We start from the raw sequence: 57671 nt of genomic DNA, 5'->3' as shown, positions 1-57671 counted from the left end.
GCACGTCGGCGGCGCTGATCGCCTCGATGGCCTCGGCGGCGGAGTCGAAGATGTTGGTGGACAGCACCTGAGCGGTGGTTGCGACGTCATCAGACACGGCGCGACCCTAACCGCCCGCCCCGGCGGGCGCCGCGCAGCCCCGGCGCCCGCCGCGGGTTCGCCTGCCCGCCGCCTGCTGGTCAGGGGGTGTTTTCCCACGCGACGCATTGACTGAGAGTGGTCTTCACGTCGAAACTGTGTCCACTCCTGGGGGAGTGCCCACGCACGCGTGCGCCCGGACGAAGGACGTCATGGACGACGAGAGCCATCGCAAGAACAGCAGTGCCGCGTTGAAGATCGCCCTGGTCGCGCTGGGTGTCCTGGTGCTGCTCGGAGTGGTCCAAGCCGCCACCGCGGGCACCGTCGGCATCGGCGCGCTCAGCATCCAGCTGCGCGACGAGCCCGCCCCGACGACGACCCAGCGCACCGCGCTGCCCGGCGCGGGGCTGGAAGCCGCCCTCGGTGGGGCCACCACCGACGGCGACGCTCCGACCAGCGCCCCGGAGAAGGTGGTCACCGGCTCCTGGAAGCAGGCGCGCGGGCTGCTCACCGTCGAGGTCACCAAGGTGGAGAGCGTGAGCGGGCGGCTGCGGGTGCACGTGACGGCCATAAACGCCAGCACCTCGAAGATGGACATGCCGCTGGCCTCCGTCTCGGCCACCGACGACGCCGGGCTGGACTACACCGCGTCGCTGTCGACCAGCAAGTGGTCGGCGTCGGTGCCCAAGGGCAACAGCACCTCCGGCTACCTGGAGCTCAACCAGCGGCCCGGCCCGGACAGCGGGGTGCTCACCCTGACCTTCGCGGGCATCGTCGGCCAGCTCGCGCCGACCGGCGGCTCGGTGAGCGTGTCGGGCATCCCGCTGCCCAAGTGACCCTTCGCCGCCGGGTCGGGGCCGCTAGGCCAGCGGAGCCGACCGGGCGCAGGCCGCGTCCACCGAGGCGCGGCACCGGTCGGGCTCGTCCCCCGCGCTGACCAGCAGCGCGATCAGCATGGCCGGGCAGTGGTCGAACGCCTCCGAGGACAGCGGACCGGTGGCGACCAGGGAAGCCAGGCCGTGGGCGATGGCCCAGCTCTGCGTGGCCAGGTCGCGCGCGACCACATCGGCGCGGAAGCGGCCCGCCTCCTGGCCCCGCACGACGGCCCGGACCAGGTAGTCCAGCGTGTCGTCGGCGGCCTGGGCGTCTTCGAGCTCGAAGTTCGCGTCGAACATGACCCGGTACAGGTCGGGGTTCTCCAGCGCGTTGCGCAGGTAGGCGATGACCAGGGTGGCCAGGTCCTGCACCGGGTCCTCGGAGGTCTCCACCGCCGCGAACCCGACCGCCAGGCGGGTGAAGCCCTCCTGGCGCAGGGCCTTCCACATGCCGTCCATGCTGCCGAAGTGGGTGTAGACGGCCATCGTCGACACGCAGGTCCCCGCCACCAGCGAGCGCAGCGTGATGGGCTCGCGCGTGCGCAGCATCTGTGCGGCCCGCTCGATCAGCAAGGTGCGCACCGCCGGGTCCTTCGTCCTGCCCATGGCGTCAGGCTACCGGGGTGATTTGATCCATAGCATTGCAATGCTATAGTTCGGGCAACCGAACCTACGAGGAGTTGGCATGGCCATCACGCTGGTGAACCCCGAAGGACTGCCGAAGGTCGACGTCTACCGGCAGGTCGCGGTCGCCACCGGGTCGAAACTGGTCTTCATGGCCGGTCAGGTCTCCTGGGACGCCGAGGGCCGCACGATCGGCGAGGGCGACCTGGCCGCCCAGGTCGAGCAGTGCTACCTCAACGTCGCCACCGCCCTGGCGGGCGTCGGCGCGACCTTCGACAACGTGGTGAAGCTGACCGTCTACGTCGTCGACTGGACCCCCGACAAGATGCCCCTGTTCCTGGAGGGGGCCTCCCGCGCCGCCGCCAAGCTCGGCGTCACCCCGGTCCCGCCGGGCACCCTGATCGGCGTCGCGGCGCTGGACGTGCCCGAGCACCTGGTCGAGATCGAGGCCACCGCCGTCCTGGACTGAGCGGACGACGTGCGAAGGCCGGGGGCCGGGTGACCGCAGCGGTCACCCGGCCCCCGGCCTTCACGTCCGGCTCGGTGCGGTGTCAGCTCGCCCAGTACGAGATGTGGCCGAACGTCACGGGACCCCTGAGGTCGGACGGCCACGCGATCTTCACCTTGCCCGCCAGCTGGCCCTTGCCCGGCAGGTCGAAGGAAATCCCGGTGGGGGTCACGCTCGGGCCGGAACTCGGCGTCGCGGCGTAGACCACCGCCGAGTGCTGGCTGTTGACCGGCACTTCGACGTACTCGGGCTTGCGGCCGACGGTGAGGGCGACGTCGAGTTCACCCTTGGCGTCGAAGAACCGCACGTTGCTCAGAGGGCCGCCGATCTTGCAGCTCACGCCCTCCTTGGCGGCCAACTCGATGATGAACAGCTTGCTGCCGCTGTTCGGCGAGTGCCCGTCGTGAGCCCTGACGTTCAGATCCGCGTCGGTGCACCACGGGACGTCGGAGTTCGCGGACTGCGCGTTGCCGGCAGAGGCCGCAGAGGTACCCGCGACGGCCAGGAGGGCGGCGCTGGTCAGCGCGGCGGCGGTCAAGGTCTTGCGGAACACGTTCACGTGTCTCCTGAATCTGGTGAATTATTTCCCTTGCACTCCAACTGACGTCTCGGTTTTTCCTGAGGTTGCTGCAACACTAAAAATTAGAGGCATTCGGATCACCGTGTTGGGCCTCTCGGAGCAACCGGACCCGCGCGCCTGGCTCGGCGCACCGATCACCCGTCACAGCGTCGTCGTGGGTCGACGCTGATCCACGTCTGACGGCCTGGAGACGGCCTGATCACGGAGGAAGGCGTCAGCATCGAGCACTCGCCGAGTACCTGGGCCGCGCTCGACAAGGTGTTCGGGGAGAAGACGGCGTGACCGCTGGAACGACTGAGGGCCGGGTGACTGGTTCAGTCACCCGGCCCTCAGCCCGCACACTCAGCTCAGTGCGCCGATCACACGTCGTAGTACAGCGCGAACTCGTAGGGGTTCGGGCGCAGGCGCAGCGGGTCGATCTCCTGCTCGCGCTTGAACGAGATCCAGGTGTCGATCACGTCCGGGGTGAACACGCCGCCTTCGAGCAGGAACTCGTGGTCGGCCTCCAGGTTGTCCAGCACCGCGTCCAGCGTGGCCGGGACCTGCTTGACGTCGCGGGCCTCCTCCGGCGGCAGCTCGTAGAGGTCCTTGTCGATCGGGGCGGGCGGCTCGATCTTGTTCTTCACGCCGTCCAGGCCCGCCATCACCATGGCGGAGAAGGCCAGGTACGGGTTGCCCGACGAGTCGGGGCAGCGGAACTCGATGCGCTTGGCCTTGGGGTTGTTGCCGGTGATCGGGATGCGCACGCACGCGGAGCGGTTGCGCTGCGAGTACACCAGGCTGACCGGGGCCTCGTAGCCGGGCACCAGGCGGTGGTAGGAGTTCACCGTCGGGTTGGTGAACGCCAGCAGCGACGGCGCGTGGTGCAGGATGCCGCCGATGTAGTGGCGCGCGGTGTCGGACAGGCCCGCGTAGCCGGACTCGTCGTGGAACAGCGGCTGGCCGTCCTTCCACAGCGACTGGTGGGTGTGCATGCCCGAGCCGTTGTCGCCGAACAGCGGCTTCGGCATGAAGGTGACGGTCTTGCCCGCCTGCCACGCGGTGTTCTTGATGATGTACTTGAACAGCATCAGGTCGTCGGCGGCGTGCAGCAGGGTGTTGAACTTGTAGTTGATCTCCGCCTGGCCCGCGGTGCCGACCTCGTGGTGGGCGCGCTCCACGGAGAAGCCGTTGCTCTCCAGGTTCAGCACCATCTTGTCGCGCAGGTCGGCGTAGTGGTCGGTCGGCGTGACCGGGAAGTAGCCGCCCTTGTACTTGACCTTGTAGCCGCGGTTGCCGCCCTCTTCCTCGCGGCCGGTGTTCCACCAGCCGGAGATCGAGTCGATCTCGTGGAACGAGGCGTTGGCGGTGGTGTCGAAGCGGATGGAGTCGAAGATGTAGAACTCCGCCTCGGCGCCGAAGTACGCGGTGTCGGCGATGCCGGACTCGGTGATGTACTGCTCGGCCTTGCGCGCGATGTTGCGCGGGTCGCGGCTGTAGGCCTCGCGCGTGAAGGGGTCGTGCACGAAGAAGTTGACGATCAGCGTCTTCTCGATCCGGAAGGGGTCGAGGCGCGCGGTGTAGAGGTCGGGCAGCAGCAGCATGTCCGACTCGTGGATGGACTGGAAGCCGCGCACCGACGAGCCGTCGAAGGCCAGGCCCTCGGTGATGGCGTCGGCGTCGAAGGCCGCCGCGGGCAGCGTGAAGTGCTGCATGACGCCGGGCAGGTCGCTGAACCGGACGTCGACGAACTTCACGCCCTCGTCGGAGATGAACTTCAGGACCTCGTCGGGATTCTTGAACACCCTCGTCGACTCCTCTGCTGCGGTGGGGGCGTGGTGGTGCGCCGCTGCCTGGCGCGGCCTGCCATCGCGGCGACCGTATGACCGCGGTGTTGCCCGGCAATCACCCTGGTGTTTCGCCAGTGTTAACGGAGCGCTCCTACCGGGCAACCCGGCCGCCCGGTCCTCACCCGCTGAGAGCGGCTTACTCTGGAGGGGTGAGCAGGTGGACCGGTTCGTGGCTTTCAGGACCTCGCGCGGCGCTGGAGCCGGGCGCCGACTCCGGTGACGGCACCGGGCAGCGGTGGAAGGGCGAGCGGCTCGGCCTGCCCGAGTCCGGTCCGGGCTCCATCGCCCCCACCGGCCGCCGCGCGCTGGCGATCCTGGTCGACTTCCTGCTCTCCGCGGGCGTCGCGGGCCTGTTCACCTACCCCGAACTGCCGCGCAACTGGAGCCTGCTGGCCTGGTTCGCCATCACCACCATCGCGGTCGCCTTCTTCGGCTTCACCCCCGGCCACGCGCTGTTCCGCCTGCGCGTCGCGCGCGTCGACGGTGTCGCGCTGGTCGGCCTGCCCAGGGCGGCCCTGCGGACCGCCCTGATCTTCCTGGTCATCCCCGCCGTGGTGTGGGACGCCGACGGCCGGTGCCTGCACGACAAGGCGTCCAGGACCGTGGTCGTGCGGATGTGACCGGTCGCGTCAGCGGCGGCGCATGGCGCGCTGGACGTTGCGCATCTTGGCGCCCTGCGGGAGCGGGCCCTTGGGCATCGCCGCACCGCGGCTGGCCAGCGCGGTGAGCCGGTTCTCCATGGTGTCGACCTGGGCGGCGGAGATGTTGCGCGGCAGCTTCATGAGGTGGGCCTGCAGCTTGCGCAGCGGCACCTGGCCCTCCTCGGCGCCCACGACCACGTCGTAGATCGGGGTGTCGCCGACCACCCTGGCGACCCGCTTCTTCTCCTGCGCGAGCAGGCCCTTGACCCGGTGCGGAGCGCCCTCGGCGACCAGCACGACACCGGGCCTGCCGATCACGCGGTGCACCATGTCGCCGCTGGTGGTGCCCGCCACCGCCTGGGTGACCCGCCACCGGCCGCGCATGTTGTCCAGCGCCCACGCCGCCGCGCCGGGCTGGCCGTCGGCCTTGGCGTAGACGTTGCGCTGCACCCGGCGGCTGAACACGATCACCGCGAGCAGCGCGCCCACCGCGATGCCCAGCGGCAGGAACACCCACTGCAGGTCCCAGATCAGGCCCAGCAGGAACGCCAGCGCGATCGCGCCGAGGAACGCCGCCAGCATCCACGGCACCAGCGCCTTGTCCTCGCGACGCTGCACCTTGAACGCCTCGAGGATCTGCCCGCGCCTGGCGCGCGATGCCTCGCGCCGCGCCTTCGCCGCTTCCTTGCGGGCCGCCTTGTCCTGCTTTCCAGCCATACCGCCCAGGATACGGCGAGCCCTCTCGCCCCAACACGGGAGGAGGCGGCGGGAATGCGAGGATGCTGCCCATGGACCGGCTGCTGGAGGGACTCGACCCGGAACAGCGCGCCGCGGTCGAAGCGCCGCGCGGTCCGGTCTGCGTGCTGGCGGGCGCGGGCACGGGCAAGACGCGCACGATCACCCACCGCATCGCGTACCTGGTGCAGCGCGGTCACGTCGCGGCGGGCCAGGTGCTGGCGGTCACCTTCACCGCGCGGGCGGCGGGGGAGATGCGCACCCGGCTGCGCGCGCTGGGCGTGTCCGGCGCGCAGGCCCGCACCTTCCACGCCGCCGCCCTGCGCCAGCTGCGCTACTTCTGGCCGAGGGTGGTCGGCGGCGAGCAGTGGCAGTTGATCGACCGCAACAAGCTGCGGCTGATCGCCCAGGCTGCCAACCGCGCGGGCCTGTCCACCGAGTCGGACTCGCTGCGCGACCTGGCCGGTGAGATCGAGTGGGCCAAGGCGTCGCTGATCACCCCGGAGGACTACCCGGCCGCCGCGGCGCGGACCCACCGCGACACCCCGGCGCCCGCCGAGCGCGTCGTGCAGGTCTACCAGGGCTACGAGCAGCTGAAGAACACCGCACAGCTGCTGGACTTCGACGACCTCCTGCTGCACACCGCGGCGGCGCTGGAGGAGCACGGCGACGTCGCCGAGGAGTTCCGCGACCGCTACCGCTGCTTCGTGGTCGACGAGTACCAGGACGTCACGCCGCTGCAGCAGCGCGTGCTGGACGCCTGGCTCGGCGCGCGCGACGACCTGACCGTGGTCGGCGACGCCAACCAGACCATCTACTCCTTCGCGGGCGCCTCCCCGCGCCCGCTGCTGGACTTCCCGCGCCGCTTCCCCGAGGCGACGGTGGTGCGGCTGGAGCGCGACTACCGCTCCACGCCGCAGGTCGTCGCGCTGGCCAACGAGGTCATCAAGTGGGCGCGCGGCCGTCCGGCGGGCTCCCGGCTGCGGCTGATCGGGCAGCGCCCGGACGGCCCGCAGCCCCGGTTCGCCGAGTTCGACGACGAGCCCGCCGAGGCCGCGGCCATCGCGCAGCGGGCGCGGGCGCTGCTGGACGAGGGCGTGCCCGCCAGCGAGATCGCGGTCCTGTACCGGGTCAACGCCCAGTCCGAGGTCTACGAGCAGGCGCTGGCCGAGCTGGGCATCCCCTACCAGGTGCGCGGCGGCGAGCGGTTCTTCCAGCGCGCCGAGGTCCGCCAGGCGATGATCGCGCTGCGCACCGCGGCGGCGCACCAGCCCTCCGGCGAGCTGCCCAAGGTGGTGCGCGAGGTGCTGGCGGGCGTCGGCCTGACCGACGAGCCGCCCGCGGGCGGCGCGGCGCGGGAGCGGTGGGAGTCGCTGCTGGCCCTGGTCGAGCTGGCCGAGGAGCTGACCACCGCGGTCGAGGGCGCGGACCTGCCCAAGTTCATCGCCGAGCTGGACATGCGGGCCGAGGCCCAGCACCCGCCGACGGTGGAGGGCGTGACGCTGGCGTCCCTGCACGCCGCCAAGGGCCTGGAGTGGGACGCGGTGTTCCTGGTGGGCCTGGTCGAGGGCACGGTGCCGATCCAGCACGCCGACGGCGACGAGGCCGCGGTCGAGGAGGAGCGCAGGCTGCTCTACGTGGGCGTCACGCGCGCACGCGAGCACCTGTGGCTGTCGTGGGCGCTGGCGCGGGCCGCGGGCGGGCGCCGCTACCGGCGGCGCAGCAGGTTCCTGCACGGGCTGGTCCCCGAGGACCACCCGGCCGCGCGGGCGGTCCGGCGCGAGCCGTCGCAGCGCAAGCCGAAGCCGCAGTGCCGGGTGTGCGGCTCGCAGCTGCTGGAGTCCAGGGCGGTCAAGCTCGGCCGGTGCGCGAGCTGCCCGTCGGACCTGGACGAGGAGCTGCTGGAGAAGCTGCGCTCGTGGCGGGCGGGCCGGGCGCGCGAGCTGAAGGTGCCTGCCTACGTGGTGTTCACCGACGCGACCCTGGTGGCGATCGCCGAGCAGCGGCCGACCGACGTCGCGGGCCTGGTGGCGATCGCGGGCATCGGCGCGGCGAAGCTGGACCGCTACGGCGACGACGTCCTGGCCATTGTCCAGGGCAAACGCTGAAATCTCACCCGATCGACAGGTATTTGGAAAAACCGGTTGCACCGTGTACGGCGGGGGTCATAACCTGCTGAGGCCGGGCGCGGAGCGCCCGCTGGGGAATCAAGAACCGCTCGGGACGAGCGCGCGAGGGAGGTGACCGGTCGTGAACGCACTCCAGTGCTTCTGGACGCCCGGTTACCGGCTGACCGAGGGCGTCATCGTCATGCCGGCCGCGGTTCACGTCGCGGGGGACAAGTCTGCCCGCGATCGCCGCGCTGTGAAGAGCGTTGAGCGAGCTCTGCCGATCCTGGTGCAGGCCACCGAGCCGCACGCTGTCCCTACTCAGATCGTTGCGCCGTCCGCGCGAGAGCGAAGTACCTGACACACCTGTAGTCAGGCCACCAGCTCACGAAGGCCGCGGACCCGTAACCGGATCCGCGGCCTTCGTGTTTTGTCCGACAACTGTCGCACGACCAAACCCCATCGCAAGACCGTGACAGGAGTGCACCTGATGTTGTCCGCGACCGTTCCCATAACCGGAACGCTGTCCACCGAGCCGGACCTGGCGGGGCAGGGCGTGGCCGCCCTGATCGACACCGCGCCGGGGGCGGGCTTGGCGCTGCCCTGCCGCACCAACGACCCCGACCTGTGGTTCGCCGACGCACCCGCCGACCTGGAGCAGGCCAAGAAGTTCTGCGCGACCTGCCCGGTGATCGCCGAGTGCCTGGCCGGGGCGCTGGCCCGGCACGAGCCCTGGGGGGTCTGGGGCGGCGAGATCTTCGAGCGCGGCGCGGTGATCGCGCGCAAGCGTCCCCGTGGGCGCCCGCGCAAGGACGCCGCACCCGTTGTTCCCGCGGCGCCCGCCGCGACCGTTGTCCGGGGGGCTACCGACCAGGAGGCCGCCGCGTGACCACGTTCAGCTCCACCACCGCCACCGCCGATGTCGTGACCGCCGACCTGAACCCCAGGGGGAACCCCATGTTGCTCGAAGAAAACCTGGCCAGATCCCGAATGCGCGAGGCGGAGATATCCGCCGAGCGGCAACGGCTGGCCCACCGGCTCGTCGTCGCCCGCAGGTGGCGGCGACTGGCCGGGTGGGCCGAGCGCAGGGCCGCTCTGAAGGCTCGCGCGCTGTGATGCCGTGACGGTGATGCCGTGATGCCGTGATGCCGGGTGCCCGCCCTCCCCGTTCCAGTGGGAGGGCGGGCACCGCGCGTCGGTACCGTGCTCGGTGTGGCAGCTCACACCCATGACGGCATCGACTGGTCATCGCGGCTGGTCGCGATGCGACGCAACGACGAACTGGACGCCGAGGCCCTGCACGTGGTCGCGCGCAGGCTCGTGCGCCCTCTGCCGGACAACCCGACCGTGGTCGACGTCGGCTGCGGCGCGGGCGGCATGAGCGTGCCGCTGGTCGAAGCGCTGGCCGCGCGCGGCGGCGGCACCGTCGTGCTGGTGGACGCCGTGCCGGAACTGCTCGACGCGGCGGTCACCGCGGCCCGCGCGGCCGCGACCTACTCCACCGACGCCGCCGTCCGCGTGCGCCCGGTCCTGGCCGACATCGCCACCGAGCGCCCGGCCGAGTTCGCGAGCCCGGCCGACCTCGTGTGGGCCTCTCGGGTCGTGCACCACCTCCCTGATCAACGTGCCTGCGTGCTGGGTCTGATCGACGCCCTCGCCCCCGGTGGCAGGCTCGCCCTGGCCGAGGGCGGCCTGGAGGGCCGGTTCCTGCCGTGGGACCTCGGCGTCGGCGAACCCGGCCTGGAGGACCGCCTCGCCGCCGCCCGCGCCCAGTGGTTCCTGCGGATGCGCGAGAACATGCCCGGCAGCGTGCGGCTGACGGTCGGCTGGAACACCGTGCTGGCCGAGGCGGGCCTGCTCGACGTCACCGCGTTCAGCTACCTGGTCGACCACCCCGCGCCCGCCAAGCAGGCGGTCCGGGACTGGGCGGTGGAGCGCCTGCGGTGGCTGGCCGACGCCGCAGGCGACCTGCTGCACCCCGCCGACCGGCAGTCGGTGCGGCGCCTGCTCGACCCGCAGGACCCGGCGTACGTCGGGCTGCGCGACGACGTGTTCCTGCTGCTCGCGCAGACGGTCCACGTGGGACGCAAGCCGTGACCGCCACCTGCTCCCGCTGCGGGCGCCCGCGCACCGGGGAGCCCGCCGAACTGCTCGCCTGGGTGCGCGAGCGGGACCGGGGCGCCGACCGGTGGCTGTGCCCGCCCTGCGCCCGCGCCCACGTCCGCGACATCGAGGGCAAGCTGCCGGCCGAGTACTGGTGAGCCCCGGTGGGGACTTCAGGGGGCACGGGCGTTCGACTCGCGGGAGGTGAGGGCGCGCAGGGCGGAGCGGGGAGCGGCGGCACCGCGCTTGCTGCCCGCGTTCAGCTCGGCGAGCAGGGCGGGCAGGCCGCACAAGCCTGCGCGCACCACCGCGCCCAGCAACTGGTGCACGCGCAGCGGCTGGGGTTCGCGGCGGACCGCGTCCAGGACCGCCCTGGCCGCGCCCGCCAGCGCCAAGCCGTCGCGGACCACCGCCGTCGGCAACCGCGTGGTGCGCTCCAGGAACACGTAGTCGTGCCCCGTCAACCGCCTGCCCTCCGGTTGCAGCACGTGCACCCGGTCCGGCTCGGGCAGGTGTGAAAGGCCCTGTTCGCGCAGGGCGTGAACACCGGTGATGACCGCACCCGGACCGGCGTAGACCAGGGCCGCGCGCAGCCGCTGCGCGCGGGTCGGCGGACCGGCGCTGAGCAGCAGCACCCCCGGCAGGATGCGCTGCCACGGCCCGCCGGGGCGGCACCTGAGGTCGATCTGGTGGCCGGTCACGCCCGCCGCTCGCAGGTCCGCCGTCCGGATCACGTCATCGGTCATGCCCCGATCCTGCGGCGGAGCGGACCCCGTGACCAGCGCCGTCGGTCAACCTGTGGACAACCGGCACCCCTGTGGACAACTGCCTGTGGACAACTCCAGCCGTCGGACGATGTCAGTCGTCGAAGCCCGGCTGCCACTTCGCCACGATGGCCCGCGCGGGCACCTCGGCGTCGAGCTGGCACAGGATGCCCGTCGCGCCCAGCGTCACCCGGTGGATCAGCAGGTACTGCGGCGGCAGGTTCAGCGACCGGCCCGTCTGCGAGTCCGGGCTGCGCAGGTCGCCCACCCGCTCCGCCTGCGACTGCAACCACCGGCGGGTGAAGTGGAACCGCTCGGTGCGCAGCGGCTCGACGAACGGTCCCAGGTAGGCCAGCACGTCCTCGCCGTGCAGCTCGGTGCCCGGCCGGATGAAGTGCTCCGAGCGCAGCAGCTCCACCAGGTCGTCGGGACGGCCCTCCAGCGCCAGCCGGGTCATCAGGCCCAGCGTCTTGGGCAGGCCGTCGGGCAGCCTGGCCACCGCGCCGAAGTCGATCACGCGCAGCCTGCCGTCCGCGCCGAGCAGGAAGTTGCCGGGGTGCGGGTCGGCGTGCAGCAGCCCCGCGCGGCTGGGCGAGGAGAAGTGGAACTGCGACAGCAACCTGCCCGCCAGGTCGCGCTCGGCCCGCTCGCCGTCGCGGATGATCGAGGCCAGCGGCTTGCCGTCGATCCACTCGCTGACCACGACCTTGGGCGAGCTGGCCACCACCTTGGGCACCAGCACCTCCGCGTCGCCCGCGAACGCCTTGGCGAAGGCCCGCTGGTTGTCCGCCTCGGTGCGGTAGTCCAGCTCCTCGACCATGCGGTCGCGCAGCTCCTCCAGCAGCGGCTTGACCTCCGCGCCCGGCACCACCGCCTGCAGCACCCGGCTGAACCGCAGCAGCTGCCGCAGGTCCGCCTGCAACGCCTCGTCCGCGCCGGGGTACTGCACCTTCACCGCCACGTCCCGGCCGTCGTGCCAGACCGCGCGGTGCACCTGGCCGATGCTCGCCGAGGCCGCCGGGTGGTCGTCGAACTCGGCGAACCGCTTGCGCCAGCCCGCGCCCAGCTGCTCGGCCAGCACCCGGTGCACGGTGCGCGCGGGCATCGGCGGCGCCGCGGACTGGAGCTTGGTCAGCGCCTCGCGGTAGGGCGCGGCCAGCTCGTCGGGCACCGCCGCCTCGAACACGCTCAACGTCTGGCCGAACTTCATCGCGCCGCCCTTGAGCTGCCCGAGCACCGCGAAGACCTGCTCCGCGGTCTTGGCCGAGACCTCGGCGCTGACCTCCTCGGAACTGCGGCCTGCCAGCCGCTTGCCCCAGCCGCCCACGACCCGGCCCGCCACCCCGAGCGGGAGGCTGGCCAGCTTGGCGGTGCGCTGCACGGCCTTGCGCGGGATCTCGTCCACCCGATGATTCTCCCCTCGACCGGGAAGCGGCCGCAGTGCTCCCTCCCCAAAACCTACACACGCGCCCGCGCGGCGATCCCGCTCACCGGCGCGCGCGGCACTCGCAGCGGGGGTGCGCGGGGGCGGGCACCCGCTCGACCGCGCCGTTCCAGGCGTCGACCTCCAGCGTGCCGTCCCAGGTGGCGGGCTGGGCGCGGGTCAGCTCCTCGTGGTCGAGCGCGAGCAGCGCCTGCGCCGCGGCCAGGCCCGCGGTGACGCTGGTGGTCGCCTGGTCGGCGTGCTGGACCCGGTCGGCCAGCTGCGCGGCGATCAGCGGCCACGCCCCGTCCTCGTCGGCTCTGCGCAGGTCGGCGCAGCGCAGGCAGCTCGACCGGCCCGGCACCACCAGCGGTCCCACCACCCCGAGGCCCTCGCGGACCCGCACGGCCAGGTGGGTCGTGCCCTCCAGCACCAGCGCGTGCACCAGGTCCGGTCGGGGAACCAGGGCGTCGGCCAGCACCACCAGGTCGGGCGCCCTGGTCGCGACGCCGGTGCGGACCGAGGCGGACGCCCGCCGCACCGCCTCGCGCGCCACCTCCCGCCGGGGCCTGCCCACGTCCGCGTCGGGATAACCGGGTCCGGTGTCCTCGGCGCCGACCTGGCCGTGGGTGGCCACGTGCACCCGGCCCACGCCCGCGGACGCCAGCAGCCCCGCGACGGCCACGGCGAGCCCGCCGTCGCCGTGCACCACCACGCAGCGCTGCGCCCGCGTCGCGGCCAGCTGCGGCGCGGGGCGGCCGGTGCGCAGCGCCCAGCCGGTCGCCTCGGCGGTCAGCCGGGGGTGCGGCGGGGGCGCCGCCTCCTCCAGCAGCCCCCGGCCTGCCAGCCAGCGCAGCACCTCCAGCAGCTCATCGGCCTGATCGGCGTGCTCGGCGAGGCTTTCGCCCAGCTCAGCGGTGGTGTGCTGGCCGGAGAGGGCGAGCAGGGCGGCGGCCAGCGGCGCGCGCACCTCCTCCACCACGAGCGCGTGCCTGGGGTCGACGCCGATCTGCAGCACCCCGGCCGCCCGGCGCAGCACCGGGATGCCCGGCAGCACCCTGGGGCGGTTGGGAACGTCCATGCCCTCCACCTTGGCGGTCCCGCCGACCAGCGCGAAACGGCTGTCCACAGGCGCGGGCGGCATCCACAGGCAGCGCGACCGGGGTTGACGGGGTGGCCGGGTGCGCGCTACCCCGGCCACCGCCCGCGTCAGACCCCGGCCTTGCCGAGGATGCGGGTCACCGTGGTCCCGCAGACGGGGCACTTGCCCTTGGCCATCCGGCGGTTGTTGCTCTCGGTCACCTCACCGGTGAAGTCCCGCTTCTCGCGGCACTTCACGCAGTAGCCGTTGTAGGTCTCGGCCACGCCGTCCTCCTGCGATTCGGGAACGCGGCGCATCCACGCCGCGCTCCGGGGCTGCGCAGCACGCTACCTCCGGTGAGCCGATGCCGCTGCACACCGCACCGCGCGTGTCCAGCCGCCTTTCGGAGGAATCCGGTGCGCCACCCCGGACGTGCGGCCACCTGGACGCCGCGCGTTGTCGGTGTCTGGCCTTACCGTGAACGCCATGCCCGAACCGCAGGTGGAGGTGCGGCGCAGCGCCCGGCGCCGTCGCATGGTGAGCGCGTACCGGGAGGGGGACACCGTCGTCGTCCTGCTCCCGGCGCGGATGAGCAAGACCGAGGAGAAGCACTGGGTGGCGGAGATGCTCAGCCGCCTGCAGCGCAGCGAGACCCGCAGGCGCTCCCCCTCCCGCACCTCCGACGCGGCCCTGCTGGCCCGGTGCGAGGAACTGGCCGACCGGCACCTCGACGGCGTGCGCCCCAGCAGCGTGCGCTGGGTGCCGCCGATGCGCACCCGCTGGGCCTCGTGCACGCCCAGCGAGGGCACCATCCGCATCAGCGAGCGGCTGCGCGACGTGCCCGCCTGGGTGCTGGACTACGTGCTGGTGCACGAGCTGGCCCACCTCACCGTGCCGGGGCACGGCAAGGACTTCTGGGAGCTGGTGCACCGCTACCCCCGGTCCGAGCGCGCCATCGGCTACCTGGAGGGCCTCTCGGCCGCCGCGGGCCTGGGCATCACGGAGGAGGATTGAACGACCGCCCGCGCGTCACACGTCCGGGTGCCGCTGACTGACCGCCCGCGACGGCGGGTGGTAGTCAGCGGCCCCGGTGGGCGGGACGGGTAGTACTTGCAGACGCGCTTGGGGTCAGGCGTCGTCGTCCTTCTTCTTGTCGTCGTCCTTGTCCTGGAGCGTGCGCTCCAGCTCGGCGATCGGGTCCTCCAGGGCGGCCCGCGTGCTGCCGAAGCGCTCGGCGAACTCCATCGGGTCGTCCAGGTCCTCGGCCGTGGGGATCAGGTCCGGGTGCTCCCACACGGTGTCGCGCACCTCGGCGCCGTGCTGGTCGCCCAGCAGCTTCCACAGCGCCGCCGCCGAGCGCAGCCTGCGCGGCCGCAGCTCCAGGCCGACCAGCGTGGCGAAGGTCTGCTCCGCGGGGCCACCGGACGCGCGCCGCCGCCGCAGCGTCTCGCGCAGCGCGGCCGCGCCGGGCAGCCGGTCGCCCACGGCCTCGGCCACCACCACGTCCACCCAGCCCTCGACCAGCGCCAGCAGCGTCTCCAGCCGGGTCAGCGCGGCCTTCTGCTCGGGCGTGGTCTGCGGCTCCAGCATCCCGGACTTCATCGCCTCCTCGATGCTGGCCGGGTTGGTCGGGTCGACCTGACCCGCCAACTGCTCCAGCGCCGAGGTGTCGACCTTGATGCCGCGCGCGAACTCCTCCACCGTGTCCAGTAGCCGCTGGCGCAGCCACGGCACGTGGCTGAACAGCCGCTGGTGCGCGGCCTCGCGGGCGGCCAGGAACACCAGCACCTCGCTGGCCGGGCGCTCCAGGCCCTCGGTGAACTTCTCGATGTTGGCGGGCAGCAGCGCCGCGGTGCCCTCCGGCCCCAGCGGCAGCCCCACCTCGGAGGAGGTCAGCACCTCCGAGCCGAGCTGCGCCAGCGCGCCGCCCAGCTGCGAGCCGAACGCCATGCCGCCCATCTGCCCCAGCATCGACAGCAGCGGGCCCGCGGCCTCCTTGGCCTCGGCGGGCATCGCCTCCACCCACGCGCCGGAGACCCGCTGCGCCACCGGGTCGCACAGCCGCTGCCAGGTCGGCAGGGTGCGCTCCACCCACTCGCGCGCGGTCCAGCCCTGCGCGGTGCGGCTGCCCGCGGGCAGCGCGGTCACCGGGTCCAGCCACATCTCGGCCAGGTGCACGGCGTCGGCCACCGCGGTGTTCTGGTCCGGCCCGAAGCCGGTGGTCGAGCCGCCCTTGCCCGCCAGCTGCTGCAGCGCGATCTGCTTGGCCAAGTCGTAGTTCACCGGCCCGGACGACGACCCGGCGCCGCTGAACATGGCGCCGAGCTGGCTGAGCATCGCGCCCAGCTGGGAGAAGTCGAAGGGGTTGGCCCCCTGGTCCCCTGGCTTGCGGTTGCGGTCGTCGGGGTCCTGCGGGCTGAACCCGAAGGGCAGGTCACTCATGCCACCACGGTACGCGGGGTGGGCCTGCCGCGCGGTGCTGGTTCGCCGTGGGCGTGCGGGCCGTACCCTGTCCGGCGTGAGCGACACCGCCGTGCAGCAGGGCACCCCGCCGACCCCGCCGCGCCGCGGCCTGACCCGGCGCACGTGGACGCTGGTGGTCAGCCTGACCCTGGTGCTCGTGCTCGGCGTGCTCGGCGGGTTCGCCAGGGTGCCCTACGTGGCGCTGGGCCCCGGCCCCACCTACGACACCCTCGGCCAGGCCGACGGCACCGACGTGGTGGAGGTGGAGGGGCAGGAGACCTTCCCCACCGGGGGCAGGCTGACCATGACCACGGTGTCGCTGACCGACGACGTGTCGCTGTTCGGCGCGCTCGGGCTGTGGCTCAGCGGCCGCTACGCGCTGGCCCCGCGCGAGGAGTTCTTCCGCCCCGGCGAGTCCGAGGAGCAGGTGCGCGACCAGAACACCAAGGCGTTCGAGGACTCGCAGACCAGCGCCGAGGTCGCCGCGCTGCGCCACTTGGGCTACCCGGTGAAGGTGGTCGCCGCCGAGATCACCAAGGGCAGCGCGGCGGACAACGTGATCCAGCCCAACGACCGCCTGCTCGAGATCAACGGCAAGCCCGTGACCACCGCCGACGAGGTGCGGCCCGCCCTGGAGACGACCAAGCCGGGCGACCAGGTCGAGATCACCTTCCAGCACGAGCAGGACCGCCGGACCGCCCGCGTCACGCTGGGCCGCGCCGAGGGCAGGGACAGCGGCTTCCTCGGCCTGCTGCCGGTGGACCGCGCCGACGTGCCGTTCGAGATCAAGATCAGCCTCAACGACGTGGGCGGCCCCTCGGCGGGGTTGATGTTCGCGCTGTCGATCGTGGACAAGCTGACCCCCGGCGAGCTCAACGGCGGGCAGTCCGTCGCGGGCACCGGCGAGATCAACGAGAAGGGCGAGGTCGGCCGGATCGGCGGCATCGCCTTCAAGATGGTCGCCGCGCGCGAGGGCGGCGCGACGACCTTCCTGGTGCCCGCGGGCAACTGCGACGAGGCCAGGCAGAACGCCCCCGAGGGCCTGCGCCTGGTCAGGGTCGAGAAGCTGGACGACGCCGTCCGCTCGCTGGAGTCCCTCGCCAAGGGCGGCACCGCCCCCACCTGCTGACCCCGAGCCCTCAACGCTCAGTTCGCGCGGTCGGGTGGGCACCACGCGAGGCCGCGTCGGCCTGTCGGGATGCCTTTCGGAAAAATCACGCCCTTCGATTTTTCCGAAACGCGTGCCGATGGGCCGACTTCCAGGCGGCCGAGCCGCCGTCTGCGGAGCAGCGGCCATCAACACAGCCGACTTCCAGGCGGCCGAGCCCGCCGCGCCGGAGGCGCGGCAATCTAACTGAGCGTTTCCAATAGGGCGTGGGTGAGGTTGGGGGCCAGTTCGGGGTGCTCGACGACCTCTTCCGGTCGTTCGGCGTCGCCGCGCAGCCGCAGCACGCACGCGGCCGAGCCGTCCCGCAGCACCGCCGCCACCAGCCGGGCCTCCCGGCGCTGCGGGTGCTCCGCGGCGAACCGGCGGGCCTGCTCGTCGTCTAGGTCCTCCTCGGACAGCTGCGCCTCCGCCTCCGGTGGCAGCACGACGATCTCCTGGGCCAGCGCGCACCCGGCGACGACCTCCGGCCACTGGATGCCCGCCAGCGCCCGGTCCAGCTCGGCGTCGGGCAGCGAGTCCTGCGCGATGGGGGTCAGCGGCGAGGCGGTCGGGTCCAGCTGGTCGGCCAGCTCGGGCTGCTGGGCGAGCAGCTCCGCGGTCGGGACCAGGGCGAACAGCTGCGGGGCCTGGTTCCACCCGGCGGTGGAGACGAAGTCCTCCACCTCGCGGGCGACGGCGGGCAGCATCACGGGCGGGGTATCACTGGCTGGCACGCCCGTCATGGTCGCATCCGGCGGAATCGGATGACCGAACGGGGAACCCGCGGCGGCCTCCGTAGAGTTGGACAGAACGTACGAACGCCACCACCTCGATCCAGGAGCGTGCCCCGTGGCCACACGGCCCCCGGTCGGACTGCCCAGGCTGTCCCGGCGCAGCCGGATTCTGCTCATCGTCGGTGCGGTGGTCCTGGTCGGTCTCATCGCCGGTTCCAGGCTGCTGGGCACCTATGTCAACTGGCTGTGGTTCGGGGAGGTCGGGTTCCGCAGCGTCTACAGCACGATGCTGCTGACCCGCCTCGGCCTGTTCCTGACGGTGGGTCTGCTGGTCGGCGGCCTGGTCGCGCTGAACCTGGCCATCGCCTACCGGGCGCGGCCGGTGTTCGTGCCGGTGTCCGGGCCGGACGACCCGGTGGCGCGCTACCGCGCGGTGGTGACCCGCAGGCTGCGGCTGTTCGGCGTCGGCCTGCCGGTGCTGATCGGCCTGATCGCGGGCACCTCGGCGCAGAACGACTGGCAGCACCTGCAGCTGTTCCTCAACGCCACCCAGTTCGGCATCCAGGACGCGGAGTTCCAGCACGACATCGGCTTCTACGCCTTCCAGCTGCCGTTCTACACCTGGTTGCTGTCGTGGCTGTTCATCGCCACGGCGGTGTCGTTCATGGGCGCGGTGGTCTCGCACTACCTGTTCGGCGGCATCCGGCTGGCGGGCCGCGGCGGCCAGCTCTCCGGGCCCGCGCGCGCCCACCTGGCGATCGTGGCGGGCGTGTTCGTGCTGCTCAAGGCGGTGGCCTACTTCTTCGACCGGTACCAGCTGCTGTTCAGCGACCGCAACGAGAACTTCACCGGCGCCACCTACACCGACCTCAACGCGGTGCTGCCCGCCAAGTTGATCCTGCTGTTCATCGCGGTGTTCTGCGCCGTGGCGTTCTTCGCGGGCGCGGTGATGCGCAACCTCCAGCTGCCCGCCATCGCCACCGTCCTGCTGGTGCTGTCCAGCATCCTGGTGGGCGCGGCGTGGCCCGCGGTGCTGGAGCAGTTCTCGGTGCGCCCGAACGCCAACGAGAAGGAAGCCGAGTCGATCCGGCGCAACATCGACGCCACCAAGAACGCCTTCGGCCTCACCGACGACAAGGTGGAGACCAAGCCCTACGAGGGCAAGCAGAACGTCTCGCTGGACGAGCTGAAGAGCGACCAGGCGACGCTGGGCAACATCCGCCTGCTCGACCCGGCGGTCATCTCCAAGACCTTCACCCAGTTCCAGCAGCTGCGGCCGTTCTACGCCTTCCCGGACAAGCTCGACGTCGACCGGTACAAAGTGGACGACCAGCTGCAGGACTACATCGTCGCGGTGCGCGAGCTGCGGACCGCGGGCATCCCCGAGGGCCAGCGCAACTGGATCAACGAGCACCTGATCTACACCCACGGCAACGGCATGGTCTTCGCCGAGGCCAGCAAGGTGAACTCCTCGGGCGAGGGCGGTGACAGCGGCTACCCGGTGTTCGAGGTGGCCGAGGTCAACCAGGAGGGCAAGGTCACGCCCGGCCCGTTCGGGGTCGAGCAGCCGCGCACCTACTTCGGCGAGCTGGGCTCGCCCGCCGACTACGCCATCGTGGGCGGGCGCGGGCAGGGCTCGCCCGGCGAGTACGACACCGACCGGTCGCAGTACACCTACGACGGCAAGGGCGGCGTCCGCATCGGCGGACTGTTCAACAAGCTGGTCTTCGCCGCGTACTACGGCGAGCGGAACATCCTGTTCAACTCGGCGATCGGTGACGAGTCGCGGATCATCTTCAACCGCAACCCGCGCGACCGGGTCTCCGACGTGGCGCCGTGGCTGACCGTGGACGGCGACCCGTACCCGGCGGTCGTGGACGGCCGGATCACCTGGATCGTCGACGGCTACACCACGCTGGACAACTACCCCTACGCCCGCAAGACCTCGCTGGGCGACGCCACCAACGACTCGCTGCCCGGCGTGGCGCAGCAGCCGGACCGGCAGATCAGCTACATCCGCAACTCGGTCAAGGCCACTGTGGACGCCTACGACGGCACGGTGACGCTGTACGCGATGGACGAGCAGGACCCGGTGCTCAAGGCGTGGATGGGGGTGTTCCCCGGCACGGTGAAGCCGAACAGCGACATCTCGCCGTCGCTGCGCGAGCACCTGCGCTACCCGGAGGACCTGTTCAAGGTCCAGCGGGACACCCTGGCGCGCTACCACGTCTCCGACCCCGGCGACTTCTACTCGGGCGTGTCGTTCTGGAGCGTGCCGTCCGACCCGACGGTGGACAACGCCACGACGGTCGAGCAGCAGCAGCAGAGCAACCAGCAGCCGCGCGACCAGCAGCCGCCGTTCTACGTGCTGGCCGGTGACCCGACCGGCGACGCGAACAAGGTCAGCTTCCAGCTCACCAGCGCGCTGGTGAGACAGAACCGGGAGTTCATGGCGTCGTACGTGTCGGTGCGGTCCGACCCGGACAACTACGGCAAGATCAGCGTGCTGACGCTGAACAACGAGGCCAAGGGTCCGCAGCAGATCCAGACGCAGTTCCTGACCTCGGCCACGGTCAGCTCGGAGCTCAACGTGCTGACGCTGCAGAAGACCAAGGTCGTCTACGGCAACCTGCTGACCCTGCCGGTCGGTGGCGGCCTGCTCTACGTCGAACCGGTCTACATCGAGCGGGCCAGCCAGAACACCCAGTTCCCGCAGCTGTCGAAGGTGCTGGTCAGCTTCGGCGACAAGGTGGGCTACGCCTCGACGCTGAGCCAGGCGCTGGACCAGGTGCTCAGCGGCGCGGCCCAGCAGGTGCCCGACGAGAACGGCGACCAGCCCGACCAGACGACCTCCCCGTCGACGCCGCCGAGCACCACCACCACGACGCCGCCCGCGGGCGACGGGCAGCGGGGCACGGAGCTGGAGCAGGCGGTGCAGGACATCCAGCGGGCCCTGGAGCGCATCAGGACCGCCCAGTCCAGCGGCAACTTCGCCGAGCTCGGCAACGCCCACCAGGCGCTGGCCGACGCCACGGAGAGGTTCGAGCGGGCCCGCGGCTCGCAGCAGACCTCCTCGTCGGTGCAGCCCTCGCCGACGCCCACCGGCTGAGCTGCCACCGGCTGAGCCACGATCGGGTGGCCTCGGACACGTCGAGGCCACCCGATTTGCACATCACGGCAACCTCCGCGTAGAGTTCGTATTACCGACGCGGGGTGGAGCAGCTCGGTAGCTCGCTGGGCTCATAACCCAGAGGTCGCAGGTTCAAATCCTGTCCCCGCTACAAAGTTGGGAAAGTCCTGTGCAAGTGGTACTTGCACAGGACTTTTTCGCATTTCATCGGGGCACAGCACCCGAACCCCATGCAGAGGGCTCCGCCCCCTGCACTCCCGCCGAGGGGGCGGAGCCCCCTGGACCCCCATCGGGCGGGTCGGGTCAGCGGCGAGTGCGCTGACCTGGGGTTATGGGGGTTGTGGGGGGTGCTGAAAAGTGGGTTTTCGGGGTGGTGTAGAGTTTGTTTTGTTGGCGGCGCGGGGTGGAGCAGCTCGGTAGCTCGCTGGGCTCATAACCCAGAGGTCGCAGGTTCAAATCCTGTCCCCGCTACTAACGCGAAGGCCCCCTCCTGGTGGAGGGGGCCTTCGCTTTTGCCTGCTCGGTGTGGCTCAGGTCATGTTCTCGGCCCAGTACTGGGCGCAGGTCAGGGAGCAGACCCTGCCCTCGCCGCTGACCGTGCGGTGGCGGCGGATGGGCTTGCCGCAGACCATGCACTCGTCCTTGCCCGCCTGGTCCGGGATGCTGCCGCTGGCCCACGCCCGCGCGCTTCGGACGACCTTGGTGCCCGTCCCCGCCCACTTGATGCCCACAGCTCTCCACTCCCTCTGCCGCTGGTGTCGATCTCCGGTGAAGACAGCCGAACATCCCCCCTGCCACCTGCTGTAATGGTCTCACCACTTGGCGTGTGCGCCAGCCTGCGGGACAGGGATCACCGGGTTGCGCTACCGCCGGGTAGGGGCAGTGCCGCCGGCGAGCGCGGGTGGTGAGGGCGCGGGCTGCCGTTCGGGTGAGCCGTGCCGGGGATTCGGGTGGCGGGCTTGCGCGGATTTCCCGCCGATCGGCTCGGCGTCGCGTGGTTCGGTTGTGCCGCAAGCATTTCCACGTCAGGTGGACACATCGGGTCAAGCGGCTGAAAGTGTGGCCTCGCCGCGCGGCCGGTGACTGAGCGGAGCTTCTCATTGCTCCGCTTGGCCCAACGGCGCTAGGCCGTGATCAGCCACAGTGGACGGAACGGCTGACCATTGTGGACAGCTGTGCTCCGGCGTGGCACCTTGGAGGTGTGTCGGACCTCAATGCGACGGCGGCGGCCCTGCTGGGGCTGCTGCACGACGGACCCAAGACCGGTGGGCAGTTGGTGGCGGAGGCGGGGGAGCGCTTCGGGGCGTTCTTCAGCGTCACCCGCAGCCAGGTCTACCGCGAGCTGCCCGCGCTGGCTGACGCGGGCCTGCTGCGCCTCGGCAAGCAGGGCCCCCGCTCCAGCCAGCAGTACGTGCTGACCGCGGCGGGCAAGAAGGCGTTCAAGAACTGGCTGCTGTCCGAGCCGGGGCCGGACCACCTGCGCAGCCCGCTGATCCTGCGGATGGTGCACGCGGGCTCGCTGACCCCCAAGCAGCGGCAGGGCCTGGTGGACGCCGCCCGCGCCCGCTACAGCGCGGACCAGGAGGCCGCGCGGGCGGCGGTGAAGGGCGCCGAGGACGCCTACTCCAAGGCGGTGGCCGAGTTCGCCCTGGCCCACGCCAAGGCCGTGCTCAAGCTGCTCGACGCCGTCCCCACGGCCTGAGGCTCGCCGACCGGTCGCGCTGAGCGGCCGGTCCTGGCGTAATCTTCTGCCGTGAACCCGGACGTCGAAGCAGACATCAAGGACCTCTCCGCGACGCTGGCCAGCATCGAGGCGGTGATGGACCTCGATGCCCTGCGCGCCCAGGTCGCGGAGCTGGAGGAGCAGGCGGCCCGCCCGGACCTCTGGGACGACCAGGAGAAGGCGCAGCGCGTCACCAGCCAGCTCTCCCACAAGCAGGGCGAGCTGCGGCGCATCACCGCGCTGCGCAGCAGGCTGGACGACCTGAGCGTGCTCCACGAGCTGGCCGAGGACGAGGGCGACGCGGGCAGCCTGGCCGAGGCCGACGCCGAGCGGGCCAAGCTGCGCGAGGAGATCTCCTCCCTGGAGGTGCGCACCCTGCTCTCCGGCGAGTACGACGAGCGCGACGCGCTGGTGACGGTGCGCGCCGAGGCGGGCGGCGTGGACGCCGCGGACTTCGCCGAGATGCTGCTGCGCATGTACTCGCGCTGGGCCGAGCGGCACGGCTACGCGGTGGACGTGTTCGACACCTCCTACGCCGAGGAGGCGGGCATCAAGTCCGCCACCTTCCGCGTCACCGCCCCCTACGCCTACGGCACGCTCAGCGTCGAGCAGGGCACCCACCGCCTGGTGCGCATCTCCCCGTTCGACAACCAGGGCCGCCGCCAGACCTCGTTCGCGGGCGTCGAGGTGGTGCCCGTGGTCGAGCAGTCCGACCACGTCGACATCGACGAGAAGGACCTGCGGGTCGACGTGTACCGCTCCTCGGGCCCCGGCGGCCAGGGCGTCAACACCACCGACTCGGCGGTGCGCATCACGCACCTGCCCACCGGCATCGTGGTGTCCTGCCAGAACGAGCGCTCGCAGCTGCAGAACAAGGCCACCGCGATGGCGGTCCTGCAGGCCAAGCTGCTGGAGCGGCAGCGGCAGGAGGAGCAGGCGAAGATGGACGCGCTCAAGGACAGCGGCTCCAGCTGGGGCAACCAGATGCGCTCCTACGTGCTGCACCCCTACCAGATGGTCAAGGACCTGCGCACCGAGCACGAGGTCGGCAACCCGTCGGCGGTGCTCGACGGCGAGATCGACGACTTCCTGGAGGCGGGCATCCGCTGGCGCAAGCAGCGGCAGTCGGCGTGATCGGTCAAGTCTTCGTCCCACCCACCGCCGACCGGGTGAGACGAAGACTTCACCCGGTCGATGAGTAGACTCGCGCCTCGTGATTCGCCTCGAACACGTGTCCAAGGTCTACAAGACCTCCCCGCGCCCCGCCCTCGACAACGTGTCCGTCGAGATGGGCAAGGGTGAGTTCGTGTTCCTCATCGGTCCCTCCGGCTCGGGCAAGTCCACCTTCCTGCGCCTGCTGCTGCGCGAAGAGGTGCCCAGCAAGGGCCGGGTGTACGTCTCCAACTTCGACGTGGCCAAGATGTCCCGGCGCCGGGTCCCCCGCCTGCGCCAGTCCATCGGCTGCGTGTTCCAGGACTTCCGGCTGCTGACCAACAAGACCGTCGCGGAGAACGTGGCGTTCGCCCTGGAGGTCATCGGCAAGCCGCGCAACACCATCGTCAAGGTGGTGCCCGAGGTGCTGCAGCTGGTCGGCCTGGACGGCAAGGCCGACCGGATGCCGCACGAGCTCTCCGGCGGCGAGCAGCAGCGGGTGGCCATCGCCCGCGCGTTCGTCAACCGGCCGCTGGTGCTGCTGGCCGACGAGCCCACCGGCAACCTCGACCCCGACACCAGCCAGGACATCATGCTGCTGCTGGAGCGGATCAACCGCACCGGCACCACGGTGCTGATGGCCACCCACGACCACTCGATCGTCGACTCGATGCGCCGCCGCGTGGTCGAACTGGACCAGGGGCGGATCATCCGAGACGACGCGCGCGGCGTCTACGGCGTCGGCCGCTGACCCGCGACACCCTCCCCCCGACCCCCGAGGAACGCTCCCCCCGATGCGTACCAGCTTCGTGTTCAGCGAGGTCGTCACCGGCCTGCGCCGGAACGTCACGATGACCATCGCGATGATCCTCACGACCGCGATCTCGCTCTTCCTGTTCGGCGTCGGTCTGCTCATCGTGCTGATGGTCGGCCGGATGCAGGACGACTACCTGAGCCAGCTGGAAGTCTCGGTCCTGCTGACCAGCGAAGTCAGCGCCAACGACAAGGACTGCACCCAGCAGCCCTGCGCGGGCCTGCGCAGCGCGCTGGAGACCACCTCCGGGGTGGAGTCGGTGGTCTACGAGAACCGCGAGAAGGGCTACGAGCGGTTCAAGAAGATCTTCGAGGCCCAGCCGGAACTGGTGAAGCTGGCCCGCCCGGAGGCCATCCCGTCCACCTTCCGGGTCAAGCTGGAGGACCCCGAGCGCGCCGACGTGATCGTGCAGGCGTTCACCGGCAAGGCGGGCGTGAAGTCGGTCAACGACCAGGGGCAGGTCCTCAGCAGGCTGTCCGACTTCCTCACCGGCGTGCGCGACGGCGTGCTGGCGCTGGCGGTGCTCCAGGCGTTCGCAGCGCTGCTGCTGATCTCCAACACCATCCAGCTGTCGGCCTACACCAGGCGCACCGAGGTCAACATCATGCGCCTGGTGGGCGCGACGCGGTGGTACACGCAGCTGCCGTTCCTCATCGAGGCGGTGGTCGCGGGCATCATCGGCGCGGTGGGCGCGGTCGGCCTGCTGGCGGTGTTCAAGCTGTTCCTGCTGGACCGGGTGCTGGGCGACCTGTTCCGGGCGAATATCTTCTCCCCGCTGAACCTGCTGGACGTGCTGCTGCTGTCCCCGGTGCTGCTCGGCGTGTCGGTGCTGATCTCCGCGCTGACCGGCTACGTGACGCTGCGCCTGTACGTGCGGCTTTAAGCGCTGGCCCGCTCGCGTAGCATTTCCACCATGGTCAAGGAGCGCGGTCAGAAGGTGATCGCGTCGAACCGCAAGGCTCGGCACGACTACACCATCCTCGACACCTACGAAGCCGGTGTGGTGCTGGTGGGCACCGAGGTCAAGAGCCTGCGGATGGGCCGGGCGTCCCTGGTGGACGCCTTCGCCCAGGTCGACGACGGCGAGGTCTGGCTGCACGCGCTGCACATCCCCGAGTACGTGGCGGGGACCTGGACCAACCACGAGGTCCGGCGCAAGCGCAAGCTCCTGCTGCACCGCAAGGAAATCGAGCGGCTGATCGGCAAGACCAAGGAGAGCGGCCTGTCGCTGATCCCGCTGCAGATGTACTTCAAGGACGGCTACGTCAAGGTCGAACTGGCGCTGGCGAAGGGCAAGAAGGCCTACGACAAGCGCCAGGACCTGGCCAAGCGGGACGCGCAGCGGGAGATCGCCAAGGCCCACGGCCGGGCGCTGAAGGGCCGCTACTGAAACGACCGGGGCGGCCCGCCGGTCACCCCAGGTTCAGGTAGGCCAGCACGGCGCGCACCCGCCGGTGCTCGGAGTTGCTGGGCTCCAGCCCGAGCTTGGCGAAGATGTTGCCCACGTGCTTCTCCACCGCGCCGTCGGAGACCACCAGCGACGCCGCGATGGCCGCGTTGGACAGCCCCTGCGCCATCAGGCCCAGCACCTCGCGCTCCCGCTGGGTCAGCGAGTCGACCGGGTTGCGCCGGTTGCGCACCATCAACTGCGTGATCACCTCGTGGTCGATGCTGGTGCCGCCCTCGGCGACCCGGCGCAGCGCGGCGACGAACTCGGCCACGTCGGCCACCCGCTCCTTGAGCAGGTAGCCGACGCCGTTGGCGCCGCCCGCCAGCAGGTCCACCGCGTAGCGCTCCTCCACGTACTGCGAGAGCACCAGCACCGGCAGGTTCGGGATGCGCTTGCGGGCCTCGATGGCCGCCCGCAGCCCCTCGTCGGTGAACGTCGGCGGCATCCGCACGTCCACCAGGGCCAGGTCCGGCCGGTGCTCCTCGATGGCGACCAGCAGGGCCTCGCCGTCCTCCACCGCCGCCACCGTCTCGATGCCCTCGTCCGCCAGCAGGCGCTGCACACCCATCCTGAGCAGCACCGAGTCCTCGGCGATCACCACGCGCACGGCAACTCCGTCCGGATCACAGTCGGTCCCCCCACCGGGCTCACCACGACGACGACACCGTCAATGGTGGCAGCACGGTCGGCCAGCCCGGCCAGCCCGCCCCCCGGACGGACGACGGCCCCGCCGTGGCCGTTGTCGGTGATCTCCACGACCACGGAGCTGTCCGTGCGGGTGACCTTCACCTGCGCCTCGGTGGCGCCGGAGTGCTTGGCGATGTTGGTCAGCGCCTCGGCCACGGTGAAGTAGGCCGTGCTCTCCACCGCCGTCGGCGGGCGCGGGTCGACCTCGACCGACACCGAGACCGGGATCGGGCACCTCGCCGCCAGCGAGGACAGCGCGGCGTCCAGCCCGCGGTCGCCCAGCACGGACGGGTAGATGCCGCGCGCCAGGTCCCGCAGCTCGGAGATGGCCAGCTTGGCGTCCGCGTGCGCCTCGGCGATCAGCTCCCGCGCGGCGTCCGGGTCGCTGTCGAGCTTGCCGCGCGCCCGGCCCAGCCCCATGGCCACCGACACCAGCCGCTGCTGCGCCCCGTCGTGCAGGTCGCGCTCGATGCGGCGGCGCTCAGCCTCGGCCGCCTCCACACCACGGGCGCGGCTGGCGTGCAGCCGCTGCGCCTCAGCGGAGAGCACGCTGGTCCGCGAGGGCCCCAGCAGCACGCGCGCCAGGGCGGCGTGGCCCCGCGCGACGACCTTGAACAGGGGCAGCAGCACCAGGCCGAGCGCGACCCCCAGCGCCGTCACCGGCAGGCTGGAGAGGAAGTCGTCGACCACCCAGGTGCCCAGCCAGCCCAGGTCCACCTCGAAGTGGTAGGGCAGCCACTGCTGGTAGAACGGCAGCAGGGCCAGCGCCAGCACGGCAGGCCACAGCGCCATGACCATGGTGAACTCGATGATGCCGAGCGGCAGCATGATCACCCAGTACAGCAGGTCCCGCCAGGTCGCCGGGTCGGTGAGCAGACCGCGGGCCTGGCTGAACAGGTTGCCCTCCGGCAGCGGCCGGTACGGTCTGGGCAGGTCCACCCCCAGCGTCACGCGCAGCCAGGAGCGCTCGATGTCGGCGGCGCCGCGCGCCAGCAGCCCGGTGAGCGCGAGCAGGGGCAGCCCCACCCACACCACCATGGTCCCCACGCTCGCCGCGAGCAGCGGGACGAGCAGTGAGAACCAGAACACGCCGGTGAACAGGCTCACCAGGAAGTAGCCGCTGGTGCGTGCGATGTCGGCTCGTGCTCGTGTCATGTCCCCGCCTCAGGTCCGGTGTGCCAGACCAGCATGACGCCGCGCCCGCCGCCGAACCATCAGGTCAGCCCGCGTGCGGGGGGTGGGGACAGCCCTACCGGCGCTATCTGGAATGAACCAGGGGGGTGGAGGCGTTATGATGGGTGCGGAGATCAGCAGGACCCGACCAGGGGGTGAACGGTTTCGACTTTGTGCGTCGATTCAAGGGAAGCGTGCCGGTGCAGGCGAGAGACCACCGCAAGCGTCATCGCAAACCAATAAGCGCCGAGTCTAACGACAAGCGCGCGTTCGCCCTCGCCGCCTGAGGCTAGAGGCAACGCTGTCGGCCCGGAGGTGCCTCCGCTCCGGTCGCCGGCATCAGCTAGGAGGCTCACCGCCGGTCCCGGTCACGGGGACCGGTTGGGACACCCACAGTGACTGGGCCCGTCACGGTGACTTGTCCGCGTGATCACCGGGGTCGAGTAGAGGCGTAGCGGACTGCGCACGGAGAAGCCTTGATGAGCCGGCAGAGGACCCGGGTTCGATTCCCGGCACCTCCACTCATCGCAGCGGCCCCGTCCCGGTTGGGACGGGGCCGCTGCGTCGTTGTCAGGAAGACCGGGACGAGCCGGTCTGATTCGGTGACGGTGACTTTGGCGACCAGGGTTTCGTCGAGGGCCTTGTCTGGTTGTGGGTGCCGTTGGCGATGATTTCGGTGATGTGGTCGGCCACTACGTGGGGTAGCAGGCTCGGGTGCGGTGGATTCGTCGCCGAGCGTGAGTTCGTCGTGGGCGCTCGAACGTGAGCAAGCAGCGGCCGATGGCCTGCTCCAGTCCTGGTCAGCTCCTTGTCGACGGCGGCCAGTTCGGCGTGCCGTTCAGGAGATGGCGTGCCAGCGGGCGGACCGGTCGCCGGTGCGCAGGGATCGGATGCGGTGGTGCAGTTCGACGGCGGCGGTGGGCTTGCTAGGTGCCAGGCGGATGTAGGCGCCGATGGCGTGTAGTTCGGTGATGTCGCGCAGCAGAGGCCAGTCGGGCCAGTCGAGGATGTTGTAGCCGTAGGCGGTCAGGAACCGCTTACGGTCGGTTTCGGGTGTGTGGAAGTGGTCTGGGATGCCGGTGAGCAGGTCGAGTTCACGCGGGCCGAGGCAGGTGCCGTCCCAGTCGACGAGCAGCCAACGGCCGTCGGCGTCACGGACCAGGTTCTCGCTGTGCGCGTCGGCGTGGACCAGCCCTTCCCCGAGTGGGAACGCAGTAGTGGTGAAGGTGCCAACCAGCGTGTGGGCGCGGTCGAGCAGCCAGGCGCGGTCGTCGTCGGCGACGGTCGGGTGCGGGCGTTGCTGGTCGAGGTCCACGGCCTCGAACAGCCGCTGCAACGGCTGGTAGCGGGGCACCGGGAACGGCGGGGCGGACAACGCGTGCAGGCGCCGCAGCGGCACCGCCAGATCGGCAGGCGACGGCGCCGGGGTGGTGGGCAGATACGGCCAGAAGGTGGCGACCGCCCCGACGGCGACGACCGGCTGCTCGCCGGGCACCGGTGGTAGCGCGATCGGCTCGGGCTGACCGGCCAGCCACCGGGTGATGTCGACGCAGGTCCGGGCGCGGCGGCGGCGCACCGGGGTGTCCGGGGCCAGCCGGACGACGACATCTTCGCGGGGGAGCAGGAACACCGCGTTGGACCGCTGGTGCAGCAGTCGGGCATCGGTGGGATCGGCGCCGACGATCCGGCACACCTCCCACAGCGCGGGCAGACCGGGCAAGCCGGAGTCCTGGCGGTTGGACAGCGCCATCGGCGGTCACGCCGCAATGCCGGCCAGCGCCCTGCGGATGTGCTCGCGCAGGTCGGCGACCTCGGGACGGGAGGCGTGCGGGGTGGCCACTGTGTCCAGCACCCGCAGCCGGGCGTAGCCGCGGGTCGAGGACAGTCCGGTGATCGCGTCCACCGCCTCGTAGCCGGTGGCCACCGCGGCGGCGACCTCTCCGGCCTGGAACTGCACCGAGGCCAGCGGGGGCAGGATCATCGCGCGGCTGCGCTCGTACTCCGCGCCGTACCCGCCTGCCGCCGTGGTCAGCTTCTCAATCGCCTCCGGGGCGAACTCCGGGCGGGACAGCGACAGCAGGTACAGCGAGTGGCCCTGTTGGGCGGTGATCTCCGCGTCGGTGACGAACCACGCCCACGGCGGCGTGGTCGCCGGGTCGGCGGCGGCGTAGGTGTCCTGGGCGTTGCCGATCGCGCGGCGAGTGGGGTCTGGTTCGCCGAGCGCGGCGCGGCACCACCCGAGCACCGCGGAGATATAGCCCTGGGTGATCGTGGAGACCGGGTGGCGGCGATTGGCGGCCGTGGCCGAGGCGAGCTGGACCAGGTGCAGCGCCTCACCTGCCCGGTCGGCGTGCGTGACCGGGTCCAGGCCGTACAGGTGCAGGGCCTGGTGCGCCATGTCCAGCAGCACATCCACGACCAGGTCGGGGACGCGGGGGTGGTCCTCGGCGCGGCGGGCGGTGTCCAGGGCGTAGGTCCACAGACGGCGGGCAGCGTCGTGGTCGTCGACGTCGTAGGCCATCCACCCGGCCATGCCCGCCAGCTCGGCCACCGCGACCAGCAGCCGGGCGCGGACTTCCGGCGTGCACACGGCGTCCTCCAGCCGGCGCACCTGGTGCAGTTGGGTGATCGCCGCCGCGCGGCACAGGCCGCCGCCGTGGGCGAAGTCCGAGCGCCGGAACCCGTCGGTGATCGCTTCGATCGCGTCGATGTCGGCCGCGCCGATGCGCGGCCGAGTCACCGGCTCGACCTGATCCGGCAGCAGCGAGCCCAGCCGGGCCAGCTCCGGATGCAGGTTCGACCCCAACGTGGCGGCCGTGACCAGGACGAGAAAGTCCCTGCGCTCCAACCAGCTCACCTCCTCCTGTGTCGCCACGCTACCGCCGGTCTCGACGGGGAAGCCGAGCAATCGCGGTGGGATGCGGAGGAGGGTGGCCAGGCGGGCGGCCAGTTTGACGTGGGTCAGTCGGCGCTCGCCGCGCTCGACGGCCGATACCCGCGATTGGGACAGGTCCAGCAGGTCGGCGAGCTGGAGCTGGGACAGCCCGGTGTGTGCCCGGACTGCGGCGAACACCGCGCCGAAGTCGTAGCGGGCCAGTGCGGCGCGCAGGTCCGCGCTCTCGTAGAACCCGTCCGGGATTGGCTTGCGAAACCCCGCCACGCGGGCGCAGGAGCCGCACATCGGGTCGGTGGCGGTGGTCGGCGCGGTGCCGCAGAACCGACAGCGTTGTCGTCCCGGACCAGTCATGACCCGCCTTCCACGGTGCCGAACGGTGGTCGCGCGGATTCACAGCGTAAACCCCCACGGGTAGCAGCCAGTCGCGTCGAGCCCGTGAAGTCAAGCCCCAGTGGGACTAGCACCGTTGGGGATCGGAAAGCCCAGGGCCTGCCGGGACGGTGGACTTCAGTTCACACAACCAGTGCTGGCCGCCGAAAGCCTTGCTCCACATGGGCTTCGGTGACCAGGTCGAGAGGGAACACCCGTCCACCGAGGAAAGAGGCACATGTCCGCACCGACCATCGTCGAGGCCCCGGTCGAGACGCCCGCCGTTGACGACCCGTTCGCGCTCGACGTGCAGATCATCACCGATGTTCCGCCCGGCCATCCGTTCGCCGGCTGCAAGGGCAACACCGACGACGGCTGCGACCCCACCTGCGCGTCCGCGTGCGTCACCGGCGGTGTGTGACATCCGCTGCCCTGCTGTGAGGCGCCGGGGCCGGAGACGACGTTTTCGGCCCCGACGCCCTCCCTATCCGCTCGCTCCCGAGGGCCTGGAGGACTGCTGGATGCGTGCCCGTGACAGGAGACCGCTCTACCGCCACGTCGACGTCGCGTTGCTGCGGGCCGCCGCCCTGCCGCTGGCCGACACCCAGCTCCACTGGCCCGACCTGACCGACCACGACGGGTGCCGACAGTGGCTGGAGCAGATGTGGTCCCGACCTGATCTTGCCGACGCCGTGCGCCAGGCCAGCCCGTCCCTGGGCGAAGGCGTGGATGCCATCCGCGCCGGACACATCGTGAGCGACAGACAGATCCGCAGCGCCACCCTGTCCACCGCGCGATACCTGTTGCGCAGCATCGGCCGCCCCACCCCGTTCGGCTTGTTCGCCGGTGTGGCCCCCGCCGTCCTGGCCAGGACGGTGAACGCGACCTGGGGCGAGGACCATCGGGGCGTGGCCCGCGCCAACACCGGGTGGCTGGCCGACATCATCACGCACTTGGAACGGTGCCCTGAACTGCTGGAACGGCTGGACGTGGTGGTCACAGACCTCGCCGTGCGGCGCGGCGGGCGGCTCGAAGTGCCGCAAGGGCCGAACAGGGTGACCATCCGCTACACCGGCGCGGTCGCGGCCGTGGACGAGCGGGCCGCGACCCCGGTCCGGTTCGGTGCGTTGATCGACACGCTGGCCGAGGACTTCACCACCGAGCGGTCGCGGGTGCGGAACACGCTCACCGAACTCGTGAGGCAGGGCTATCTGCTGACCAGCCTGCGCGCCCCGTTCACCGTCACCGACCCGTTCGCGCACCTGATGGACCGGCTGCGTGAGGTCAACGCCGCCTCCATCGCCGACATCGCGTCCCTGGTGCGGGACCTCAATGCTGTGCTGGCCGAGCTGCGCCGCCACAACCAGAGGGTGACCTCGCAGGTTGAGCAGAGCCGTATCCGTGCCGCGGTCACCCGTTGGATGCGGAACCTGTCCCCGGAGGGCCGCACCCCGCTGGCGGTGGACCTGCTACTCGATTGCGCGGTAGCGCTACCCCACCGGGTCGCCAAGGAGATGGGGTGGGCCGCCAGCGCCCTGCTGCGCCTGACCCGGCAGCCGACTGGCGAAACCGTCTGGCGCGGCTACCACGCCGCCTTCGTCGACAAGTACGGCACCGGCACGCTGGTGCGGCTGGCCACTGTCCTCGACCCGGACGCCGGGCTGGGGTATCCGGCGGGGTACCGCGGCAGCGTGCTACCCACGCCGACACCGGAGATCAGCGAGCGTGACGAGCGGCTGCTGGCGCTGGCCTGGCAGGCGCTGGCCGACGGCACCCGCGAGATCGTCCTCACCGACGAGATGATCGGCGAGCTGACCGGAGAGACGTTCGACGAGCGGTACATCCCGCCGCACGTGGAGTTGTCCGCCCGCGTCCACGCCGTCTCCACGCAGGCGTTGGAGCGCGGCGAGTTCCTGCTCACCGTCGCGCCAGCCCGCTCGGCAGGCACCCTCACCAGTCGGTTCACCCCGACAGCCACCGGCACCGGCTTGGCGCAGGCGTACCGGGCACTGCCTGCCGCCACCGACGGGGCACTGCGGACGCAGATGTCGTTCGGGCCGCTGTACCCGCACGCGGAGAACGTCTGCCGCGTCCCGGCCTACCTCGACCACATCCTCCCGCTGGGCGAACACCGCCAGCCCGGCGGGGCGAACGTGCTCACGACCGACGACCTCGCCATCACCGCGACCGGTGACCGGCTGCACCTGGTCAGCATCTCGCGGCGCCAGGTCGTTGAGCCGCAGGTGTTCCACGCGCTCGCGTTGGACAAACAGCCCCCGCCGCTGGCCCGGTTCCTGGCGCACCTGCCCAGGGCGTTCTCCGCCGCCTGGTACCAGTTCGACTGGGGACCCCACCTCCGGCTGCCATTCCTGCCGAGGGTGCGCTACCGACGTACGGTGCTTTCCCCGGCCCAGTGGCGGCTGGCCGCCGACGACCTCCCACCCGGTTGGACCGGTTCCGACCACTGGTGGCAGGTGCTCGGCCGGTGGCGGTGCCGCTGGGATTGCCCCGATGTGGTCGAACTCCGCGACGCCGACCGCACGCTGCGCCTGACCCTCGACGAGCCGATCCACGCCACCCTGCTGCACGCCCACCTCAAGCGGCACGGACAGGCGATCCTGCACGCGGCCACCCCGGCCGCCGACTACGGCTGGATCGGCGGCCACGCCCACGAGATCGCGCTGCCCCTGATCACCACCCGACCGGCGGCCCCCAACCCGCTCCACGGCGCCCTACCCGCGGTGACCAACACCCACGGACACCTACCCGGCGCGCCGGAGACCGCTTGGATCTCGGCGAAGGTGTTCACCCACCCCGAACGGATCGGTGAGATCGTCACCGCCCACCTTCCCGACCTGCTGACCTCGCTCGATGCGCCCGCGTGCTGGTGGCTGCGCTACCGCGACCCGCAGGAGACGGACCATCTGCGCCTCCGGCTGCGCACCACCCCTGGACGCTACGCTGAGTGCTCGATAGCGGTCGGGGAGTGGACAGCGCGGATGCGGCAGGCAGGACTGGTCGGACGGCTGGTGTTCGACACCTACTCCCCGGAAGTCGGCCGCTACGGGCGGGGTGAGGCGCTGGAAGCCGCAGAAAACGTCTTCGTCGCCGACGCCGCCATCGTGGCCGTGCTGTTGCGGCACCTGTCTGCGGCGGAGGCGGATCTCGCGTTGGTCGTGGCGAACATGGTGGGCATCATCGGCGGCTTCGTCGGCGACATCGGCGAGGCGATGGACTGGCTGGTCGCCCGACCGGCCCCGGTCACCACCGTCGATCGGATGGTGGCCGAACGAGCGATTCGGCTCGCCATCGACCCTGCCGGGCTGTGCTCGTTGCCCGGCTGGAACACCGACATCGAGCGGGCGTGGAACCACCGCGCCGACGCGCTGGCTGGCTACCGCAAGGCACTGCCGCCGGAGGCGAACACCGACGTGGTGCTGGAGTCGCTGCTGCACCTGCACCACAACCGGCTGATCGGGATCGACCGGAACATCGAACGTGTCTGCCGCCGCTTGGCCCGCCACGCCGCGCTCGCCTGGCGACACCGTCCTGGCGGTGCCGCCAGGTGACGAACTGCACCGATCCCCACACACCACCGCCCGAGCACGATCCCGCGCCCGGCTGGGGCCACTCCCTGGCGAACGGTGCCGCAGGGCTGGCGCTGCTGCACGTCGCCTACGCCCACATCGGGATCGGCGACTGGGGCAACGCCCACCAGTGGGTCAGGGCCATGACCCGCGGTGGCGTGGCCGCAGACCCGGACGCCGGCCTGTACCAGGGCGCCCCGGCGGTCGCGTACGTGCTGCGCACCGCTGGCCTGCCTGCCTACCACGCCGTGCTGCGCGAACTCGACGAGCACATCACGGCAATCACCCGCACCCGCCTGGACCGGGCGCACGAGCGGATCGACCGCGGCGAACTGCCCACGCTGTGTGAGTTCGATCTGATCAACGGGTTGACCGGGCTCGGGGTGTACCTGCTGCACGCCGCGCAGGCCGACCCGCACCACTCCGGCGGCGCATTGCTGCACGACGTGCTGGCCTACTTGGTCCGGCTGACCGGCGAGATCACCGTGGACGGCGCCCGGCTGCCCGGCTGGTGGACCGCGGCCGGGCCGTCTGGCCTGTCCGATCCGCGCTGGCCCGGCGGCCACGCCAACCTGGGTATGGCGCACGGCATCGCTGGGCCACTGGCGCTGTTGTCCGCCGCGATGATCGACGGCATCACCGTGCCTGGCCTGGCTGAGGCAATCGAGCTCACCGACCGGTGGCTCGGCTGCTGGCGCCACGGCCCGGAAACCAGTCCCTGGTGGCCCGGCATGATCTCCGCCCGTGAATGGGCCAAGGGCGTCGTCGAGGCGCGGGGTCCGCAACGGCCGTCCTGGTGCTATGGCACCCCCGGCCTGGTTCGCGCCCTCCACTTAGCCGCACGGGCTCTCGACGCCCCTGCCAGGGCGGCTGAGGTCAGGGCCGCGCTCGTCGCGTGCGTCACCGACGCCGCCCAGCTCGCCCAGCTTGGCGACGACACGCTCTGCCATGGCTGGGCCGGGCTGGTGCACGCCGCCCGCCGGATGCTCACCGGCACCGAACCCGGCAGCGAGGACGCCGAGGCCCTGGCCCAGCTGGAACTCCGCTGGCGAGACCGTCGCGCGCACGCGGCGCGGAAACCGCCGGACCTCAGCGGGATGCTGGAAGGCAACGCCGGAGTCGCGCTCACCGACCTCCTCACGGGCGCCAGTTGGGACGCCTGTCTGCTCACCGCACCACGTCCGGGTGCGCTCATCAGCGCGCCCGACTCGGAACACCACACGGAAGGAACCGGATGACCAACGCCACCAGCACCCGCCCCGAAGACCTGCGCGAGCAGATGATCAGCCACATCCGCACCGCCGGTCACCTGCGCTCCGAGCGCATCGAGCAGGCGTTCCGAGCCGTGCCCCGGCACCGGTTCGTGCCCGCGGCCTCGGTCGAGGAGGCGTACGCCAACAAGGCGATCACCATCAAGCCCGGCAAGGACCGGCCGGCCAGCTGCATCTCCGTGCCGACTGTGGTGGCGATGATGCTCGGCCAGCTCGACCCGCAGCCCGGCGACCGCGTGCTGGAGATCGGCGCCGGAACCGGCTACAACGCCGCCCTGCTGGCCGAACTCGTCGGCGACACCGGCAACGTCACCACTGTCGACATCCATCCCGATGTCACCGACCACGCCCGCGCCGCCCTGGCTGACACCGGCTACGACCGGGTCCGGGTGGTCACCGGCGACGGTGCCCTCGGTGAGCCGGACCACGCTCCCTACGACAAGATCATCATCACGGTCGGGCCGTGGGACCTGCCCCCTGCCTGGTTCGACCAGCTCGCCCCCGGCGGCACTCTGGTGGTCCCGCTGCACTGGCGAGGTCAGGCCCGCAGCGTCGCCTTCGTTCGCCACGACACGCATCTGCGCGCGACCAACAGTCAGCTCTGCGGGTTCATCCCCATGATCGGCATCGTGCCGACCGGGGAGCAGACCGGCAGCATCACCGAGCACGTCGCGCTGCACTGGGACACCGACCAGAGCATCGATCCAGTCGCCCTGGCCGAGGTGTTCGCCGGCCCCAGGGCCACCGTGTGGTCGGGTGCCTCCGTGGTCGCCAACGAACCATTCGACCACGTCTGGCTGTGGCTGACCGCCACCGAACCCGGCACCTGCCGCCTCGACGTCGAAGACGAAGCCATCGAGGCCGGCCTGTGCCGTCCCGCGTTCTCCTACCGCACGCCTGCGATCGTCGAAAGCGACTCTCTGGCCTACCTCACCAAGCCTCGCCCGGTGGACGGCCCGGACGGCGAGCGCCGCTACGAGCTGGGGGCCACCGGCCACGGTCCCGCCGCCGCCCAGCTCGCCGAGCGGCTGGTCGAGCAGATCCGCCGCTTCGACCGCGACCGCGCCGCCCAGCCCGTGATCACGGCCTACCCCGCCGGAACGGCAGGCGAGGACCTGCCCGCCGGCGTAGTCATCGACAAGCACCACGTCCGCATGGTCGTCACGCCGTGATCAATCCCAGTATTAGAGCCCGTAGCGGCGGATAGGTTGGACGTCCCCGAGCGAACCCGGTCCCTCGTGGGCAGACGACTCGGGGCGCCGAGGCATGCTAGAGATAGGTCCGTCTGGGTCGGTCGTCGCATCGGCACGCCCAGCGAACCATCCCTCTGTCAAGAGGACCTTGCCGCTACTCTCGTCACATGACAGTCCATCGAGATGAAGCAGTCTTCGAGGATGCATGCCATCTCAAAGCCGCAGTCGCCACCACCGGAGAGATGGGCGGAGACGCGGGACACGGGGGATGGACGGAGGTCACGCTGACGAACGCCGAGGGCAACTGTGCGATCGAAGTCGCCACAGGCACCGGGTACTCGGCCGACGTTGATCAGGTCACCCTCCGCGTACGCGGTGATGCCGAGATGGTGGTGCTTGCCAACGCACTTGAGTGGGCAGGCCGTCGGCTGCGGGAATTCGTAGGAGACCGCGCTGAACCGCTTGACGGAGAAGCAAACGCTGTGTGGTCTGCGGACCAGCCGCCCGCGTAGGCAAGTAAAGGTCAACACTCGGGCGACCCGTTGGTAGTCGCCACCTCCATGCCGCAGTTGGTTTGTCGCAAAGATTCGGTCCACGCGGCACGGCTGTGCCACTCCGACGTATCTGCGGTGGCGCACGCAGCCGCAGTTCAGGCGGTTGCGCCAGCCTCGACCAGCAGAGCCTCTCGGTTGGCCAGGATGAACTCCTTCAACGCGGTCGGCTTCAAGTCGATCGACGCGAGATCGTCTCCCCGAAGCTCAATCCGGTCCAGGTCGTACCCGCCGCGTAACGGGTCGCTGAACTCCGGGCCGCTCCGGGTCGACTCGTTCAGGCTGGCCAGCCGCGCCACAAAGAAGTGCTGCACAGCGACCCCACCGTCCGACGGCGAGCTGAACAGGAACACCTGCGAGGCATCCGTGGCCTTCGCGCCCAGTTCCTCCGCCAGCTCCCGGTACAAAGCCGCCTCCACCGAGGCGTCGGTGTCCTCGACACCGCCGCCGGGCGTGGTCCAGTACGGCGCCTGTCCCGGCTTGGTCCGCTTGATCAATACCAGCCGACCGAGATCGTCGATCAAAATCGCCCGTGCTGCACGCCGTCTCACTGCCACCGTCATCTTGGACCGTTCTGTCACGTTGGTAGGCCTACGGCTGGCAGCGCGGCCCAGTTACTCAGGGCTGCGCTATTGCCACTGCCTGCCACAGCGCGCGTCTCAGCCTGAGGACGCGTTGGCTCGGGTTCCGTTGCCGTTAGAGACATAGCGGGGTGCCATTGCCTCCATCTGCTCGATCACGAGCTTGATGGCTTCAGGCTGCTTGTCCGGCGGGTACTTGTACTTCACGAGCAGCCGTTTGATTGACGATCGGAGCTTGGCCCGCACGTCGTCTCGCACCGTCCAGTCGGTCTTGACGTCGCGTCGCATGACCGCCACCAGCTCACGTGCGATCTGGGCAAGCACGTCGTCGCCCTGGAGTTCAACGGCGGACTCGTTGGTGCTGACCGCGTCGTAGAACGCCAACTCGTCGTGGGACAGGGGCGGATCGAAGCGCTGGCCGCGGTTGCCCTCTGCGGCGACTTCCTTGGCCAGTTCGATGAGCTCAGCGATTACCTCGGCCGAGGTGAGCTGCTGGTTGGTGTACTTGCGCATCAGCTCGGCGATTCGCTCGGAGAACGCCCGCTGGCGCACGAGGTTGTGCCGCGTGACTTGATCCGACTCCTCAACCAGCAGCGCGCGCAACGCCTCGATGGCGAGGTGCGGGTTCGACGCCGATTGGGCCTTGAGCTGGAACTCCGGACCCAGGTCGGACAGCGACGGCTTCGGCAAGCCAGCGGCGTCGTAGATGTCGATGATCTCACCGGACGCGGTTGAGGTGGCCACCAGTGCGGAGAGCATCCGCTGGATCTCCTCCGGCACGGGCTTACCCTCGGCCTGCCGCTGTTGGGCGTCGAACTTGCCCATCCACACGCGGACTTCTTCATAGAACCTCGCCGTGACGCGGAGGTGTTCGAGAGTCTGGTTGCCCGAACACAGCGCCCACGCACGGGCCAGTTGGTTGGCCAGCTTCCGGAAGCGGTCGCCGAGCGTCTCCTCGCCTTCCGGCACCTGGTTACCAGGGGTGGTGGGTGAGCGCAGGTAGTTGGTGAGCCCGTATGCGGCCTTGACCCAGCTCTTCGGACCTCCGTCGAGCTTCGCCCGCCACGCGTAGCCGGCGCACAGCTCGTCGAGGGAGGCGATGAGCGTGGTGGTGAGGTCGACAGCCTCGTCGACGTGCTTGCCGACCGGCTTCTTGGCCCGGTCTGTGTCGGTGTACTCGGCGAGCGCCCTGCTCAAGTTGTCCGCCAGCGGCGCGTAGGCGACGAGCAGGCCGTCCGGCTTGCCGCGGAAGGTGCGGTTCACCCGCGCCAGGGTCTGCATCAGCAACGCGCCCTTGAGAGGGCGGTCGAGGTACAGCGTGTGCAGCGGTGGCGCGTCGAAACCGGTGAGCATCATGTCCTTGACCAGGACGATCTGAAGCTCATCATCCGCGTCGCGGAGCCGCTTCTGGATGACCTTGTTCTGCCCGTCGCGCCGGACGTGCTTGGCCACCGGCATGACGTCCTGAGCCGAGCCGGAGTAGACGACCTTGATCACACCCTTGTCGACGGCATCGTTGTGCCAGTCCGGCTTGAGCTTGATGATCTCGTCGTAGAGATGGGCGCAGATCTCTCGGGTCGCGCCGACGATGAACGCCTTGCCGGGGGAACCGATGAACTTGCGCATCTGCTCCGAGCGGGTCTCCCAGTGCTGGACGATGTCGGCAGCCAATGCCTCCAGACGTGCGGGAGCCCCGTACACGGCATTAATCACGGCGACGGACTTCTCGATCTTGGCGCGTTCCACCTCATCAAGCCCGAGAGTGGCCTCATCCGCAGCCCGGTCGAGATCCTCTTCGCTGACGTCCTTGGTCAACCCGATCTTGATCAGGCGTGGCTCGAAGTAGACCGGGACAGTGGCGCCGTCCTCGACCGCGCGGGTGAGGTCGTAGATATCGATGTAGTCACCGAACACCTCTCGGGTGTTGCGGTCGTCGAAGGAGATCGGTGTCCCGGTAAACGCAATCAGTGCGGCGTTGGGCAGGGCGTCCTTGAGGTGGCGTGCGTAGCCGTCGAGATCGTCGTAGTGGCTGCGGTGGGCCTCATCGGCGATCACAATGACGTTGCGGCGATCCGACAGCAGCGGATGATCTAGTCCGGCGTCCTTCTCGGCCTTGCTGAGACCAAACTTCTGGAGCGTGGTGAAGTAGATGCCGCCCGTCGCTCGGTTGGCCAGTTCCTCACGCAGTTGCGCGCGAGTAGTCACCTTGGTCGGAGACTCGCTCAGCAGACGGGACCGGTTGAACGCTTCGTACAGCTGACCGTCCAACTCCTTGCGGTCGGTCACGACAATAATGGTCGGGTTCTTGAGCTTGGGCTGCGCGGCCACCAAGTGGGCGTACAGCTCCATCTCCATCGACTTGCCCGATCCCTGGGTGTGCCACACGACCCCGGCCTTGCCGTTGCTCTCCACAGCGGCGACCGTCGACCCAACTGCTTTGGTGACCGCGAAGTACTGGTGCGGCTTGGCGATCCGCTTCGCGTACCCCTCGGCCCCGCCGTCGAACGCGGTGAAGTTCCGCTGCAGCTGGAGGAACCGCTCCGGGTTGAACACGCCTTCAATAAGGAACTCCAACTCGGTGCCGAGGTGCACATCATCGAGCGGTTCACCGAGCTTCACCGGCTTGCCGTCGTCATCGACGTTCCAGGGCGAGTAGTGGTTCAGCGGAGTGAAGGGCGTGCCGTATCGGGCGGTGATCCCGTCGCTGATCACGGTCACCACCGTGAACCGGAACGCCATTGGGAACTCACGCAGGTAGGTAGCCAACTGGGCATGCGCCGCGTCCAGATCCGCTTTGGCCGCACCCGCCTGCTTGAGCTCGAAGATGGCGACCGGCATGCCGTTGAGATAGAGCACCACATCGAAGCGGCGCTCGACCTCCGCTGTGCGGACGGTGACCTGGTTAACCGCGAGCAGCTCGTTGTCGCCGACTTGGTGACTGACCAGCCGGATCGTTGGGTTCTGTTCCACGCCGTCGGCGTCGATGTAGCTGATCCCGCGGTAGCCCTGTACGCAAATCTGGTGCAGCCGGTAGTTCTCGGCGATCGCGTCCTGTGAGGTCGGTTGGATGATCTCCGCGAGCGCCTGCTCAAGGTACTCAGCTGGCACCTGCGGGTTCAACTTCCGCATCTTGGACAGTATCCGTCCTGGAAGCACCATGTCATCCCATGACGCCCGACCGTTTTCAGCGCCTGGCGCGACAGCGATCCCCGGGAGCGATCGCCACTCCTGCTCGGAGAGCGTCTCCAGCGCGACGCTCTCCCACTCCGCCTCACTGAACCCCGGCTGCCCCACCATCATACAATCCCCTCCACAATCTTCTCCGCCTCTCGCACACGAACCTTTCCAGACATCAGCAAGGGCAGCAGCTCGTCGCGAGTATTCATCAGCCGACGAGATTCGCGGATCAATCCACCGGCGAACCTCGACTTCATCGAAACCTCAACGCTAAATGATCGAGCCGTTGACTCGCCCGGCCAGATAACCGGGACAGATCGGAGATCCTTCCAGCTAGTGCGTGGCATTCGTGTTCCCTCTGACGCCGCAACACAAGCCCGGACAGTATCATCGGACGCACACGCCGCGAGAACAAACCCAGCAAGACCAGGATCGTTGGATCGCACTACCAATATGTCCGTCGAACAGACACCATTACCTTCCGCCGCCACAACCTTGTGAAAATAGGGTCGCAACTTTCCAAATAGAATATCGCCTTCATGAAACGCCGACTTTGCGCTTGTCACATCCGAAGCTACCCCCACAGTGGAAGCCCACATTTGCCGCCTGGGGAGGTGCTCAAGGCCGTAATAAGGCGTGCCGGGCTCCACGTCCAAAGGATTTACTTGTTTCCGAATGTTCGACGCAAATTCGCCCAACAAGCGAGACTGTCCCGCCATAGCCGTAAAGCTACTTCGAACCCACTCATCCAGCAGTAGAACTATTCGCTCATTGATCGCGATCTTCTCATCGAGAGATCGGAGCACTTCTGCGATCGCCCGCTGTTCTGAGATGCTGTCGTGCACGGTGAATCTAAGCTTGTTGAAATCGCCCTTTTTGAAATGGGGAATCATCGTGCCAACGTGCATGTTCGCGATTGATGCGCGCACATCTGGAGAACGTAGCCTGTAGTATAGATATTCGGCGTCCGCGGCCACCGGATTGGCTCTCAAAGCAACCATGTCTTGGGCTATGCAATAAGGTACAGGATCTGGAACCATAGCTACCCGCCCAGGCGAACCTTTGCACACAAAGAGGATATCGCCAGGCTTCGGATGCGCCCTAAACCAGGTGGCATGGGTGTGTTCATCTACGTATCGGATATTCTCGAAGACTACTTCGCGCTTGCCTTCCTTCAAGCAGTTAGTGGCGATTAGCGGAATTCCAGCGTCGGATGTCGGACAGCTGCGACCCCGATTGTCGACAATAAAACTCAGGAGCTCGGGAAGGGAGCGAACTGATTGTGATGTCATGAGAGGCGCTCCAAATTCTCGCGGACGACCTTTTCTGCGCGTGCCGACTCGTCGAATGCGACCAGCAAGTCCTTGGCGAGTCGCCCGATCTTATCGCTGATTTGTTCACCGTCGCCCGCAACTTCGACGACGCCGACGTAGCGGCCAGGGGTGAGGGCGTAATCAGCAGCCTTGATGTCAGGCAGTCCCACTGACTTGCAAAAGCCGGGGATGTCCTCGTAGATCAGGTGCTTCTGCGCGGCGGAGCGGGTGCCACGCCAGGCGTGGAAGGTATCGGCGATCTTGGCGATATCCTCGTTCGACAGGGCGCGCTCGGCGCGGTCGACCATGTAGCCGAATTCCCTGGCGTCGATAAATAGCACCTGACCGGATCGGTCGACCGCACCGTGCTCGCCAGCGCGCTTGTCCTTAGCGAAGAACCAGACGCATACCGGGATGCTAGTGCTGCGGAAGAGCTGTGTCGGCAATGCGACCATGCAGGAGACGAGGTCGGCTTCGACGATCTGGGCGCGAATGGCGTCCTCGCCGTTGGAGTTGGACGACATCGAGCCGTTCGCCATGACTACGCCGGCGCTCCCCCCAGGAGCGAGCTTGTAGAGGATGTGCTGAATCCAGGCGTAGTTGGCGTTGTTGGCGGGTGGGACGCCGAACTTCCAGCGCGGGTCTTCGGTATTGCGGGACCAGTGCTTGATGTTGAACGGCGGGTTGGCCATCACGTAGTCCATCTGGACGTCCGCGTGCTGGTCGCGGGCAAAGGTGTCGCCCCACCGCGCCCCGAGGCCCTTGTTATCGATGCCGTGGATGGCGAGGTTCATCTTCGCCATCCGCCACGTCTCCTCCAAGCTCTCCTGGCCGTAGATGGCGATGTCCTTGGGGTCGCCGTTGTGTTCGTAGATGAACTTCTCGGTCTGCACGAACATGCCGCCCGAGCCACAGCACGGGTCGTACACACGGCCGCGCGAGGGCTCCAACACCTCGACGATCACTCGCACAACGCTGGGCGGGGTAAAGAACTCGCCGCCCCGCTTGCCTTCCGATCGCGCGAAGTTGCCGAGGAAGTACTCATAGACTTCGCCCATGAGGTCGCGGGCGCGGTGCTCGCCCTGGCGGCTGAACTTGGTGCTGTTGAACAGGTCGATCAACTCGCCGAGGCGTCGCTGGTCGATGTTGTCCTTGTTGTAGAGGCGCGGCAGCGTGCCCTGCAACGACGGGTTGGCCTTCATGACGAGATCCATCGCCTCGTCGATGAGCTGGCCGATGTTCTTGGCGGGCTCGGAGCCTTCGGCGGGCTTGCCCTTTGCGTACTGGGCGAGGTAGGACCACCGGGCGGTGGGCGGTACGACGAAGACCCCGTACCCCTGGTACTCCTCGGGGTCGTCGATCAGGTCGGCGATCTGCTCTTCGTCGTAGTCCTGTGCCGTCAGGTCGGCGCGGATGGCTTCGCGGCGTTCGTCGTAGGCGTCGGAGACGTACTTGAGGAACACCAGGCCGAGGATGACGTCCTTGTACTGGTTCGCGGACAGCGAGCCGCGGAGCCGGTCGGCGGCCTTCCAGAGGGTGTCCTTCAGCTCCTTCATCGTCGATGGTGCCGACGGTTCCTTCTTCGTGCGGGGAGGCATGCTGCCTGTCCTTCCTACTGCTTTGTCCGCGTGGTGAGAGTCACCGCGCCGGCGGCGACTCCGTCGATCATGGCGGTGACGAGATCCCGTGTTGCGTCCAGGTGCCGCCGCAGGGTGCTCTCGTGGTTCACCGCAGCGAGAAGCGCCTCTTCCAGCCGCTCCACCTCGGAGGTATCGAGGATCGGCACGCTCCAGGTCTGCCACTCGGTGGGCTCGTTCGGCAGCCGGTTGATGATCGCCGCCACCGCGTGGGGGCCGATCCCTGCTTGCGAGCTGATCCGAAGGATCTTCGACGGGGAGGCCACCAGCGATCCGCCGTGGTCGTCGACCCTCGCGATCGGACGTGGCCGTTCCGCGAACACCACATCCCCCGGATCTGTTCGGACCGCGCGCGGGTACAGCCGCGCAGCGTCGAACGGGTCGAGGCGTGCAGCGCCGTGTGAGTCGGCCGCAGAAAGGACCGCGACGGAGCCAGCAGGATTGTCCTGACTGTGGTCGATCCGGCTGCCCCGGAGCACCCGCACGTGTCCCAGATCTTTCAGTTCGCCCAGTGACCGCCTGCGCAGCAACATCGCGCCGGGCGCACGTTCGGCCAGCACGTCGAAGGGCTGGATCGGCTCGCTCGTCACCAGCGTGGCCGCGTTGATGACGGCCAGGTGGCGCTCGATCTCCGTCGTCGCGAGCCGCAGTGCTCGCACGCCACGGGGCACGACGACAGTGCGGGCACTCAGGATCGGTGGGAGGTCGTGCGGGCGGAGGTAGCGGAAGGCACGACCTCGCGCGGCGGCCAATGCGCCGGTCACGTCGGAGGCGAGGTCGTCGAGGTCCAGCTCGTCTCGGGTGAACGCGGCGAGGTCGGCGACCAGCGGCCGTTGCATGGACCCTCCGGTCGCGCAGACCCACAGGCCCAGCGCCTGCCGGTGCGCCTCGCGCCACATGCCCCGAGGAAGGCGCAGCGCGACGGCGAGGCTCTCCGAGCGGAGAGTCTGCGCTCGGTTCCGCTCCTGCTCTCCCTGTAGCTCGTCACACAGGACGCCGGCCGGGCCGATGACGACCGCGAGTTCACCCTCGCCGAGGTCGAGCACGAGGTTGTCGACCAGGTCGAGCACCTCGTCGGCGGACCTGCCGATGGCCGAGAGCACTCGGACGCTAGGGCCTGCCGCCTCGTCGACGGTCACGATCTCGCGGATCGCCGCCCTGCGTCTGATGTCCCGCAATTCGGGAGTGCCGCCGGGCACCACGAGATGGGTGAAGGTGTCGGCAAGCGCGAGCGTCACGCTCGACGCCGGGCCGACGTGCACGAGCGGCACGCCCTCGGGGTCGAGGTGGAGGGCGCAGGCTTCGGCGACGGAGTGGATGAGGTCGACTGCATCGGAGGTGAGATCACGAGTGCCCAGTGTCCGCGCCGCCCTTCCTTGTTCCAGCCGGTCGAGTGCCTCGCGCGGGCCGTACGACGCCTCAACCAGGTCGTCGATGAACCGCAGCGTGCAGTCGGCTGGCACGGAAGCCTCCACTTCGCGGAACAGCACCCGGTCGTCGGGATCGACACCGTGCGCCAGGGTGATGCGGTTCTCCGCTGTCGTCTCCGCCAGTTCCTCGCCCGTCAACACCGCGAGGCAGAGCCACGTGACGAGTTCATCCAGGGGCACGTCATCGGGCACGCTCAACGCTGGTGCGTCGAGATTCGCCTCGCGGTTGTTACCCCGGCCAGTGCGCTCCAGCCATTCGACGATGTCTTCGCGACGGAAGCGTTCCATCCCGCTCGAGACCTCGACAGGGTCAGGGAAGGGCACATGCAGACCGCGGACGCGCGGCCGGTTGCGCCACATGCTCACGACCGGACGACGGACACGAGCAAGATCCGCAACGTCCTGCAACGTCAACGTAGGCCCCCCACCTGCCACGACACACCTCCTTGGTCTATCCCGCCGACTCACGACGCAGAGAGTATCGACGACCGCCCACATCGTGGGTAGGAAAAGTGATAACCCGGCTTATCCGCGTTGCTGTGTGACGAGGTCACCAGCTTTGGCTCAACCTGTGTGGGCCCGCTGTCGATCATCGGCAGCGCTTCCCACGGGAGAACCCGATGACCCAGCACGTCAAGCACCCAGCCCATTTCGACAACGACGCCACAGCGGCCGTCAACGAGCGACTGACGATCCACGACTGTGAGGTCGCATGGGAGGCCCAGCGGTGGGTCTCCGGCGAACGCGGCCCGCTCGTGAAGAACCTCGACACCCTCGCTGGCGCCGACTCGACGAACTACGCCACCGAGGCCGTACGCATCGACGCCCCGCACTGAACGTGACCGGACAGGCCCAAGAGGCCCAAGCGCTCGAACGGCTGCTGAAGGACGTCGGAGACAGGACGGCCCACTCCACCGCCCAGGCGGCCGAACTCACGGTGCGAGCAGTAAGGGGGGACGCTCGACTCCACCGCCGCGCTGCTGGGGGGCGACCTCCACGTTCTGCCGATGGATACCTCACAGGTCGTGCGGTCCGGATGGTGCGACAACGACTCACCGACGGCAACACCAACCGCTGCGGCTGGGATAAGCAGCTGGCCAAGGCGTTGACGAGCCTGAGAGCCTATTCCGCATAAAGGCGGCGTCGGTGCGTCCGCCGGGTTGGAGGATCTAACGGTCGTGCCGAGAGGCTATCAACGCACCCAAAGTCCACACGAGGTCGTCGATCACGTCGTAGCCTGTGTCGGCTGCGTCCACTAGTGTCCTTCGAGAGGGCGAGAATGACGGAGTTCATCCCCGGCGTCGGTGCCGGGTCGTTGCTGCGGTCCGAACTGCTTGCGGACGGTCGGTCCACCCGCATCGGTGCGATCCACCAGATTGACTACGGCCAGGCAGTCGTACTGACTCACGACCGCTGGAAGTTCGATGCTGGGGGCATCCCGCAGTTCTCATTCCTGTTAGCGACTGCGCAGGACGTCTACGACCCTCAGGTCGACGATGACGAGGTGCTGCTTCTCCGTGTCGAGGGGACCGCCCCGCTTTCGCTTGAGCATGACTTGCATGCCGTTCGCGAGGAGTCGCTGCGTACGGCTCTTTCGAACAACCAGGACCCATCGCCGTCTGTGGTGCTCGATGCCGACCTGGACCCGTTCACCAGGAACCGAGTATCGTTCACGGGCGTGCGATGCAAAATCCTCGGCACCTTCTACGAGGACGACGTGGACGGGCAGAAGGTTCTCGAGTTCGGTGCCGACGTGGACAACTTCTACGCCACGTCCACGTATCGGGTCCTGAAGCCGATTGGCGACGGCCTTGCAACGATCGCCTCCTACCTCAAGCCGACTGGGCGCCCCGTCGAACGTGTGCGCATCGGCGCGGTGCGGTACTCCGCAACGCGGCGGCGAGCCAAGACCTCTAAACAAGCCGACGCCGCAGTCGAGGTCAACATTCGCGACTTCATCGGCAACAAGACCGCTCTGCTCGGTATGACCCGGATGGGCAAGTCGAACACAGCGAAGATCATCATTGCTCGTACGTTCGCGATCTCCGAGAGGCAGCGTGCGGCGGGCGGACGCCCGATCGGACAGTTGATCTTCGACCCTCAGGGTGAATACGCAAACCCGAACACGCAGGACGGCACCGAGATCGCGGCGATCGGCGCGAACCACGTCCGCATCTTCAAGTTCGGCGCAGACGGCACACAGTCACATGTGAAGCCACTCAACATCAACTTCTTCTCAGAAAACCAGATCGACGCCGTTCAGGGATTGATCTCCGACACCCTTAGCAGTGACGAGGCTGGCTACGTCAAGGACTTCGCGGGCACGTCCTACGCCGACGTCCAAGGCGACCATTCCGCGACCACGCACGCGCAACGCGCTCGGCTCGTGCTCTATGGCGCACTCATGCGAGCGGGGTTTGCAATACCGGCCAACTTCCGCGTGCGGATCAATATCAGCACAGGGTTCCAGCAGAAGATCATTAATGGCGTCCCGGGGGCAACCGCAGTCGCAGGACTTCGCCGCAACCCGTTCACGGCCGGAAACAAACCGAACCTCGTCACCGTCGCTGCCGCAGACGTCGAGGACGTCGTCGAAAAGATCGTAGAGCTGCGCGACGCCGGAGACGCTGACGCGAACAACTTCGCGAAGGATATTCGTTGGAAGAGCGTCGAGCCGATCTTCACGACTCGCAGCGGGAACCGAAGTGTACGAGGCTGGCGAAACCTGAACCCGCTGCGGCCGTTTCACAGCCCCGCGACGCGGAACGACCCGGCGATCGAGATTTACGAGGAACTTGTCCGGGGCCGCATCGTGATCGTCGACCTGCACGTCGGCGCCGAGGCCGTAACGAAGGCGCTGAGCGAGTCGATCACGCGTCGACTTCTCTCCAAGCAGACTGAGGTCTTCACATCGGGGCAGGAGCCACCACACATCCAGGTGATGCTCGAGGAAGCGCATAACCTGTTTTCGTCCGACCGGTACAAGGACGATCTCGATGTGTGGGTCAAGCTTGCCAAAGAGGCCAGCAAACTCAACCTCGGCATGACGTACGCTACACAAGAGGTCTCGGGCGTCGCTCATCAAGTCAAGGCGAACACCGCCAACTGGGTCGTCGCCCACTTGAACAATACGACAGAGGTGCGCGAGCTGGCCAAATTCTACGACTTCGGGTCGTTCTCCGATGCGATCATTGCGTCCGAGGACCGCGGGTATGTACGACTCAAGACTCTGTCGTCGCCATACATCGTCCCCGTTCAGATCGACCGGTATGGTATCGCGCTCGTCAACGAAGCGCGACAAGCAGCCGGTGAGCCGCCGCTGGTGTTGAACGGGATGGCACCCTGATGCCATACGAGACCGTCGGTGGGGCACACGAGCTCGCGTCGCGACTGGGCCACTCCGCTGCCGCCGTCAAGGCGATCGCGGACCAACGTACTTTCCACGTTCCGGCCGAGTCGATCCAGGATATAGAGACGATCCGGAAGCGAATCCGTCCGCGGGGCGACTTCGCCACTCCGTCGGCGTCGGAGCGCCTGAACGCCGCCCTGGCGATCGATGGTTCGCACGTCGTTGAGCAGATCCGCGATGGCCTACCATCGGTCATGTACGGATTCGCGCAGGCTGCTGCTGCGTACGTGGACCTCGGTATCCTTGAGTCGCAGCGAGCCGAGCGATTCGTCGACCCTTACCAAATCGAGCGCGCGGTCAATACTGCCCTTGTGACGCTGGACCTACCCGTTGCAGGCGCGTACACGCGTTCCGGTGTCGACATTGTGACCTCGTGGCGCGAGGCAATCGATGAGTTGTTTCGGCAGAAGAAGATCGACGTCAACCGACTCGACCAGCCATTGCTCGATCTCCTGTTCCTTCTTCACGGTGTTCCAGGTGCACCAGCGGTCACTGTGCCAGTAAATTGCCCGAACCCTGACTGCAACCACAAGGACGTGCCGGTGCCGCTGGCTGGCACCGACTGCGATGCTTGTGGCGTGCGCCTCTTTCCTACCGACGTGCTTCGTATCCACGAGGAGGTCGGTGACGAAGGCTCGAACCAGTCCGCTCTCGGGCGGTTGATGTCCGTCATCGAGTTGCTGGTGCTCGTAGGGCTGGCGACACTGCTGTGGGAGCAGTCACGTCAGAAGGCCCTTCCCGCGACGCTGTTCATCGTCGATGGTCCGCTCGCTGTGTTCGGAACGCCGGCGAAGCTGCGCGCACGAGCGCTGGAGTACTTCCAGGCGATGGGTAGATCTACCCCTGGCCTGGCCCCTTATGTCTGCGGGATCGAGAAATCCGGAGCTCTGGTCGACTATGCGCGCCAACTGGCCCGTCACGATATTCTCGAGCCGGGCAGCCTGTTGATTTGTGACGAGCAGATCATTGCCCGCGTCGTCAACGCCAACAATGCCCGCGCCTATGGCAAGGAGACGTACTGGGGTCGAAAGTTCGTGTACCGGGCACTCGATGGCCGCGTCGTAGTTCCGACCGTCCCGCCATCAACCGGCGCACCGTACGATGCCAGCGGCGGCAAGGCCGACCCCGAAGACTATCCGACACTCCCAGCAATTCTCGACGTGATCGACCGCACCGGCTCTTCAATGTATGTTGATGGCATTATCCCAGTAGCGGCAGCGCACGGGAGAGCCGCGTTCCCGATCGGCGTCGGAACCGATGTGCTCCGCCTCGTGGCCACCAAACGTCTCGGGCTCGACTCGTCTGGCGGGCAGACGAGTCCGGTACGGTCGGCGTCATGATCCAGAAGGTGGATATGCTGGCCGTCGCGCCCATGCGCGCCGCCTCCGCTGCCACGCCCAGGATTTCGACGCACATCCTCGGCAACGCCCGCCAGCTCGTTTCGCCGCCCGGTGTAGTCGACCATGCCCTCACGACCAGCAGGTATCAGTCGCCGTTGCGCTATCCGGGAGCAAAGTCTTCCCTTGCCCCAGTAATCTCTAGGATCTTGGATGCTGCCAAGGGCTCGCGCGCGGTTCCGGCGATCAACCTGCTGGTCGAGCCGTTCGCTGGCGGAGCGTCGGCATCCTTGCGACTCGTCGGCCAAGGGATCGTCGACCGAGTGTTGCTCGCCGACGTTGATCAGCTTGTGACAGCGTTCTGGCAGGCTGCCGCCGCCGACACGGAGGCGCTCATCGACCGTGCGCGTGACGAGTGGACCAGATACGTCAAGCCCGGCGGAGCGACCGGTGTCGCACGGTGGGACTACTGGCGCTCCTGGGTTCCTGCTCGGAACGCCAAGCCAGCCACTGTCCGGCTCGGCTTGGCGACGCAGTGCCTATTCCTGAACCGCACGACGTTCTCGGGAATCCTACACGGCAAAGCGGGCCCGATTGGCGGGCGCAAGCAGGAGAGCCCTTACGGCATCGGATGTCGATGGAACCCGGACGCGATAGAGGAGCGGCTTCGATACATCGGTCAGCTGTATCAAGCTGGGCGGCTCGTCGATGTCTGGCACAAGGACTGGAAACAGACGCTCGCTGACGTACCGGAGTACTACCCGCAGCTGATCCCATCCCGTGTCGTCGCGTACCTCGACCCACCATATCTGGAAAAGGCCTCACACCTATATCGCGCTTCTTTCGATCCGACCGGTGGATACGGAGGCGACGGGCTCGGCAAGTCGCGACCGAACGACCATATGCTCCACATGCAGCTCGCCGCGTACCTGCGCACCAAGGCTCAGTTCCGCTGGCTACTCAGCTACGACAACAACCCGCTGCTGATCGACAGCCCTTGGCTCTACGCGCACGCTCGCATGAGGCCAAGCCCTGAAGACCGCGAGACGCTCGGCGTGCGCTCCTGGACTCTGACAAAACGCCTAGTAACGATGCGATACACCGCCAGCGGCAAGACCGGCAAACGCGACGCCAACGAACTTCTCATCACAACTCTTCCACCGTCGACCGTCCCTGTAGATCACCAGCTACGCGAGCTGACGTAGTTGATGGCTGGTTCATACCCGCGGGGCTTGTAAGGGTGGGCAGGCGTCTGGCCTGCCGCCACCGCCGCAGTACCTTCCGGCCATAGTTGTTCGTGCCCACGATCCGGTCCAGCTCCGCGCCGGTCGGCGCACGGCCCTTGGCTTGCTCGGCCCAGTAGTAGGCCCACATCTGCTGCTCAGCGGTCGGCTCGGACGGTGGGCGGGACTCGTTCGAGACCAGCGCGAGACGCACCACTGACCCGGTCTCGTTGCCGGTCTCGCCCGTCTGGGTGCTCTCGGCACTGGTCTCGCTCGCGGTCTCAGCCCGGTGCCGCTTGAGCGCGCGGTTGAGCAACTCGACTGCCAGCAGCAACGCCAACGGCGGGCACGCCGCCACGGCTAACACACTCAGCTCCGGGGCCACCGCCACGTTCGCATACAGCGACAGCACGATGCCGAACACGAAGTACAACCACGCTGCCCACCGGCCACCGGCACGACGGCCGGTTGTCTTCCGCAACTCGACCGTGGCCGTGGTCAGAATGCCGTTCACGATCAACGGCCAGATCACCGCCGTCACCTCGTCGGCACCGAACCGCAACGCGAACTCGCGCCCATGCCAGTAGGAGGCATACGCCGCGCCCAGCGCCACCAGCGCCGTGCACGTGCACTGGACCCACAGCGCACGATCCCGCCGAACCGGGGAAGCCGTGGCGCTCACCGCAGCACACCTCCCGCCGCGCGCTGTGTGTCGTCCGGGCGGCGGCCGACGCAGGCGAACACCTGCGAGCCGGTCACCGACCTGCCCACGGTACATGCGAAACCCGGACACGGAGATAGCCAGCGCCGCACGCCACGCAGGCCAGCCCGTCGGCCTGCGGCGCGGTCAGCCCGGCGCTGATCGTGTCGCCGCTCATCGAGAACCACCCGCCGCCAGACGACGGGTGCCCACCGGGCGGATCGTGATTTCAGGGCCTTCGACCAAGATCGTTTGGTTCGTATGCTGAAGCGTTAGGCCACTCATCGCAGCGGCCCCGCACTCATCCGAGTGCCGGGCCGCTGCGTTCCACTGCCGTGAACGCCGCGAGAGCCGAACGTCCGGGTAGCGCCAGTTCGTCATTCACGACGTACGACACGCTCCACGTCATCCGCGGACGGTCACTGCCACGCCCGCCGCTGCTGTCCCACGACCTCATCGGCGCGGGCAGCGGGAACCGCTGCGTTCCCGTGAGTGCTCGCGGGACTGCCAGTCGAGGTCGCGGACCCTCATGAGCGCGACGAACACCTCTTGCTCCCCCGCCAGGGCAGCGGCCTGCCGCTGGGGCAGCGCTCCGGTGGACAGGACAAGACGGCTAAACAAAGTCGACGCGCACTGCAATGCAGTTGCTCGGCAAGCTCGTCCGCTCTACCGTGGTGGCATCGCAAGGGAAGTCGTAGTACTGGACGCACTTGGTGCGGAAATAGAGACGGCCCCGTTGCCGGGGCCGTCGGGCCAGGGCTGCTCACCCTGGCGTGGTGTGCTGCCAGCATACCCCAGACTGTCGCAACCACAACAGGAAGGTGCGTCGTGACCCGCGTCGCTGTCTACGTCGACGGCTTCAACCTCTACTTCGGCCTGCGCGCCAAGTACGGCCGGAAGTACCACTGGCTCGATCTCCAAGCGCTGGCCACCGGCCTGCTGCGGGAGGGGCAGACCCTGGAGCGCGTCAACTACTTCACCGCACGCGTGCGCGGGGACGCGGATGCGGGGCAGCGGCAATCCGACTACCTGGACGCGCTGGGGGCGACCAGTCCGCTGGTGGAGATCCACGACGGTCGCTTCCAGGAGAAGAAGCGCCGGTGTCATGACTGCGGAAGCCGGTGGACGGTCTACGAGGAGAAGGAGACGGACGTCAACATCGCGATCGCGTTGCTGTCCGACGCCGTCGAGGACCGGTTCGACACCGCGCTGGTCATCTCGGCCGACAGCGACCTGTGCCCGGCTGTGCGGGCGACGAAGAAACTGGCTCCGACCAAGCGCGTCATCGCGGCCTTCCCCCCGCGCAGGAACTCGGCCGACCTGGAGCGCGCGGTTGACGGCTACCTGCGCATCGGCGACGACAAGGTCCGTCGGGCCCAGCTGCCGGACGAGGTCGTCACGGCGGCAGGCCTGGTCCTGCGACGGCCGAAGCACTGGATGTGAGGGGACGCGGTGCCCGATCAACGCGCCACGATGACCGAGATCGCCCGACACCTTTCCGTTTCACCACAAGCGGTAAGCAACTGGCGTCGCCGCCATCCTTCCTTCCCGAGAGCGACGAAGGTCGGCGGTGGTGAATCGTTCGCGGTGGACGAGGTGGCGAAGTGGCTCGACGACCGCAAGATCCCGACGAAGGACCTCCAGCCGTCGGAATTGCCAGGGACGACCTACGGCGAGCGGTTCCGCGGTGCTCTGGATATGGGCGAGCCCACTGGCGGTCTCCGCGAAGCCGACGTGCTCGACGAACTCGACCGCCTTCGCGGGACGCACGACGTGCGGTCGTTCGCCGAACTCGTCTTCGTGCTGCTGCACGTGGCGCTGGCGCGCGATGACGCGTGGCCTGACCTCCGCGCAGCTGGCGGCCAGAAGCTCCTCGAAGTGCTCCCTCTCCTGACGCCGCAGTTCGAACCACTGGGGGACTTCCGCAGATCCGCGTACGCGATCAGCCGTGACCCGCGCGGAACCGACCGATTGACGAGCCTCATCCGACTCGTCCAGCGGGTCCAGGAACGCGGGGGCACCGGGGTGACCGAGTTCCTGCTCGAACACCTGACCTCCACCATGGGCCGAGGGGACGGAACGGTCCACACACCGCCGGAGCTGGTACGACTGCTGGTCGAAGTCCTCGATCCCGACGAGGGTGCGGCTGTGCTCGATCCCTGCTGCGGCGTCGGCGAACTCCTGGCAGGCGTGGCCCGACACCGCGGATCACCCGACGGTGGTCCGTACAGCCGCTCGTTCACCGGTGCGGCCCTGTCCCCACGCACCGCGAAACTGGCCTCCATGAACCTCCGGATGCACGGCGCCCAAGCGCAAGTGAGCGCGAAGTCAACCGAAATCATCCGGTCGAGTGCACCCGCCCCCGGTCGGCGGTACGACGTGGTGCTGACGAATCCGCCCTTCGACATGAGATTTCCCCCTGAATCCGAGGGCTTGCGCGGCGACTACGGCTCCCTCCCCCCGAACAAGACCAACTTCGCCTGGTTGCAGCACGCCGTGTCGTTTCTCCGAGACGGGGGCAGGGCAGCGGTCGTCATGCCCGGCAGCACGCTGTTCAGCTCGGGAGTGGAGCAGCGCATCAGGGGGAAGATGATCGATGACGGGGTGGTGGAGGCGATCGTCTCCCTCCCCTCGCACCTCTTCGCGTCCACCGCCATTCCGGTCACCGTGTGGTTCCTGGGGAAACGGCCCCGGCGGCGAGCCGGTGAGGTCCTCCTCGTCGACGCGGGCGGGCTCGGACGCATGACGAGTCGCACTCAGCGATCGCTGTCCGCCGAGGAGTGGGCGCGCATCGGGGACGCGGTCCGCCGGTGGCGCGTCGAGGATGGGTACGAGGACGTGGCGGGCTTCTGCGCGTCGATCTCGCACGGGAACGTCCTGGAGCAGGACTACGTGCTGGTCCCGGCGAGGTATGTCGGTGCCGCTGCCGCGGCGCGGGTGGAACCGAGCAGGTCGGTGCGCGAACTCCGCGACGACCTGCGCAGGCTGGAAGCGCGGGCCGCCGAGGTGGACGCCGTGGTCGAGGAGCGATTGGACAGGGTGAGGACGTGGATTCGCTGATCGGTCCTGTTCCCAACAGCTGGGAGCAGCATCCGCTGGGCCTGCTCGCCGACATCACCGCCGGACCGTCGGGGGTGCAAACCGCCTTGGTCGACGACGAGTCCGCCGAAGTCCCGGTTGTGATGCCGAAAGATCTGCGGCACAACAGGATTGCCTGCCGACCGGCGTCAGGAGTGCCCTCCCGCATCGCTGAGGAGCTGGTGCGCTACACACTGCGTCGCGACGACATCGTCTGCCTGCGGACGGGACGCCTCGGACGTCAGGGGTTGGTGGCGGCGGACCAGAGGGGGTGGCTGTTCGGTCCGGGATGCCTGCGGGTGCGGGTGCGGTCGGAGGTGAGCGCGGCCTACCTCGTGTACTACCTGGGCCACCCCGCTGTGCGGAATTGGGTCCTGGGGAACGCGCGCGGTGCGGTGATTCCCACCCTGAGCACGAAGATGCTCGGTTCGCTGCCCGTGGTGGTCCCCGACGCCGACTTGCAGGCGGAGGTGGGCGATCTGCTCATGGCCCTGGACGACAAGGTCGTGGTCCACGAGCAGATCAGCACCACCACCGCCGCGTTGCGTGATGCGGCCCTGCTGCGGTTGTTGAGCGGTGATCGGGCGTAGGCGGCTGCGCTACGAGGTGAAGTCCTCGGCCAGCACGCGGGCGGCGTTGCGCTCGGCCAGCGCCGTGATGGTGACGAAGGGGTTCACGCCCAGCGAGCCGGGGATCAGCGACCCGTCGGTGACGTACAGGTTCCGGTACCCCTTCACCCGCCCGTAGACGTCGGTGGCCCGCCCCAGCACGCACCCGCCCAGCGGGTGGTAGCAGAAGTCGTCGGCGAAGGCCCGCCTGCTGCCGAACACGTCGTACCGGTAGGTCGTGCCGTTGGCGTCGTTGATCCGGTCGAACACCGCCTTGGCGGCTTCCAGCCCCGGCGCGGCCTGCGCGCGGGTCCACTGGAGCACCGCCTTGTCCGCCGCGGCGTCGTAGACGAACCGGCCGCGCTCGGGGTTCTTGGTGATCGCCAGGTAGAGGCTGACGTAGGTCTCGATGCCCGCGGGCACGGGCGCGATCTCCGCCAGCACGTCGTCCGCGGTGATGGCCAGCACCGGGATCGACGACTGCTGGAACCCGGTGGGTTCGGTCAGGTGGTTGCCGCGGGCGATCATCACGTTGCCGTTGGGGCCCCAGCTCTCGCCGATCTCGGCGCTCAACGCGGGCAGGGCGCCGGTATCGCGGGCGCGCAGCAGCAGCTCGGTGGTGCCGAGGCTGCCCGCGCCGAGGAACAGGTGCCCGCAGGTGAGGCGCTTCTCGGCGACCAGTTCGCCGTCGGGGGTGATCTCGCGGACGGTGAGTGCGTAGCCGGTGCCCTCGGGCTCGATCCGCACGACTTGGTGCAGCGGCGCGATGGTGACGTTGCCGGTGCCCACCGCGTCGGCGAGGTAGCTCTTGTCCAGGCTGACCTTGCCGTGGTTGTTGCCGTACATGACCTCGGTGGCCAGCGCCGACTTCGGCACCTCGCCGCGCTCCTCGCGCGCCATGTAGTCGAAGGAGTACACGTTGGGCACGAACGTGGTGCCGTAGCCCGCGCGGCCCGCGACCGTGCGGGACAGCCGGGAGAACCGGTAGTACTCGCTGCCCTCGAAGTAGGGCTGGGGGATGTGGTTGACCCGGAGCACCCGATTGGCCAGCGGGAAGAAGCGGGAGTACATTTCCGCGGCGTCGACCTGCGGCAGGACCTGCTCGAAGTAGGCGCGGTCGGGCACCACCGCCATGCCGCCGTTGACCAGCGAGCCGCCGCCGACGCCGCGGCCGAGGTAGACGCCCATGTCGCCGTAGTTGACCCGGTCCAGCACGCCCGCGTAGCGCTGGATCGGGCGGTTGGCCAGGTCCAGGAACAGCACCCCGTCCACCGGGGCCTCGGTGCGGTTCTTGAACCACATGGACCGCTTGTCGGGGTTGATCATGTCGCAGTGGACCTCGCCGTCCCAGCCCGGCTGGTTCCACAGCTGCCCCATCTCCAGGACCAGGGTCCGCACGCCCGCTTCGCCCAGGCGCAGGGCGGAGACCGCGCCGCCGTAGCCGCTGCCGACGACGATGGCGGGGTAGTGGGTGGTGGTGGCGTGCGCC

51 protein-coding genes, 2 tRNA genes and 1 other RNA gene (1 of these 54 only partly in view) are annotated in these 57671 nt (G+C 69.1%); 31 read left to right on the top strand and 23 right to left on the bottom strand.

The features are described 5' to 3' along the window. Window positions 1-97: the beginning of a hypothetical protein gene (locus IEZ00_RS08335; protein ID WP_189222532.1), read on the bottom strand. Its footprint begins 119 nt before the window's first position; only the first 97 of its 216 coding nucleotides appear in the window; it begins with the start codon at window positions 95-97; its stop codon lies off the left edge, out of view. 193 nt (window positions 98-290) lie between these two features. Here IEZ00_RS08335 and IEZ00_RS08330 point away from each other — a divergent pair, with 193 nt between their 5' ends. After that, window positions 291-914, top strand: a complete 624-nt coding sequence (locus IEZ00_RS08330; RefSeq protein WP_189222531.1) for a hypothetical protein — start codon at window positions 291-293, stop codon at window positions 912-914. A gap of 24 nt (window positions 915-938) precedes the next feature. On the opposite strand, the gene IEZ00_RS08325 is transcribed toward IEZ00_RS08330, so the two are convergent. Next, window positions 939-1559: a TetR/AcrR family transcriptional regulator gene (locus IEZ00_RS08325; RefSeq protein ID WP_189222530.1), complete on the bottom strand. Its 621-nt coding sequence runs from the start codon at window positions 1557-1559 to the stop codon at window positions 939-941. A gap of 79 nt (window positions 1560-1638) precedes the next feature. On the opposite strand from IEZ00_RS08325, the gene IEZ00_RS08320 reads away from it, so the two are divergent. Beyond that, complete coding sequence (locus tag IEZ00_RS08320) at window positions 1639-2046, top strand: RidA family protein (protein ID WP_189222529.1); 408 nt, start codon at window positions 1639-1641, stop codon at window positions 2044-2046. An 82-nt stretch (window positions 2047-2128) separates the two neighbouring features. On the opposite strand, the gene IEZ00_RS08315 is transcribed toward IEZ00_RS08320, so the two are convergent. Both IEZ00_RS08315 and glnA read right to left on the bottom strand, forming a co-directional pair. Further along, the gene (locus IEZ00_RS08315; RefSeq protein ID WP_189222528.1) at window positions 2129-2644 is read right to left on the bottom strand and encodes a hypothetical protein; all 516 of its coding nucleotides are present in this window, start codon (window positions 2642-2644) and stop codon (window positions 2129-2131) included. Between the two features lie 380 nt (window positions 2645-3024). Continuing rightward, complete coding sequence (glnA, locus tag IEZ00_RS08310) at window positions 3025-4449, bottom strand: type I glutamate--ammonia ligase (protein ID WP_189222527.1); 1425 nt, start codon at window positions 4447-4449, stop codon at window positions 3025-3027. Between the two features lie 194 nt (window positions 4450-4643). Here glnA and IEZ00_RS08305 point away from each other — a divergent pair, with 194 nt between their 5' ends. Next, on the top strand, window positions 4644-5114 hold the full coding sequence (locus IEZ00_RS08305) for an RDD family protein (RefSeq protein WP_189222526.1): 471 nt from the start codon (window positions 4644-4646) through the stop codon (window positions 5112-5114). A 9-nt stretch (window positions 5115-5123) separates the two neighbouring features. Here IEZ00_RS08305 and IEZ00_RS08300 read toward each other — a convergent pair whose 3' ends face one another. After that, on the bottom strand, window positions 5124-5852 hold the full coding sequence (locus tag IEZ00_RS08300; protein ID WP_189222525.1) for a DUF4191 domain-containing protein: 729 nt from the start codon (window positions 5850-5852) through the stop codon (window positions 5124-5126). A 62-nt stretch (window positions 5853-5914) separates the two neighbouring features. On the opposite strand from IEZ00_RS08300, the gene IEZ00_RS08295 reads away from it, so the two are divergent. The 6 genes from IEZ00_RS08295 (at window position 5915) to IEZ00_RS08270 (ending at window position 10239) form a co-directional block, all read left to right on the top strand. After that, window positions 5915-7978, top strand: coding sequence for an ATP-dependent DNA helicase UvrD2 (locus tag IEZ00_RS08295; RefSeq protein WP_373293082.1), 2064 nt, complete (start codon window positions 5915-5917; stop codon window positions 7976-7978). Window positions 7979-8120: 142 nt separating this feature from the next. Then, on the top strand, window positions 8121-8339 hold the full coding sequence (locus tag IEZ00_RS08290; protein ID WP_189222523.1) for a hypothetical protein: 219 nt from the start codon (window positions 8121-8123) through the stop codon (window positions 8337-8339). A 129-nt stretch (window positions 8340-8468) separates the two neighbouring features. Continuing rightward, window positions 8469-8867, top strand: coding sequence for a WhiB family transcriptional regulator (locus IEZ00_RS08285; RefSeq protein WP_229795250.1), 399 nt, complete (start codon window positions 8469-8471; stop codon window positions 8865-8867). Continuing rightward, window positions 8864-9094, top strand: a complete 231-nt coding sequence (locus tag IEZ00_RS08280; RefSeq protein WP_189222522.1) for a putative WhiB-interacting protein — start codon at window positions 8864-8866, stop codon at window positions 9092-9094. Before IEZ00_RS08285 ends, IEZ00_RS08280 begins: the two co-directional genes overlap by 4 nt. A gap of 96 nt (window positions 9095-9190) precedes the next feature. Further along, complete coding sequence (locus IEZ00_RS08275) at window positions 9191-10075, top strand: class I SAM-dependent methyltransferase (RefSeq protein ID WP_189222521.1); 885 nt, start codon at window positions 9191-9193, stop codon at window positions 10073-10075. Next, window positions 10072-10239 carry a hypothetical protein gene (locus tag IEZ00_RS08270; protein ID WP_189222520.1) on the top strand — a complete coding sequence of 56 codons (168 nt, stop codon included), beginning with the start codon at window positions 10072-10074 and terminating at the stop codon, window positions 10237-10239. Before IEZ00_RS08275 ends, IEZ00_RS08270 begins: the two co-directional genes overlap by 4 nt. A gap of 15 nt (window positions 10240-10254) precedes the next feature. On the opposite strand, the gene IEZ00_RS08265 is transcribed toward IEZ00_RS08270, so the two are convergent. From IEZ00_RS08265 to IEZ00_RS08250, 4 genes are all read right to left on the bottom strand, one after another. Next, window positions 10255-10827 carry a hypothetical protein gene (locus tag IEZ00_RS08265; RefSeq protein WP_189222519.1) on the bottom strand — a complete coding sequence of 191 codons (573 nt, stop codon included), beginning with the start codon at window positions 10825-10827 and terminating at the stop codon, window positions 10255-10257. 112 nt (window positions 10828-10939) lie between these two features. Then, window positions 10940-12250 carry an ABC1 kinase family protein gene (locus tag IEZ00_RS08260; RefSeq protein WP_189222518.1) on the bottom strand — a complete coding sequence of 437 codons (1311 nt, stop codon included), beginning with the start codon at window positions 12248-12250 and terminating at the stop codon, window positions 10940-10942. An 82-nt stretch (window positions 12251-12332) separates the two neighbouring features. After that, on the bottom strand, window positions 12333-13349 hold the full coding sequence (locus IEZ00_RS08255) for a TOMM precursor leader peptide-binding protein (RefSeq protein WP_229795248.1): 1017 nt from the start codon (window positions 13347-13349) through the stop codon (window positions 12333-12335). A 128-nt stretch (window positions 13350-13477) separates the two neighbouring features. Then, the gene (locus tag IEZ00_RS08250) at window positions 13478-13666 is read right to left on the bottom strand and encodes a DUF5679 domain-containing protein (protein WP_189222516.1); all 189 of its coding nucleotides are present in this window, start codon (window positions 13664-13666) and stop codon (window positions 13478-13480) included. Between the two features lie 169 nt (window positions 13667-13835). On the opposite strand from IEZ00_RS08250, the gene IEZ00_RS08245 reads away from it, so the two are divergent. Further along, the gene (locus tag IEZ00_RS08245) at window positions 13836-14363 is read left to right on the top strand and encodes a M48 metallopeptidase family protein (protein ID WP_189222515.1); all 528 of its coding nucleotides are present in this window, start codon (window positions 13836-13838) and stop codon (window positions 14361-14363) included. A gap of 114 nt (window positions 14364-14477) precedes the next feature. On the opposite strand, the gene IEZ00_RS08240 is transcribed toward IEZ00_RS08245, so the two are convergent. Further along, on the bottom strand, window positions 14478-15791 hold the full coding sequence (locus IEZ00_RS08240) for a zinc-dependent metalloprotease (RefSeq protein ID WP_189222514.1): 1314 nt from the start codon (window positions 15789-15791) through the stop codon (window positions 14478-14480). A 76-nt stretch (window positions 15792-15867) separates the two neighbouring features. Between IEZ00_RS08240 and IEZ00_RS08235 the strand changes: the two genes are divergently transcribed. Next, window positions 15868-16941 carry a YlbL family protein gene (locus IEZ00_RS08235; protein ID WP_229795246.1) on the top strand — a complete coding sequence of 358 codons (1074 nt, stop codon included), beginning with the start codon at window positions 15868-15870 and terminating at the stop codon, window positions 16939-16941. Window positions 16942-17162: 221 nt separating this feature from the next. Here the strand turns inward: IEZ00_RS08235 and IEZ00_RS08230 are convergent, their stop codons facing one another. Further along, complete coding sequence (locus tag IEZ00_RS08230) at window positions 17163-17702, bottom strand: PPA1309 family protein (protein ID WP_189222512.1); 540 nt, start codon at window positions 17700-17702, stop codon at window positions 17163-17165. Between the two features lie 106 nt (window positions 17703-17808). Here IEZ00_RS08230 and IEZ00_RS08225 point away from each other — a divergent pair, with 106 nt between their 5' ends. The 3 genes from IEZ00_RS08225 to IEZ00_RS08215 all read left to right on the top strand — a co-directional run bounded on the left by IEZ00_RS08225 (window position 17809) and on the right by IEZ00_RS08215 (window position 21294). After that, window positions 17809-20802 (top strand): UPF0182 family protein, encoded by a 2994-nt coding sequence (locus IEZ00_RS08225; RefSeq protein ID WP_189222511.1) that lies wholly within the window; start codon window positions 17809-17811, stop codon window positions 20800-20802. A 98-nt stretch (window positions 20803-20900) separates the two neighbouring features. After that, window positions 20901-20974: transfer RNA gene (locus IEZ00_RS08220), tRNA-Met, on the top strand. A 246-nt stretch (window positions 20975-21220) separates the two neighbouring features. Further along, window positions 21221-21294: transfer RNA gene (locus IEZ00_RS08215), tRNA-Met, on the top strand. Window positions 21295-21353: 59 nt separating this feature from the next. On the opposite strand, the gene IEZ00_RS08210 is transcribed toward IEZ00_RS08215, so the two are convergent. After that, window positions 21354-21554, bottom strand: a complete 201-nt coding sequence (locus tag IEZ00_RS08210; RefSeq protein WP_189222510.1) for a hypothetical protein — start codon at window positions 21552-21554, stop codon at window positions 21354-21356. Between the two features lie 470 nt (window positions 21555-22024). Here IEZ00_RS08210 and IEZ00_RS08205 point away from each other — a divergent pair, with 470 nt between their 5' ends. From IEZ00_RS08205 to smpB, 5 genes are all read left to right on the top strand, one after another. Beyond that, window positions 22025-22525: a PadR family transcriptional regulator gene (locus tag IEZ00_RS08205; protein WP_189222509.1), complete on the top strand. Its 501-nt coding sequence runs from the start codon at window positions 22025-22027 to the stop codon at window positions 22523-22525. Window positions 22526-22576: 51 nt separating this feature from the next. After that, on the top strand, window positions 22577-23680 hold the full coding sequence (gene prfB / locus IEZ00_RS08200) for a peptide chain release factor 2 (protein WP_189222508.1): 1104 nt from the start codon (window positions 22577-22579) through the stop codon (window positions 23678-23680). A gap of 79 nt (window positions 23681-23759) precedes the next feature. Further along, the gene (ftsE, locus tag IEZ00_RS08195) at window positions 23760-24449 is read left to right on the top strand and encodes a cell division ATP-binding protein FtsE (protein ID WP_189222507.1); all 690 of its coding nucleotides are present in this window, start codon (window positions 23760-23762) and stop codon (window positions 24447-24449) included. A 43-nt stretch (window positions 24450-24492) separates the two neighbouring features. Next, window positions 24493-25395 (top strand): permease-like cell division protein FtsX, encoded by a 903-nt coding sequence (ftsX, locus tag IEZ00_RS08190; RefSeq protein WP_189222506.1) that lies wholly within the window; start codon window positions 24493-24495, stop codon window positions 25393-25395. A 30-nt stretch (window positions 25396-25425) separates the two neighbouring features. Beyond that, the gene (gene smpB / locus IEZ00_RS08185) at window positions 25426-25902 is read left to right on the top strand and encodes an SsrA-binding protein SmpB (protein ID WP_189222505.1); all 477 of its coding nucleotides are present in this window, start codon (window positions 25426-25428) and stop codon (window positions 25900-25902) included. A 22-nt stretch (window positions 25903-25924) separates the two neighbouring features. Here smpB and IEZ00_RS08180 read toward each other — a convergent pair whose 3' ends face one another. Then, complete coding sequence (locus IEZ00_RS08180; protein ID WP_189222504.1) at window positions 25925-26569, bottom strand: response regulator transcription factor; 645 nt, start codon at window positions 26567-26569, stop codon at window positions 25925-25927. Further along, the gene (locus tag IEZ00_RS08175; RefSeq protein ID WP_189222503.1) at window positions 26557-27804 is read right to left on the bottom strand and encodes a sensor histidine kinase; all 1248 of its coding nucleotides are present in this window, start codon (window positions 27802-27804) and stop codon (window positions 26557-26559) included. Before IEZ00_RS08175 ends, IEZ00_RS08180 begins: the two co-directional genes overlap by 13 nt. Window positions 27805-27973: 169 nt before the next feature. On the opposite strand from IEZ00_RS08175, the gene ssrA reads away from it, so the two are divergent. Continuing rightward, window positions 27974-28346, top strand: a transfer-messenger RNA (tmRNA) gene (gene ssrA, locus IEZ00_RS08170). A gap of 314 nt (window positions 28347-28660) precedes the next feature. Here the strand turns inward: ssrA and IEZ00_RS08165 are convergent. Both IEZ00_RS08165 and IEZ00_RS08160 read right to left on the bottom strand, forming a co-directional pair. Then, window positions 28661-29572, bottom strand: coding sequence for a phosphotransferase family protein (locus tag IEZ00_RS08165; RefSeq protein WP_189222502.1), 912 nt, complete (start codon window positions 29570-29572; stop codon window positions 28661-28663). Window positions 29573-29578: 6 nt separating this feature from the next. Further along, window positions 29579-31069, bottom strand: coding sequence for an NsdA family TPR-like regulatory protein (locus tag IEZ00_RS08160; RefSeq protein ID WP_229795244.1), 1491 nt, complete (start codon window positions 31067-31069; stop codon window positions 29579-29581). Window positions 31070-31325: 256 nt separating this feature from the next. On the opposite strand from IEZ00_RS08160, the gene IEZ00_RS08155 reads away from it, so the two are divergent. The 4 genes from IEZ00_RS08155 to fxlM all read left to right on the top strand — a co-directional run bounded on the left by IEZ00_RS08155 (window position 31326) and on the right by fxlM (window position 37117). Beyond that, window positions 31326-31508 (top strand): FxLD family lanthipeptide, encoded by a 183-nt coding sequence (locus IEZ00_RS08155; RefSeq protein WP_189222501.1) that lies wholly within the window; start codon window positions 31326-31328, stop codon window positions 31506-31508. Between the two features lie 100 nt (window positions 31509-31608). After that, the gene (locus IEZ00_RS08150; protein WP_189222500.1) at window positions 31609-34656 is read left to right on the top strand and encodes a lantibiotic dehydratase; all 3048 of its coding nucleotides are present in this window, start codon (window positions 31609-31611) and stop codon (window positions 34654-34656) included. After that, entirely contained in the window at window positions 34653-35912 is a 1260-nt protein-coding gene (locus IEZ00_RS08145) for a lanthionine synthetase C family protein (RefSeq protein ID WP_189222499.1), read from the top strand. The genes IEZ00_RS08150 and IEZ00_RS08145 overlap by 4 nt, the downstream gene beginning before the upstream one ends. Next, window positions 35909-37117 carry a methyltransferase, FxLD system gene (gene fxlM, locus IEZ00_RS08140; RefSeq protein WP_189222498.1) on the top strand — a complete coding sequence of 403 codons (1209 nt, stop codon included), beginning with the start codon at window positions 35909-35911 and terminating at the stop codon, window positions 37115-37117. The genes IEZ00_RS08145 and fxlM overlap by 4 nt, the downstream gene beginning before the upstream one ends. Before the next feature lie 670 nt (window positions 37118-37787). Here fxlM and IEZ00_RS08135 read toward each other — a convergent pair. From IEZ00_RS08135 to IEZ00_RS08115, 5 genes are all read right to left on the bottom strand, one after another. Further along, window positions 37788-38252, bottom strand: a complete 465-nt coding sequence (locus IEZ00_RS08135; RefSeq protein ID WP_189222620.1) for an NUDIX domain-containing protein — start codon at window positions 38250-38252, stop codon at window positions 37788-37790. 96 nt (window positions 38253-38348) lie between these two features. Then, entirely contained in the window at window positions 38349-41567 is a 3219-nt protein-coding gene (locus IEZ00_RS08130; protein ID WP_189222619.1) for a type I restriction endonuclease subunit R, read from the bottom strand. Beyond that, window positions 41567-42625, bottom strand: coding sequence for a restriction endonuclease subunit S (locus IEZ00_RS08125; protein ID WP_189222497.1), 1059 nt, complete (start codon window positions 42623-42625; stop codon window positions 41567-41569). The genes IEZ00_RS08130 and IEZ00_RS08125 overlap by 1 nt, the downstream gene beginning before the upstream one ends. Before the next feature lie 110 nt (window positions 42626-42735). Then, window positions 42736-44316, bottom strand: coding sequence for a class I SAM-dependent DNA methyltransferase (locus IEZ00_RS08120; protein ID WP_229795240.1), 1581 nt, complete (start codon window positions 44314-44316; stop codon window positions 42736-42738). Between the two features lie 56 nt (window positions 44317-44372). Next, the gene (locus tag IEZ00_RS08115; protein ID WP_229795239.1) at window positions 44373-46241 is read right to left on the bottom strand and encodes a helix-turn-helix transcriptional regulator; all 1869 of its coding nucleotides are present in this window, start codon (window positions 46239-46241) and stop codon (window positions 44373-44375) included. Window positions 46242-46447: 206 nt separating this feature from the next. On the opposite strand from IEZ00_RS08115, the gene IEZ00_RS08110 reads away from it, so the two are divergent. The 4 genes from IEZ00_RS08110 (at window position 46448) to IEZ00_RS08095 (ending at window position 51778) form a co-directional block, all read left to right on the top strand. Continuing rightward, entirely contained in the window at window positions 46448-46663 is a 216-nt protein-coding gene (locus IEZ00_RS08110; protein WP_229795238.1) for a hypothetical protein, read from the top strand. 443 nt (window positions 46664-47106) lie between these two features. Continuing rightward, window positions 47107-49173, top strand: coding sequence for a helicase HerA domain-containing protein (locus IEZ00_RS08105; RefSeq protein WP_189222495.1), 2067 nt, complete (start codon window positions 47107-47109; stop codon window positions 49171-49173). Next, window positions 49173-50576, top strand: a complete 1404-nt coding sequence (locus tag IEZ00_RS08100; RefSeq protein ID WP_189222494.1) for a hypothetical protein — start codon at window positions 49173-49175, stop codon at window positions 50574-50576. The genes IEZ00_RS08105 and IEZ00_RS08100 overlap by 1 nt, the downstream gene beginning before the upstream one ends. Continuing rightward, window positions 50573-51778: a DNA adenine methylase gene (locus IEZ00_RS08095; protein ID WP_189222493.1), complete on the top strand. Its 1206-nt coding sequence runs from the start codon at window positions 50573-50575 to the stop codon at window positions 51776-51778. The genes IEZ00_RS08100 and IEZ00_RS08095 overlap by 4 nt, the downstream gene beginning before the upstream one ends. Here the strand turns inward: IEZ00_RS08095 and IEZ00_RS08090 are convergent. After that, window positions 51720-52478, bottom strand: a complete 759-nt coding sequence (locus IEZ00_RS08090; protein ID WP_189222492.1) for a DUF2637 domain-containing protein — start codon at window positions 52476-52478, stop codon at window positions 51720-51722. The genes IEZ00_RS08095 and IEZ00_RS08090 overlap by 59 nt on opposite strands. Before the next feature lie 846 nt (window positions 52479-53324). On the opposite strand from IEZ00_RS08090, the gene IEZ00_RS08085 reads away from it, so the two are divergent. From IEZ00_RS08085 to IEZ00_RS08075, 3 genes are read left to right on the top strand one after another with little or no spacing between them, the layout of a single operon-like run. Continuing rightward, complete coding sequence (locus IEZ00_RS08085; RefSeq protein WP_189222491.1) at window positions 53325-53939, top strand: NYN domain-containing protein; 615 nt, start codon at window positions 53325-53327, stop codon at window positions 53937-53939. Between the two features lie 30 nt (window positions 53940-53969). After that, window positions 53970-55556 carry an N-6 DNA methylase gene (locus IEZ00_RS08080; protein ID WP_189222490.1) on the top strand — a complete coding sequence of 529 codons (1587 nt, stop codon included), beginning with the start codon at window positions 53970-53972 and terminating at the stop codon, window positions 55554-55556. After that, complete coding sequence (locus IEZ00_RS08075; protein ID WP_189222489.1) at window positions 55544-56164, top strand: restriction endonuclease subunit S domain-containing protein; 621 nt, start codon at window positions 55544-55546, stop codon at window positions 56162-56164. The genes IEZ00_RS08080 and IEZ00_RS08075 overlap by 13 nt, the downstream gene beginning before the upstream one ends. A gap of 9 nt (window positions 56165-56173) precedes the next feature. On the opposite strand, the gene IEZ00_RS08070 is transcribed toward IEZ00_RS08075, so the two are convergent. After that, the coding region (locus tag IEZ00_RS08070; protein ID WP_189222488.1) for a GMC oxidoreductase at window positions 56174-57671 on the bottom strand (1498 nt) is incomplete at its 5' end.

This window comes from Saccharothrix coeruleofusca (assembly GCF_014648515.1).
Taxonomy (GTDB): domain Bacteria; phylum Actinomycetota; class Actinomycetes; order Mycobacteriales; family Pseudonocardiaceae; genus Actinosynnema; species Actinosynnema coeruleofuscum.
Note: the sequence above shows the minus strand (reverse complement) of the source record. Positions and strands in the feature narration are given on the sequence as shown.

Coding starts and splice junctions, on each gene's coding strand:
- IEZ00_RS08175 (WP_189222503.1), bottom strand. CDS start 27,804: ATGACACGAGCACGAGCCGACATCGCACGCACCAGCGGCTACTTCCTG.
- IEZ00_RS08300 (WP_189222525.1), bottom strand. CDS start 5,852: ATGGCTGGAAAGCAGGACAAGGCGGCCCGCAAGGAAGCGGCGAAGGCG.
- IEZ00_RS08095 (WP_189222493.1), top strand. CDS start 50,573: ATGATCCAGAAGGTGGATATGCTGGCCGTCGCGCCCATGCGCGCCGCC.
- IEZ00_RS08110 (WP_229795238.1), top strand. CDS start 46,448: ATGACCCAGCACGTCAAGCACCCAGCCCATTTCGACAACGACGCCACA.
- IEZ00_RS08245 (WP_189222515.1), top strand. CDS start 13,836: ATGCCCGAACCGCAGGTGGAGGTGCGGCGCAGCGCCCGGCGCCGTCGC.
- IEZ00_RS08160 (WP_229795244.1), bottom strand. CDS start 31,069: ATGACTGGTCCGGGACGACAACGCTGTCGGTTCTGCGGCACCGCGCCG.
- smpB (WP_189222505.1), top strand. CDS start 25,426: ATGGTCAAGGAGCGCGGTCAGAAGGTGATCGCGTCGAACCGCAAGGCT.
- IEZ00_RS08325 (WP_189222530.1), bottom strand. CDS start 1,559: ATGGGCAGGACGAAGGACCCGGCGGTGCGCACCTTGCTGATCGAGCGG.
- IEZ00_RS08165 (WP_189222502.1), bottom strand. CDS start 29,572: ATGGCGCTGTCCAACCGCCAGGACTCCGGCTTGCCCGGTCTGCCCGCG.
- IEZ00_RS08255 (WP_229795248.1), bottom strand. CDS start 13,349: ATGGACGTTCCCAACCGCCCCAGGGTGCTGCCGGGCATCCCGGTGCTG.
- fxlM (WP_189222498.1), top strand. CDS start 35,909: ATGACCAACGCCACCAGCACCCGCCCCGAAGACCTGCGCGAGCAGATG.
- IEZ00_RS08120 (WP_229795240.1), bottom strand. CDS start 44,316: ATGAAGGAGCTGAAGGACACCCTCTGGAAGGCCGCCGACCGGCTCCGC.
- IEZ00_RS08105 (WP_189222495.1), top strand. CDS start 47,107: ATGACGGAGTTCATCCCCGGCGTCGGTGCCGGGTCGTTGCTGCGGTCC.
- IEZ00_RS08080 (WP_189222490.1), top strand. CDS start 53,970: ATGACCGAGATCGCCCGACACCTTTCCGTTTCACCACAAGCGGTAAGC.
- IEZ00_RS08250 (WP_189222516.1), bottom strand. CDS start 13,666: ATGCGCCGCGTTCCCGAATCGCAGGAGGACGGCGTGGCCGAGACCTAC.
- IEZ00_RS08285 (WP_229795250.1), top strand. CDS start 8,469: ATGTTGTCCGCGACCGTTCCCATAACCGGAACGCTGTCCACCGAGCCG.
- IEZ00_RS08150 (WP_189222500.1), top strand. CDS start 31,609: ATGCGTGCCCGTGACAGGAGACCGCTCTACCGCCACGTCGACGTCGCG.
- IEZ00_RS08240 (WP_189222514.1), bottom strand. CDS start 15,791: ATGAGTGACCTGCCCTTCGGGTTCAGCCCGCAGGACCCCGACGACCGC.
- IEZ00_RS08130 (WP_189222619.1), bottom strand. CDS start 41,567: ATGGTGGGGCAGCCGGGGTTCAGTGAGGCGGAGTGGGAGAGCGTCGCG.
- IEZ00_RS08295 (WP_373293082.1), top strand. CDS start 5,915: ATGCTGCCCATGGACCGGCTGCTGGAGGGACTCGACCCGGAACAGCGC.
- IEZ00_RS08265 (WP_189222519.1), bottom strand. CDS start 10,827: ATGACCGATGACGTGATCCGGACGGCGGACCTGCGAGCGGCGGGCGTG.
- IEZ00_RS08320 (WP_189222529.1), top strand. CDS start 1,639: ATGGCCATCACGCTGGTGAACCCCGAAGGACTGCCGAAGGTCGACGTC.
- ftsX (WP_189222506.1), top strand. CDS start 24,493: ATGCGTACCAGCTTCGTGTTCAGCGAGGTCGTCACCGGCCTGCGCCGG.
- IEZ00_RS08155 (WP_189222501.1), top strand. CDS start 31,326: ATGTCCGCACCGACCATCGTCGAGGCCCCGGTCGAGACGCCCGCCGTT.
- IEZ00_RS08330 (WP_189222531.1), top strand. CDS start 291: ATGGACGACGAGAGCCATCGCAAGAACAGCAGTGCCGCGTTGAAGATC.
- IEZ00_RS08100 (WP_189222494.1), top strand. CDS start 49,173: ATGCCATACGAGACCGTCGGTGGGGCACACGAGCTCGCGTCGCGACTG.
- IEZ00_RS08230 (WP_189222512.1), bottom strand. CDS start 17,702: ATGACGGGCGTGCCAGCCAGTGATACCCCGCCCGTGATGCTGCCCGCC.
- IEZ00_RS08135 (WP_189222620.1), bottom strand. CDS start 38,252: ATGACGGTGGCAGTGAGACGGCGTGCAGCACGGGCGATTTTGATCGAC.